The 50161-nt window shown below is 42.0% G+C and carries 46 protein-coding genes (1 of these 46 running past the window's edge); 21 read left to right on the top strand and 25 right to left on the bottom strand.

Translation table 11 applies throughout. The features are described 5' to 3' along the window. Positions 1-80: 80 nt before the first annotated feature. The 7 genes from DK428_RS09760 to DK428_RS09730 all read right to left on the bottom strand — a co-directional run bounded on the left by DK428_RS09760 (position 81) and on the right by DK428_RS09730 (position 6482). Entirely contained in the window at positions 81-812 is a 732-nt protein-coding gene (locus DK428_RS09760) for an ABC transporter ATP-binding protein (RefSeq protein ID WP_109065123.1), read from the bottom strand. Beyond that, a complete protein-coding gene (locus tag DK428_RS09755) occupies positions 812-1597 on the bottom strand; it encodes an ABC transporter permease (RefSeq protein WP_109065124.1) in 786 nt (261 codons plus the stop codon). The genes DK428_RS09760 and DK428_RS09755 overlap by 1 nt, the downstream gene beginning before the upstream one ends. Positions 1598-1671: 74 nt before the next feature. Further along, complete coding sequence (locus DK428_RS09750; protein WP_109065125.1) at positions 1672-2802, bottom strand: lytic murein transglycosylase; 1131 nt, start codon at positions 2800-2802, stop codon at positions 1672-1674. Between the two features lies 1 nt (position 2803). Further along, on the bottom strand, positions 2804-3607 hold the full coding sequence (locus DK428_RS09745; RefSeq protein ID WP_162616594.1) for a glycosyltransferase family 2 protein: 804 nt from the start codon (positions 3605-3607) through the stop codon (positions 2804-2806). A gap of 22 nt (positions 3608-3629) precedes the next feature. Further along, the gene (locus DK428_RS09740) at positions 3630-4511 is read right to left on the bottom strand and encodes a glycosyltransferase family 2 protein (protein WP_109065126.1); all 882 of its coding nucleotides are present in this window, start codon (positions 4509-4511) and stop codon (positions 3630-3632) included. Then, complete coding sequence (locus DK428_RS09735; protein WP_109065127.1) at positions 4504-5703, bottom strand: hypothetical protein; 1200 nt, start codon at positions 5701-5703, stop codon at positions 4504-4506. Before DK428_RS09735 ends, DK428_RS09740 begins: the two co-directional genes overlap by 8 nt. 8 nt (positions 5704-5711) lie before the next feature. Then, entirely contained in the window at positions 5712-6482 is a 771-nt protein-coding gene (locus tag DK428_RS09730) for a glycosyltransferase family 25 protein (RefSeq protein ID WP_109065128.1), read from the bottom strand. 136 nt (positions 6483-6618) lie between these two features. On the opposite strand from DK428_RS09730, the gene DK428_RS09725 reads away from it, so the two are divergent. The 5 genes from DK428_RS09725 (at position 6619) to DK428_RS09705 (ending at position 12656) form a co-directional block, all read left to right on the top strand. Continuing rightward, complete coding sequence (locus DK428_RS09725) at positions 6619-8142, top strand: MATE family efflux transporter (protein WP_109065129.1); 1524 nt, start codon at positions 6619-6621, stop codon at positions 8140-8142. Next, positions 8139-9098 carry a polysaccharide pyruvyl transferase family protein gene (locus DK428_RS09720; protein ID WP_109065130.1) on the top strand — a complete coding sequence of 320 codons (960 nt, stop codon included), beginning with the start codon at positions 8139-8141 and terminating at the stop codon, positions 9096-9098. Before DK428_RS09725 ends, DK428_RS09720 begins: the two co-directional genes overlap by 4 nt. After that, positions 9098-9841 carry a YdcF family protein gene (locus DK428_RS09715; RefSeq protein WP_050694211.1) on the top strand — a complete coding sequence of 248 codons (744 nt, stop codon included), beginning with the start codon at positions 9098-9100 and terminating at the stop codon, positions 9839-9841. The genes DK428_RS09720 and DK428_RS09715 overlap by 1 nt, the downstream gene beginning before the upstream one ends. Before the next feature lie 258 nt (positions 9842-10099). Next, entirely contained in the window at positions 10100-10927 is an 828-nt protein-coding gene (locus DK428_RS09710) for a DNA ligase (RefSeq protein WP_109065131.1), read from the top strand. A 184-nt stretch (positions 10928-11111) separates the two neighbouring features. Next, positions 11112-12656: a YdgA family protein gene (locus DK428_RS09705; RefSeq protein ID WP_109065132.1), complete on the top strand. Its 1545-nt coding sequence runs from the start codon at positions 11112-11114 to the stop codon at positions 12654-12656. A gap of 59 nt (positions 12657-12715) precedes the next feature. Here DK428_RS09705 and uvrD read toward each other — a convergent pair whose 3' ends face one another. Next, positions 12716-14890: a DNA helicase II gene (gene uvrD / locus DK428_RS09700; RefSeq protein ID WP_109065133.1), complete on the bottom strand. Its 2175-nt coding sequence runs from the start codon at positions 14888-14890 to the stop codon at positions 12716-12718. Between the two features lie 170 nt (positions 14891-15060). Next, positions 15061-16410, bottom strand: a complete 1350-nt coding sequence (locus DK428_RS09695) for a GntP family permease (RefSeq protein ID WP_109065134.1) — start codon at positions 16408-16410, stop codon at positions 15061-15063. 213 nt (positions 16411-16623) lie between these two features. On the opposite strand from DK428_RS09695, the gene DK428_RS09690 reads away from it, so the two are divergent. Beyond that, complete coding sequence (locus DK428_RS09690) at positions 16624-17142, top strand: gluconokinase (protein WP_109065135.1); 519 nt, start codon at positions 16624-16626, stop codon at positions 17140-17142. Positions 17143-17353: 211 nt separating this feature from the next. On the opposite strand, the gene gntR is transcribed toward DK428_RS09690, so the two are convergent. Both gntR and fdhD read right to left on the bottom strand, forming a co-directional pair. Next, on the bottom strand, positions 17354-18352 hold the full coding sequence (gene gntR, locus DK428_RS09685; protein WP_109065136.1) for a gluconate operon transcriptional repressor GntR: 999 nt from the start codon (positions 18350-18352) through the stop codon (positions 17354-17356). Positions 18353-18402: 50 nt separating this feature from the next. Next, entirely contained in the window at positions 18403-19227 is an 825-nt protein-coding gene (fdhD, locus tag DK428_RS09680) for a formate dehydrogenase accessory sulfurtransferase FdhD (protein WP_109065137.1), read from the bottom strand. A 234-nt stretch (positions 19228-19461) separates the two neighbouring features. On the opposite strand from fdhD, the gene fdnG reads away from it, so the two are divergent. Genes fdnG through DK428_RS09660 form a run of 3 tightly spaced genes read left to right on the top strand, consistent with a single transcriptional unit; the run spans position 19462 to position 24182 of the window. After that, complete coding sequence (gene fdnG, locus DK428_RS09670) at positions 19462-22551, top strand: formate dehydrogenase-N subunit alpha (protein ID WP_157952200.1); 3090 nt, start codon at positions 19462-19464, stop codon at positions 22549-22551. Between the two features lies 1 nt (position 22552). Then, positions 22553-23482, top strand: coding sequence for a formate dehydrogenase subunit beta (gene fdxH, locus DK428_RS09665; RefSeq protein WP_109065140.1), 930 nt, complete (start codon positions 22553-22555; stop codon positions 23480-23482). Then, on the top strand, positions 23475-24182 hold the full coding sequence (locus tag DK428_RS09660; protein WP_109065141.1) for a formate dehydrogenase subunit gamma: 708 nt from the start codon (positions 23475-23477) through the stop codon (positions 24180-24182). The genes fdxH and DK428_RS09660 overlap by 8 nt, the downstream gene beginning before the upstream one ends. 105 nt (positions 24183-24287) lie before the next feature. Here the strand turns inward: DK428_RS09660 and modC are convergent, their stop codons facing one another. The 3 genes from modC to modA form a co-directional block, all read right to left on the bottom strand. Continuing rightward, the gene (modC, locus tag DK428_RS09655; RefSeq protein ID WP_109065142.1) at positions 24288-25349 is read right to left on the bottom strand and encodes a molybdenum ABC transporter ATP-binding protein ModC; all 1062 of its coding nucleotides are present in this window, start codon (positions 25347-25349) and stop codon (positions 24288-24290) included. After that, on the bottom strand, positions 25336-26064 hold the full coding sequence (gene modB / locus DK428_RS09650) for a molybdate ABC transporter permease subunit (RefSeq protein ID WP_109065143.1): 729 nt from the start codon (positions 26062-26064) through the stop codon (positions 25336-25338). The genes modC and modB overlap by 14 nt, the downstream gene beginning before the upstream one ends. Before the next feature lie 67 nt (positions 26065-26131). Beyond that, positions 26132-26896, bottom strand: coding sequence for a molybdate ABC transporter substrate-binding protein (gene modA, locus DK428_RS09645; RefSeq protein WP_109065144.1), 765 nt, complete (start codon positions 26894-26896; stop codon positions 26132-26134). Between the two features lie 234 nt (positions 26897-27130). Here modA and DK428_RS09640 point away from each other — a divergent pair, with 234 nt between their 5' ends. Then, positions 27131-27910 carry a TOBE domain-containing protein gene (locus DK428_RS09640; RefSeq protein WP_109065145.1) on the top strand — a complete coding sequence of 260 codons (780 nt, stop codon included), beginning with the start codon at positions 27131-27133 and terminating at the stop codon, positions 27908-27910. A 70-nt stretch (positions 27911-27980) separates the two neighbouring features. On the opposite strand, the gene yfbR is transcribed toward DK428_RS09640, so the two are convergent. The 6 genes from yfbR to DK428_RS09610 all read right to left on the bottom strand — a co-directional run bounded on the left by yfbR (position 27981) and on the right by DK428_RS09610 (position 33298). Then, positions 27981-28577, bottom strand: coding sequence for a 5'-deoxynucleotidase (yfbR, locus tag DK428_RS09635; protein WP_005704054.1), 597 nt, complete (start codon positions 28575-28577; stop codon positions 27981-27983). A gap of 9 nt (positions 28578-28586) precedes the next feature. Continuing rightward, positions 28587-29615: an outer membrane-stress sensor serine endopeptidase DegS gene (gene degS, locus DK428_RS09630; RefSeq protein ID WP_109065146.1), complete on the bottom strand. Its 1029-nt coding sequence runs from the start codon at positions 29613-29615 to the stop codon at positions 28587-28589. 7 nt (positions 29616-29622) lie between these two features. Further along, a complete protein-coding gene (gene ribD / locus DK428_RS09625; protein WP_109065147.1) occupies positions 29623-30747 on the bottom strand; it encodes a bifunctional diaminohydroxyphosphoribosylaminopyrimidine deaminase/5-amino-6-(5-phosphoribosylamino)uracil reductase RibD in 1125 nt (374 codons plus the stop codon). Then, positions 30744-31199, bottom strand: a complete 456-nt coding sequence (gene nrdR / locus DK428_RS09620) for a transcriptional regulator NrdR (RefSeq protein ID WP_005700838.1) — start codon at positions 31197-31199, stop codon at positions 30744-30746. Before nrdR ends, ribD begins: the two co-directional genes overlap by 4 nt. A gap of 112 nt (positions 31200-31311) precedes the next feature. Beyond that, complete coding sequence (gene rlmM / locus DK428_RS09615) at positions 31312-32400, bottom strand: 23S rRNA (cytidine(2498)-2'-O)-methyltransferase RlmM (protein ID WP_109065148.1); 1089 nt, start codon at positions 32398-32400, stop codon at positions 31312-31314. A 13-nt stretch (positions 32401-32413) separates the two neighbouring features. Continuing rightward, complete coding sequence (locus DK428_RS09610) at positions 32414-33298, bottom strand: transcriptional regulator GcvA (RefSeq protein WP_109065149.1); 885 nt, start codon at positions 33296-33298, stop codon at positions 32414-32416. Between the two features lie 463 nt (positions 33299-33761). Between DK428_RS09610 and DK428_RS09600 the strand changes: the two genes are divergently transcribed. Continuing rightward, positions 33762-34781 (top strand): branched-chain amino acid aminotransferase, encoded by a 1020-nt coding sequence (locus DK428_RS09600; protein WP_109065150.1) that lies wholly within the window; start codon positions 33762-33764, stop codon positions 34779-34781. A 115-nt stretch (positions 34782-34896) separates the two neighbouring features. On the opposite strand, the gene mdh is transcribed toward DK428_RS09600, so the two are convergent. After that, positions 34897-35832, bottom strand: coding sequence for a malate dehydrogenase (mdh, locus tag DK428_RS09595; RefSeq protein WP_005700842.1), 936 nt, complete (start codon positions 35830-35832; stop codon positions 34897-34899). 269 nt (positions 35833-36101) lie between these two features. On the opposite strand from mdh, the gene argR reads away from it, so the two are divergent. From argR to DK428_RS09545, 10 genes are all read left to right on the top strand, one after another. Further along, positions 36102-36569, top strand: a complete 468-nt coding sequence (gene argR, locus DK428_RS09590) for a transcriptional regulator ArgR (RefSeq protein WP_109065151.1) — start codon at positions 36102-36104, stop codon at positions 36567-36569. An 18-nt stretch (positions 36570-36587) separates the two neighbouring features. Beyond that, positions 36588-37472 (top strand): TIGR01777 family oxidoreductase, encoded by an 885-nt coding sequence (locus DK428_RS09585; protein ID WP_109065152.1) that lies wholly within the window; start codon positions 36588-36590, stop codon positions 37470-37472. Positions 37473-37635: 163 nt separating this feature from the next. Beyond that, positions 37636-38217, top strand: coding sequence for an electron transport complex subunit RsxA (rsxA, locus tag DK428_RS09580; protein WP_005700848.1), 582 nt, complete (start codon positions 37636-37638; stop codon positions 38215-38217). Beyond that, on the top strand, positions 38217-38810 hold the full coding sequence (gene rsxB / locus DK428_RS09575) for an electron transport complex subunit RsxB (RefSeq protein ID WP_005700849.1): 594 nt from the start codon (positions 38217-38219) through the stop codon (positions 38808-38810). The genes rsxA and rsxB overlap by 1 nt, the downstream gene beginning before the upstream one ends. Next, entirely contained in the window at positions 38811-41594 is a 2784-nt protein-coding gene (gene rsxC, locus DK428_RS09570; protein WP_109092181.1) for an electron transport complex subunit RsxC, read from the top strand. Between the two features lie 10 nt (positions 41595-41604). Further along, the gene (gene rsxD / locus DK428_RS09565) at positions 41605-42684 is read left to right on the top strand and encodes an electron transport complex subunit RsxD (protein ID WP_109065154.1); all 1080 of its coding nucleotides are present in this window, start codon (positions 41605-41607) and stop codon (positions 42682-42684) included. A gap of 10 nt (positions 42685-42694) precedes the next feature. Next, positions 42695-43306 carry an electron transport complex subunit RsxG gene (gene rsxG, locus DK428_RS09560; RefSeq protein WP_109065155.1) on the top strand — a complete coding sequence of 204 codons (612 nt, stop codon included), beginning with the start codon at positions 42695-42697 and terminating at the stop codon, positions 43304-43306. Continuing rightward, entirely contained in the window at positions 43306-44022 is a 717-nt protein-coding gene (locus tag DK428_RS09555; protein ID WP_109065156.1) for an electron transport complex subunit E, read from the top strand. The genes rsxG and DK428_RS09555 overlap by 1 nt, the downstream gene beginning before the upstream one ends. A 211-nt stretch (positions 44023-44233) precedes the next feature. Further along, positions 44234-44869, top strand: coding sequence for an endonuclease III (gene nth, locus DK428_RS09550; RefSeq protein WP_109065157.1), 636 nt, complete (start codon positions 44234-44236; stop codon positions 44867-44869). Positions 44870-44893: 24 nt separating this feature from the next. Next, positions 44894-46267: a sodium-dependent transporter gene (locus DK428_RS09545; protein ID WP_109083583.1), complete on the top strand. Its 1374-nt coding sequence runs from the start codon at positions 44894-44896 to the stop codon at positions 46265-46267. A gap of 132 nt (positions 46268-46399) precedes the next feature. Here DK428_RS09545 and DK428_RS09540 read toward each other — a convergent pair whose 3' ends face one another. The 4 genes from DK428_RS09540 to DK428_RS09520 all read right to left on the bottom strand — a co-directional run. Continuing rightward, positions 46400-47344, bottom strand: coding sequence for a transketolase family protein (locus DK428_RS09540; protein ID WP_109065159.1), 945 nt, complete (start codon positions 47342-47344; stop codon positions 46400-46402). Next, positions 47334-48158: a transketolase gene (locus tag DK428_RS09535; RefSeq protein ID WP_109065160.1), complete on the bottom strand. Its 825-nt coding sequence runs from the start codon at positions 48156-48158 to the stop codon at positions 47334-47336. The genes DK428_RS09540 and DK428_RS09535 overlap by 11 nt, the downstream gene beginning before the upstream one ends. A gap of 10 nt (positions 48159-48168) precedes the next feature. Beyond that, complete coding sequence (locus tag DK428_RS09530) at positions 48169-49530, bottom strand: PTS ascorbate transporter subunit IIC (protein WP_109065161.1); 1362 nt, start codon at positions 49528-49530, stop codon at positions 48169-48171. Positions 49531-50018: 488 nt separating this feature from the next. Then, positions 50019-50161: the 3' end of a hypothetical protein gene (locus DK428_RS09520; RefSeq protein WP_244173078.1), read on the bottom strand. The gene runs 364 nt beyond the window's last position; the window shows 143 of its 507 coding nt (coding positions 365-507); the start codon falls outside the window, past its right edge; its stop codon occupies positions 50019-50021.

Raw genomic sequence — 50161 nt, 5'->3', positions numbered from 1 at the left:
AGTGAAATAAAATCTCAAATTTCCATTCTAAAACAATTGGTTAAAGAGATTCTGGTCTAGTTATCTAGTACAGCCCCTTCCTATTTATTATATAGAGGGATTATATCCTCTGCGTTACCTATTGCTCTTACAATACCTTTGTCAATCCAAATTACATTTGGACAGAGTTCTTTTACTTGCTCGATAGAATGAGAAACAAATAAAAGCGTTGTACCGCCAGCTAACATTTTTTCCATACGTTGCTTACATTTTTCTTGAAATGCCGCATCGCCTACAGCTAAAACTTCATCAACGATTAAGATTTCTGGCTTCACTATCGTTGCCACTGCAAAGCCCAACCGTGCAGCCATACCAGATGAAAAGTTTTTAAGCGGCACATCCACAAAATCTTGAAGTTCCGCAAACTCAATAATTTCATCAAAATGCTGCTCCATAAAGGCTTTCTTATGCCCAAGTAAAGCACCATTGAGATAGATATTCTCTCTTGCAGTCAGCTCACCATCAAAACCAGCCCCTAACTCAATTAATGGCGCAATATTACCGTGCACCTCTACAGTACCTTTATAGGGTTTTAAAATACCACAAATTAACTTTAAAAGAGTCGACTTACCAGAACCATTGGTACCAATTAACCCCCAAGACTCACCTTTCTTCACTTCAAGATTAACATCTTTTAATGCTAAAAACTCTTGGAACATAAGTTCCCCCTTTAGCATTTTAATCACATACTCTTTTAAGCCATTATATTGTTCGGTTGCTTTATTAAAACGCACCGTAGCATTAGTGACTTTAATTACTGTTTCTTTATTCATTAGATATATAAAATAAACTCGTCTTGTTTTTTATTAAAATACCAAGCCCCAAGGACAAGAACCAAAATAGCCGTACCAAAACCGATTAGAATCGAATCAGTTTGTGGGAATCTTGCATGTAAAACAATATCTCTAAATTGCTCAATATAGCCATACATTGGATTTGCATTTTTGTATAACTCTTGGTATTCCTCAGGAATGATTGATACAGGATAGAATAATGGAGTAAGATACATCCACATCGAAATAAATACGCCCCATAAATACTGAATATCACGGAAAAAAACGGTAATTGCAGCTAGCCATAAACCCAATCCAAGACTAAAGATTAATACTTCAAGAATAATTACAGGGAAAAATAAGAGATTCCAAGAGAATTCAGCATTAGTAAAAACCATAACTAGAAATAATGCACCAAGAGAGAAAAGCAAATTCACTAATGAACTTCCCACTCTAGAAACTGTAAAAATATATTTAGGTACATAGGTTTTTTTGAGTAATGATGCGTTTCCGATAATAGAGCCAACGGACATATTTGTTGCTTCAGTCATAAAATTAAACAAAAACTGTCCTGCAATCATATAAAGTGGGAAATTAGGAATATCAAAGCGAAATACATTAGAAAAAATAAAGACAAGAACCATCATTAACATTAATGGATTCAGAATACTCCAAAGATACCCCAAATAACTCCGTCTGTATTTCAACTTGACATCTCTTACAATTAGTTGTTTCAGCAACTCATCAAATGCATAGAAACGACGAAATTTATCTATTAACTTCATGTGCTTTATCTACCCCTTTGCTTAACAAGCAATAAAAAATCTTATGGATTTTACATTAAAATTCAACCTTGAGATTATCTCCCAACCCTTTGCTCAATCCTTTCCGCAAACATGCCAATACTAATCGCAAAATAATTGGATTTATTCCAATGCAGTAGCGTACGGAAGTTATTTGTTACAAGGAACGCTCGACCAAATTCTTTATCAGGTCTTACCAACCATAAATCCGTACCCGAAAGTGCGGCCAGTTTTTGTTGCGTTTCCGGCGTTTGATATTTTAAGGCGACACCCATATTTTGCCAGCTACTTAGGGATCGCTTTTGCCCCTCTTCCGTACCGGATAATGCCATATCAAGTGGTTGGGTCAACGTAACTTCGCCCCCCCAAGGCAGTTTTTCATTCCAGCCTACCGTGTGTAAGTAATTAGCGATAGAGGCAAATACATCGTAGTGTTCTGTCCAAATATTTTTTTCGCCGTCGTTATTACCATCTGCGGCATAACTTAAATAAGAACTTGGCATAAATTGGGTTTGCCCCATGGCTCCGGCCCATGAACCAAGCATTTTATAGCGCTGAATATGATCCCGCTGTAATAGTTTCATGGCAGCAATAAATTCTTTACTGAATAATGCTTCACGGCGACCATCAAAAGCCAGTGTCGCTAATACCGATAATACGTCGTAGCTACCTTGATAATAGCCAAAACTACTTTCCATGCCCCACAACGCCATTAAATAATGTTTGGGTACACCAAATTTTTGGCTGGCATTTTCAAGTTGCGGCAACAGCTCCCAATATCGAGTTTCGGCAATATCCACCTTATTTGGTGTCAAAACGCGATTTAAATAATTAGTCGTACCATTAGGATTAATCACAGGAGGTGCGTTCGGATCACGCTTGCGAATTCTGCCGGCTTGTTGATCATCCAAATCTACGGATTTTTGGATGTAATTAATATTTTTTTGTGCATTTAATACATCAACAGACACACCTTCTGCCGCGGCTTTACCTTTTAAAAAATTCACATAATCATTGAAGTTATCTAATGTACGCGGTTTGTTATAAACTGCATTGGCACTTACCGCAGTCACGGTATTTTCCGTTGGAGTTGTTTGGCCTTGCGAATCAGAATTTGAAGCACAGCCCGTTAAGAAAAGTGCGGTGGAAATTGAAGATATTTTAAAAAGTGTTCTAAATTTCATCATACTACTTTCTCAAGAATGTTTGATAAATACGCTTTAACAAGGAAGTCGGTAATAAACGGGAACCTGAACGTAATGCAAAAGTGAATAAGCCGGAGAATACGCCTTGAATGCCTAAGCGATATTTCAACTTAAACAAACGCCATTCTGCTTTGGCTTGATTTAAACCACGACGACGCCCTACCATGCCATTACCCACGCGGGCATAAACTAAAATATCCGGCAAGTTTGCCACTTTTTGCCCTTGTGCCACAAGCTTAATCCACAGGTAATAATCTTCCTGTAAATCTTCATATCCACCACAATTAATGACCGCACTTTTTTGATACGCCACCGTCATGTGATTGAATGGACAACGTTTTTGTGTAAATTTGACGATATCTTGCGCATCAGTCGGTACATTACGATACGCCACGATGTCTTGAATATTTTCGCCAAACTCAGCAATCTGCCCACCGAAAATAATCGTATCCGGATGTTGCCCAATAAACGCCACTTGTTTAGCAAAACGCTCTGGCACACAAATATCATCGGTATCCATACGGAAGACCCAATCGTGAGAACAATGTTTTAATCCTTCATTGAGCGCTTTGCCTAAGCCTAAGTTCTTTGGCAACTTCACTAAGTTTAAGGGTAATTTGGTTTCGAATTCAGCAACCACGGCTTCCAATTCTGGCGTTACCGCACCGTCAAACACCAACACAATCTCATCTGCTGGATGGGTTTGAGCCACTAAACTTTCAAAACATTCTCTTAAATATTGTGGATTTTCCTTAATATATAAGGACATTAAAACTGAAAATTTCATCTTTCTCTATCTAATAAGTTATCTACATAAATCGTTTCAAATTAATTGCCAATTTGGGGGAAATTAGAACCACAAAGGCAATCACAAGCTGCTTAATGCTTTTCGTTAATTTAAAAATCTCAAAATAGTAAAAAGCGGCTTTACGGGATAAATTCATAATATGTGGGTAGGCCAACATATACTGTGCATTGATAGCAAAGTTCTTTTCTTGCTGTGCCGTTTTCACATAATTTTCACGGATATAATCAATCGCTTTTTGCGTATTAGTTGTATCGGTCGACACGCTAGAACGCTTGGTATGGAATGTGCAATAGGTCAATGGTTCTGCCACTTTGTATGGCTTAAATGTGGGTTCCAGCGCGAGTTTCAATAAGAAATCATAGTCTTCCAATGAACGAAGTGCGGTGGATAATCCGCCTATTTTTAAAAACAGATCTTTTTTCACTCCAATCATTGGCATGCCGCCGATTTTATTCGCCAGTAAAATTCTATCTACACTAATTTCTTGCGGCTCAATTGGAGTTGTTACATAGGTAAAACCTTCATTCACCATTTCGCATTTTGCCGGATGGTAAACAAAGTTAATATCGGCATGATCGGCAATAATATCCGCCAATTTTTGACATTTGTCGTTAGCAAAACGATCGTCATCATCAAGAAATAATAACCACTCATTATCCGCGTTTCTTGCCCCAATATTGCGGCTTTCAGCGGCCCCTTGATTGGTTTCGTTCCGAATAACTTTAACTACAAATGGATATGATTGTGTCACTTCAACGGGTTCTTTCGAGCAATCATCCACAATCACCACATCAAAATTATACACTGTTTGTTTGGTTAAACTTTCTAGCAATGCAGGGATTTCTTCTTTCCGATTATAAGAAGGCACGATGATACTAAACATCTTTCGGCTCCTTTTGTTTAAATAAAATAAGCTGTTTTCCGTGAGAGCCGAAAAGTGATAAGAACATCAGCATCACAAACATAATGCCGGGGAAAGCAAAGGTATCGGCTTTGATATTACAGAATGCCAAAATCACAAAGGCAGAAAGAATAAATTTCCAGCTGCCATCAAACCAGTTTAAGGCGACTTTGCGCACAAAATAGAATGTCACCGCAAAACACACTAAGGCATAAGACACACCACCGTAAAGGATTTGACGTAGGAAACCGGAATCCGTATGTCCGTAATAGCGCCCTACTTCCAACTGCCCCGTCATATACATCCCATCACCATAAATAAACTGTTTAAGCGTTGGCATAAAGAGGTGATTTTTCATTAAGGTATCCGTAGAGGAACTCACAAATCCCGCACCGTGTAGCAGATTAATCACAGGTTCTAAAGCATGTGCCACATAAGGATTTTCCGGTAAGAAATACGCCAATAGCAGTACTAAAACGGCAAATGCAATCAGTGATGGCACATAGCGCCATTTGAAATACACAAAAATGCTCACAACCGATAACAGAAGGAATGTACGTCCTGAAATCAACCCAATGCATAACATTAAAAATACCAAAATACTTGGAAGCGTATTGTGTTTAGCATTGTAAGCCAGCAAGAAATGCAACAGCATCAAATAGAATAAACTCAGTTGGAAAAAAGCGGTTGCGGTGATGTTATATAAGCGATATTCCTGCTCTGAAGCATAAAAGCGTTTAGGTAATACCGCATTGGTCGAAAGCAAGAAATCAATCATAAAAGAGACGCCAAGCAAGCCTATCACGCCCACTGCAAACTGCACCACGACACCAATTTGCAAATCTCGCACGACGCTTTGTTGCCCATTAACATTGGCATAAAACGCGTTATAAAGTCCCACGCCAAAGAGGAATAAAATCAATTCCTTCACATACATGGTAATCACGGAAAGATCTTTTGTGCCATTAAGCAATAGCGGAATCACACTGAAAACAATCAACCCACCTAATACGGCAAGACTGTCTAAAGGCAGAACGATGCCTTGAGGTTTCTGTTTTTTAATGTACTGATAAGCCAATACTGCCAACGCTGCCAAGCCGGCGACGAATGACATTCGCACGACATGAAACAGCCAAGGATCGTAAAGATAAAAAAGGTTAAAAAGTGCGGTCATTTTTTACGTTATTTTCCTAAATTCTTTTTCACCGCCAAGATTTTTTTGAGCGGATATTTGATTAATTTCTTTACTAGATTATTGGATTTTGAACCACGAATGGCTTCCAAATTACTCACCAACTGTGGATTTTCAATGGCCATAAGCGGACGAACCACATTGTTACTAATATGGAATTGCGTTTCAAATAACAAGAAATCATCCGCAAGCCAAAACGGTTTTTCATTTTCTAACACCGTTAAAAATGCACGGGCAGCCGATTTTTTAATTAAATACGCCACCGTACCGGCAAAGTAACTTTTATATGGATAAGCCACAGTGACATCGCCAAATGTTTTGCGTAAAAACGAGAAAGTTGTCGGATAATTAATTTCTAATTCCACATCATTAAATTCCGCAATTTTTGACTGCCCGATTAACACGATATCCGCATCACAATTTTCTGTTAAAAGTGCGGTCGTTTTTGGTGACAAATTTACATTGAATAAGGCATCGTCTTCGCATACCAAAGCATACTCGTTTTCCGTCACATTTTTATCTTCTACAATCCGGCGATAAACCTCTAAATGACTTAATGTACAGCCAATCTCGCCTTTTGTGACGTTGCGTCCGTAATGTTGTTCAAACTTAGTCGGATTAAATACTTCAGCCAACTCGTCCCATTCTTTTTGCATGGTATTAATCGCAGAAAATACCACAAAATCCGCCGTATCCGACTGAGTAAAAAACAGCTCACGACGCTGAACATCTTTATCTAGTGAAATCAAATATTTATTCATAATTATCTCAATTAAAATCTATTTCCTATTTGATTATGCTAAGGTGAAATAGTTGCATAAAAGATTGCTGATTATACTAAAGAAAACTATAATCCCCCACCTATTTTACGGAAAAACACAAACTCAATGTCTCGCCATGTCCAATAAAACCATTGCTAAAAATACCCTGTTTCTTTACATCCGAATGCTCTTCAATATGGGGGCGATGCTCTATATTTCGCGCGTTGTGTTGCGCGTATTGGGTGTAGAAGACTTTGGAATTTATAACATCGTTATGGGCGTGGTAATTTTATTTTCCTTCTTTAATGGCACCATGACGGCCACCACGCAACGATTCATTAATGTCGAAAAAGCATCAAACGATGTAAACCGCGTCAATAAAGTTTTTAATATCAGTATTATCAATCATTTATTTATTATGTTGGTCGTGGTCATTTTGGCAGAAACCGTTGGTCTTTGGTTTCTCAACCATAAGCTCATCATCCCGGCCGGTCGTATGCAAGCGGCTAATATTGTTTATCAAGTTGCCCTCATTATTGCCCTCATTGAAATCATTAAAGTGCCGTTTAACGCTATGATTGTGGCTCATGAAAAGATGTCGTTTTATGCTTGGTTGGGCTTAGCGGAAACCGCACTAAAACTGAGCGCCATTTTCATTTTGATGCAGATTGAGCATTACGACAAACTTATTTCTTACAGTTTATTATTATTGTGTGTCAGTATAGCGGTATTTAGTCTCTACTTCCGTTTTACCCGCAAAGCCTTTCATGCCGAAACCCGTTTTCACCTACAAAAAGATTTGGCGAAAACCAAAGAAATGATGAATTTTTCCGGCTGGATGTTGGTGGGACAGTTGGCGTATGTCGGTTCTACGCAAGGCTTAAATATGGTAACTAACCTGTTCTTCGGCGTTGCCGCTAATGCAGCCGTGGGAATCGCAACCCAGGTAGATACCGCCGTGTATAGTTTTGTGAATAATTTCCAAGTGGCGTTTAACCCACAATTGGTGCAATCCTACGCCGCTAAAGATTACGAGCGAAACAAAAAACTGATTTTAGGCACATCAAAATACTCTTTCTATCTCATTGCCATTTTATCTGCGCCAGTGCTGTACTTTAGTCACACATTACTAACATTATGGTTGGGCGATCATGTGCCAATGTATGCCGAAAAATTAGTACAGGCTACCATTGTCTGTTCCTTAATTAGCGCTATGGCAGGTTCTTTCTGGATGGCTGCGCTGGCTATCGGCGCAAATAGCATTAAACAATACAATATCGTCTTGGCAGTGATTGATCTTTGTACCGTGCCGCTTGCCTATTATTTATTCACACTTGGCTATAATCCTGTATATGCCTTTATTGCAAAATTCGGCATCATGGTTATCATGCAAATTTATCGTTTGTATTTTATTAATAAAAAAATCAAATTTAATCGCAAAGAATTTGTCTCATACCTAATGAATATCGGCATCGTTTTCGCCTTATTGCTAGGCTTAATTTACTTATCGGACACGCAACGCACCTATTCATTTTGGACATTTGTGGGCGAAGCCGTCCTTTTAGAAACCATCTTAATTTTGGTGATTTTATTTGTGGGACTAAACAAAGCTGAAAAAGGTTTTTTATTTGGCTATTTAAAGAAAAGAGTGACGAGATGAATCAACAACTTATTGATTTAAAAAACAAACTTTCACCAATTGCAGACTTAATCAAAGATAAAAATGATGTTTTTTACATAGATTATCCGTTGCATTTAAACGTAGGTGATTTATTGATTTATCATGGAACAGAGCAATTTTTTGTCGATCACGGTATTAATGTCACTTTAAGACGTAGCGAATTCGACATGAATCTTGCTGAAATAAAACGTAAAATTACACCGACCACCACCATCTTATTACACGGTGGCGGTAATTTTGGTGATCTTTATCCGCAACATCAAAATTTACGGGAAACGATTGTGCAGGCATTCCCTAATAATCGGGTAATTGTGTTGCCGCAAACCCTTTATTATAAAAGCCAAGAAACGTTGGAAAAATCTGCCGCACTTTTCATGCAGCATAACGATTGTCATCTCTTGGCAAGGGATGAAAGAACCGCCAGCGCCTTTGAAAAATTTTCTCCACACGTTTATTTATCCCCCGACATGGCACATGAATTATATGGCACATTACCGACCAAAAATGCCAAAACGGGACAATCACTTTATTTCTTACGCAAAGACATTGAAGCCAGCGATATTGAGAAAAATATCACGGCGCAATTACCCGTCGGTAGCCATATTAAAGATTGGGATGATATTTTATCCGGCCGGGATGACGTCGTGTTGGCGATAAGCTGGCGTTTAGCAAAATTTGCCAATCGTAACAATATCTGTTGGCTAAAAGATGTTGTGCATCAATTCTGGAAAAGCTACACCTTACGCATTGTGAAGCGCGTGGCAAAAAACTTCCTAAGCTATGACAAAATTACGACTACCCGCTTACACGGCCACATTTTTTCCTGCCTGTTGGAAATTCCAAACGTCGTATGTGATAACGCCTACGGCAAAAATACCGGCTACGCAAATTTGTGGACCAAAGCAGTGGATTTTGTGGAGTTTTATAAAGCATGATGTTCGAACTTAAAAAACTGCTCACCGCCATGATGTTACCGCCATTTAATGTGTTAATTTTATGGCTGTTATCCCTTTTCTTTTCCCTATTTAAATGCAAAGTCTTCAGCCGCCTTTGTGCTTTTTTAGGAATAGCCATTTTGTACGTTGTAAGTATTCCTTACACCGCACAAACGCTAAAGGACAGTTTAATCACAGAAGATCATTTAACCTTAAATGACTACAGACAAGCACAGGCCATTGTGTTGCTTGGCGGTGGCGTGCGTGATAGTAAAGAACTCTATGCGCCTCTCGCCTCTTCTGCTGTTCAATTGGAACGGTTACGTTATGCCGCTTATTTACAAAAAGAAACCCAATTGCCGTTGTTAATCAGTGGTGTTAGCCCAACCGGTGCCTCTGAAGCGAAAGTGTCCATGCAAGAATTAAAAGATTTCTTTAATGTGCCGACACAATGGTTGGAAGAAAAATCCCTCACCACCAAAGAAAATGCACTGTTTACCCGTCAAATTCTGGAAAAAGAAGGTATTAATAAAATTATTTTGGTCACCAACGAATGGCATATGCAACGAGCAAAATTATTGTTTGAAGGACAAGGATTTCAAGTGTTGCCGGCCAGCGTTGGCGAAGGCGTTACACCGACAGAATATAAGCTCAACATGATGCATTTTATTCCTCAAGCCGGAGCCATGGCGAAAAATATGCAATTGTTAAAAGAATGGCTCGGTTACTTAAAAGAGAAGTAATTCCCCTGATGTTTATTCATAAGCTCAGTCGTTCTTTTATTATCTCCTCCTGACTGAGTCGTTGGTGTCATCGGTGTTAAAAAACGTTTATTTTTTTGACCGCACTTTCCATCAAAATATGCCTAAAATACGCTCTCACAAGGCGTATTTTTTATTCTTTTTTTCTTTTATTTTCGATCTGCTTCACAAAAATCTTGTCTTTTCATGGTTGCCTCTTTGCCCTATCGCTAATCTTCTTTTTATTTAAAGGAACATGATATGCGCCACTTCACTTCATTTTTTACCTTGCTCTTTTTTCATCTTATTTGTTACGCAGAAAAACCTGACCTAATGCTATTAGAATCCTATAAGAATCAGGATGTGACAGGATGGGTCATGAGCGAAAAATTAGATGGTATTCGTGGCTACTGGGACGGCAAACAACTCTTTACCCGTGGCGGAGTAACATTATCGCCACCAAAAGATTTTTTAGCGGAATTTCCCCCTTTTGCCATTGACGGCGAATTGTTTAGCCAGCGTGATCAATTTGCAGAAATTTCCTCTATTGTTCGTTCTCAACAGGATAAAGGTTGGCATAAATTAAAGCTTCATGTGTTTGATGTTCCTGATGCCAACGGCAATTTATTTGAACGCTTAGCCCAATTAAAAGCCTATTTAGCGCAGCATCCTTCCGCACCTATTGAAATCATTACGCAAATTCCCATTGAAAATCCGCAACACATTCAACAATTTTTACAACAGGTTGAACAAGCGAAAGGCGAAGGGGTGATCATCCGTAATCCAAACGCACCTTATGAACGAAAACGCAGTACACAAATTCTTAAATTAAAGACCGCACTTGATGAAGAATGTACGGTCATCGCCCATCATGCCGGTAAAGGGCAATTTGAAAATGTCATCGGCTCGCTCACCTGTGAAAATCATCGTGGTCAATTTAAAATTGGTTCGGGATTCAAACTGGAGGAGCGAATCAATCCGCCACCTGTCGGTTCACAAATCACCTATAAATATCGTGGTTTAACCAACAAAGGAAAACCGAGATTTGCAACTTTTTGGCGAATTGCCGCTCAAGACAAAACACCTTAAAAAATGCGTCTAAAAATACGTCTAAATCATTTATGTTATTTATTCATTCCTTCTGATCCGTTGGCATAGTCGACCTTCAAAAATAGATTTTTTTGTGACCGCACTTCTATGCCTATTCGTTTAAATTTCAATATGATAGAATGCACAAGATTTAATCATCTAACCTAAAATAAGGAACTTAAATATGAAAAAACCAGCGGTAGCATTAGGTGTAATTGCCGTTTTAGGTGGTGTTTTTACCGGTGCGACTTGGTATTCCGGCAAAATGGCTGAACAACAATTTCACGCCAAAATTAACCAAATCAATAAAAAGCTAGAACATTTTTTCAACGTACCAAATGTGGAATCCACCGGAACAGTAAAAATTGATAATGTAAAATTTCAACGTGGTTTTTTTAGTTCCGATATTAGCTATGAGCTCGTTTTCTCATCAAAGGAAAGCGAGAACATCAATACTCTCCCGTTTAACGGCAAGCTTTATCATGGTCCATTACCGATAAATCAGCTTAGCCAATTCAACTTTACACCGGTGATGTTTTCAACAGAAACCGAGGTCACAAAAACCGAAAAAAATAAAGACTGGTTCGGCAAGAACGGAAAAAGTCCGTTATATTTCAATTTTTCCGTGGACTACAACAAACAGGTATTGGGAAACCTAAATTCTGAAGTCAATACACATATTGACGGTGGCGATATTGATTGGAAAATCACGGCAAATTATGACATCGATGAGAATGGTTTTGGGAAAGTGGATATTGCCTCTCCTTATGTCAAATTAGTTTTCCCAAATATGGAACAAACAAGTCAAAATGAGGAAAAAAACGACATTCAAAGTATGTTTTTTGAATTTACCGATTCACAAACTTCACTAAATTGGAATCGCGCATCAGCCGAACTGGATAAAATCATCGTTGGAAACTACAGCACCAAACTTGGGAATATGCGATTTAGCGCAAAAGGTAATGACAACGATATTTTGTTAGAAATAAAAGATAGTCAATCAGACATTAACGGCAAAATAAAAGATAACTTTGTTGATTATGACTTAACTTATAAACACGGCGGAATACGTTTTACTTCCAATGGTCAAGAAAACTTCTTTATCAACGACAGTATTTTTAATATTCAATTTAATCATTTGGCGGCGAACCCGCTAAATATTATTCTTACCGAAACCGCCAAAGCGGCCGAGAGCGGTAAAACACAAGATGCTCCACCGGAAGAAGTATTTCAGGCATTCATAGAACTTTCCAAAAAACAGCCCCAAGTGAAAATTGCTCCCTTTACGTTATCAAACAAGGGGGGGAAACTCAGTGCCGATTTAAATGTTGAATTTGCACCGGGTGATTTACAGGCTAAAATCCGAGCCGGCAAGGTGTTAGAAATGTTTAAGCAATTTGCTCTAAACATCGATTTAGATAACGCTGCGATTTTAGATTTTCTTACCCAAATAAAACGTTTAGACGCCGATGCCATAAAAGAAGCGCCGGAAAAAGACGCAGAAAAAACACTACATGAATACTTATCACTCGCCGAAAACACTCCTTTGTTTGTGGTTGATGATAAAAGCATAAAACTCAATGCTAAATTAGAAAACAACAAAATCAACCTCAATGGCAATATGCTGTCTTGGGAAGAGTTTGTTATGATGTTAGCAATGGTTCCAAACTCGATTCCTGATGAAACTCTGGAAGAATCCGAAACACCGGAAATACCGGAAACCAAATAATCGGTATAAATAAAAAAGTGCGGTCAAAAATTTAAATGTTTTTTTGACCGCACTTTATTTTATATTTTCTCCAACTTCGCCAAATGGGCGATCAGCCATTTAATTCCTTGATTCTGGAACGCAATTTGTAAGCGCAAATTATTGTCCGCACCTTCCACATTAATCACTGTGCCAAAACCAAATTTTTCGTGTTTCACTTTTTGCCCCATTTTCCATTCGCTTTCATTGGCAATCGGCGAAACACTGCCTACTTTGGCTTGATTTAAGGCGCGGGTAACGGTGCCGCGTAAACGGATTTCCTGCAAACATTGTTGTGGTAATTCCGTGATAAAACGGGAAGGCAAATGGCGTTCTTCTTTGCCATATAAACGACGACTTTCCGCATAAGAAATGGTAAGTTTTTGTTTGGCGCGGGTAATCCCCACATAAGCCAAACGACGTTCTTCTTCCAAACGCCCTGATTCTTCAAAAGAGCGGAAACTTGGGAATAATCCTTCTTCCACGCCAATCATAAACACCCGAGGAAACTCCAAGCCTTTTGCCGAGTGCAAGGTCATCATTTCTACACAGGCTTGATGCGGTGCTGCTTGTTCTTCGCCCGCTTCTAATGAGGCGTGCGTCAAGAAAGCTGTGAGCTCTGTCATGTCTTCCGCCTCTTCAGGCTTGATAAATTCGCGGGCGGCAGAGACCAACTCTTCTAAGTTTTCAATGCGCACTTCGCCTTTTTCGCCCTTTTCCTGTTTATACATTTCATACAAACCGGAATGCTTAATGACAAAATCTGTTTGTGCAAACAACGGCATTTCTTCCGTATCCCGTTGCAGAGAATTGATTAATTCCATAAAGCGAAGCAAAGCGGTCGCGGCACGGCCTGCCAGTTTATTTTCCTGCAATGCCAAATTGGTGGCTTGCCATAACGTGATTTGATGTTCACGAGTCAGATTACGCAAGGTGTCCAACGTGCGATCACCAATGCCCCGTGGTGGCGTATTAATAACGCGCTCAAAGGCAGCATCGTCTTGGCGATTAGCAATCAAGCGCAAATAGGCCAATGCATCCTTGATTTCCTGACGTTCGAAGAAGCGCATGCCACCATAAATACGATAAGGAATTTGTGAACGAATTAACGCTTCCTCAATCACCCGTGATTGACTGTTACTGCGATATAAAATGGCACAATCGTTGAGTTTGCCGCCGTCTTCAATCCAAGTCTTAATCTGCGAGGAAACGAACAAGGCTTCATCCAATTCGTTAAAAGCCGCATAAATGCCTACAGGATCGCCTTGATTTCCTTCCGACCACAAATTTTTCCCTAGTCGGTTGTTGTTATTGGAAATTAACTCATTCGCCGCTTGCAAAATATTCATGGTTGAACGGTAATTTTGCTCTAATCGAATGGTTTGTGCATTGGCAAACTCTTTCAAAAATAACTGAATATTTTCGATTTTTGCCCCGCGCCAGCCGTAAATAGATTGGTCGTCATCGCCCACAATCATTACTTTGCCGGTTTTGCCCGCCAACAAACGAATCCATTCATATTGAATTTTGTTGGTGTCTTGAAACTCATCCACCAAAATATGCTGAAAACGTTGTTGGTAACGTTGCAAAATCAGTGGCTTATGTAAAAACAATTCGTACGAGCGCAATAAAATTTCGGCAAAATCCACCAATCCTGCACGATCGCAAGCATCTTGATAAATGCGGTAAATTCGAATCCATTCACGTTCTTGACGATCGTGATGATCATCAATTTGATTCGGGCGCAAGCCTTCGTCCTTTTTATTGTTGATATACCAAGCGGCTTGCTTTGGCGGGAAACTTTTTTCGTTAAAATGATGTAATTTCATGAGGCGTTTGAGTAAACGCAATTGATCTTCCGAATCTAAAATCTGGAAATCTTGCGGCAAATCCGCATCAAGATGATGAGCACGCAGAAGTCGATGAGCAATACTATGAAAGGTGCCGACCCACATACCAAACAAACGCTGATTGCCGTCGGACAAGACGGATTCAATACGATGACGCATTTCTGCCGCAGCTTTGTTGGTGAAGGTCACCGCCATAATGCTCCCTTCGGAGACACCCTCCACACCAATCAACCACGCGATTCGGTGCGTCAATACGCGGGTTTTACCACTCCCTGCGCCGGCTAACACCAAATAATTGCCCAACGGTGCACTCACCGCTTCCCGTTGTTTATCGTTTAAACCATCTAATAATTCTGCGAAATCCATTATTTTTACTCACAAATACTGTTTTTTTGTACAGGCGAAATTATAGCGGGTTTTGGTAAAAACTCAATGAAGGAAAGGGAAAAGAAGAAAAAGTGCGGTGGTTTTTTCCGATATTTTTTTCATAAAAAAAAGCGCACCGTAAAAGATGCGCTTTAGTAAAACCAAAAGAATTAGAAAATAATGCTGCCGATTAATGCAATGATAAAACCGACAAAGCCGATTGAGGTCTCCAACATAGTCCAGGTTTTTAACGTGGTTTTGGTGTCCATTTCTAAAAAACGACTCATTAACCAAAATCCGCTGTCATTCACATGAGAGAACACCGTGGCGCCTGAGGCGATGGAGATTACGATAAAGCATAAATCCAATTGGCTAAGATCAGTCGCCGCAACAACGGTTGGTGCGATTAATGCAGAAGCTGTAGTTAATGCAACTGTTGCCGAACCTTGTGCTACGCGCAACGCCATGGAAATAATAAAGGCAGCAATAATAATCGGCATGCCGGTATTGGATAACATAGCTGACAATTCATCGCCAATACCACCGGCACGTAATACGCCACCGAACATACCGCCCGCCCCGGTGACCAAAATAATGGAGCAAATTGGTCCGAGCGCACTGTTGCAGAGGCTTTCGATTTGTTCGTAGCTACGTTCACCACGCAATAAAGCAATGGCGATTAACAACGTAATCAATAAGGCAATGGGCGTTTTACCAATTAAACGCAAGCTTTGCACCCACAAGGCTGAACCGTCGATGACTTTTGCTACGCTGAGTGTATTTAAGCCGGTATCAAACAAAATTAAGAAAATCGGTAAAACCAAGATAAATAATACGCGTCCAAACGGTGGCGGGTTTTGAACGGAAGTTTCGCTAATAGCAGAACTATTCAAAAAGGTTTTCGGCAGTTCCACAAAGAATTTTTTGCTGATGTACATACTGAACAAATATGTCCCGATATACCAAGTTGGAATAGCACAAATTAACCCGACAAGCACCATCAACCCCATATTTACACCCAGCAAATCTCCGGAAGCGACCGGGCCGGGATGCGGCGGTAAAAAGGCGTGCATGACGGCGAAAGCACCGGCAACCGGGAAGGCGTAACGTAAGACGGAACCACCAAAGCGTTTTGCCACGCTAAAGACGATTGGCAACATCACTACCAAACCGGCATCAAAGAAAATCGGAAAAGCGAATAATAAGGCGGCAACCCCAAGGGCAAAAGGTGCTTTTTGTTCGCCGAATTTATTGATTAAGGTATCAGCAAGCACTTTTGCTCCACCAGTCACTTCAAGCAAACGCCCAATCATGGCCCCCAAACCGACCAACAAGGCAACTGATGCCAACGTATTGCCGAAGCCGGTTAATAGCGTCGGTAAAATCTTGTCAACGGAAATACCCGCGGCAAGTGCGGTCAATAAACTGACTAACACCAACGCGACAAAGGCGTGCATTTTAAATTTAATGATGAGTAGCAGTAATAAAAGTACGGCTGCGATCATGATGAAAATTAACATAATTCGTCCTCATGCTAAAAATGTTACTGGTAACATACCTTTTATGGCAATATTGGTAAATAGACATCGTTAAGAACTGTGATCACAATCACAAAAAATATATTTATGCTTAATTCATCTTCAAAAACGGACATTTTATAGTCCAAAAGGATTGTTACCGATAACATTTTTGCGCTAAGCTAAGTCTATTAAAAATCAGAGAAGGAGAAACACATGGCGGTAGGTAAAAGTTTTATTTTAATGGGGGTATCCAGCACCGGTAAAACGTCTGTGGGGACGGAAGTCGCACATCGTCTGGGGATAAAACTGATTGACGGAGACGATCTGCATCCGCGTGCCAATATCATCAAAATGGGTGAAGGTCATCCATTGAACGATGAAGATCGCGCGCCTTGGTTGGAACGCATTCGGGATGCAGCATTTAGCTTGGAGCATAAAAGCGAGATAGGCATTATTGTTTGTTCGGCACTGAAAAAGAAATATCGTGATCAAATTCGCGACGGCAACAGCAATGTAAGATTCCTATTTTTACACGGTTCTTATGATGTAATTTTGGAACGTATGCGCCAACGCAAAGGGCACTACATGAAAGAAAGCATGCTGAAAAGCCAGTTTGAAACGCTGGAAGTGCCGGGCGCAGATGAACCGGATGTGATTCCTATTGATATTAATGCGCCTTTTGACGAAGTGGTTGAACGTTGTATTCAGGCGCTGAAGCCTTATCTCTCTTAAAACAAAAAAGTGCGGTCTGTTTTTCAAGTGTTCGAAATTATGTAGCAGTTGCACAAAGCTGAAATTACGGTCACTGAGCTTGTCGAAGTGTAAGTAATTTCAGCCTCTCCTATGCACAAAACTAATGCTTCGACAAGCTCAGCAAGCGTTTTGTGCATTTGCTCCGTAATACTGCAAGTGTTTTAAAACGTCTAAAAAAATCACCGCACTTTTATATGCTTTCCCCTAAATGAATCTGGTAACCTAAATTGATGATGGCGCTTTGCGCGGGAATATTGTCAATTCGCGCCAGTAATTCCTTAGCAGCAATGCGTCCGATATCTAAACGCGGCGTGATCACCGTGGCAAGTTGCGGCGTGATCGATTGACCTACATCATGCCCGTGAAAACCGGCAACAGCAATTTGCTTGGGCACTTGAATGCCTAAACGTTGACATTCAAAAATAGCGCCAATAGCAATGTCGTCATTGGTGCAAAAAATACCGTCAATTTGCGGAAATGTTTCAAGTGCCTGATGCAACAATTCGCCGCCTAGCGTAAAAGAAGAATGTTCTTTAGTGGCGATAACATGTGGTGTTAATTGATGCTTTGCCATGGCGTTTTCATAGCCTTGCTGACGTAAACGCGTGCGTTTATCTTGACGCGCCGCAAAATAAACTACGTTGCGATGCCCACGATTAATCATGGTTTCCACCATCGCTTGTGCCGCCGCAATATTGTCAAAACCGACGACCTGCTGAATGCCAACTTCCGTGGTATCCATAATTTCAATGACAGGAATATTCGCCACTTTGAGCATTTTTTTAGTTTTTTCGGAATGCTGACTTTCCGACAAAATAATGCCGTCCACGTTGTAAGACAGCAGGCTTTCAATACGACGTTCCTCTTTCTTTTCACTGTAACCGTAATGCGCCAACATGGTTTGATAACCGGCTTTATCGGTAATTTGCTCAATACCGCGAATCACATTGGCAAACACTTGATTAGTTAATGATGGCACCAACACACCAATTGCCCGACTTTTAGCATTGGACAAAATATCCGGTGCGCGATTAGGAATATAGCCGAAGCGTTCAATGGCTTCCGCAATGCGCGCTTGTGTGCCACTCGCCACAGAATCGGGATGGCGCAAATAGCGGCTGATGGTCATTTTCGTGATGCCAAGGTAATCGGCAATATCTTGTAACGTCGGGCGTTTATTTTTTGTCATAATGAGAAAAGCCTAATAAATACACGAGATGATTTTAGACTAAGGCGGAATCAATCACAAATTGCCAAACGTTCTTTGCCGCTATACACCGTTGCCCGCCCTTCTCTGGCAAAACCAACGAGGGTTAAATCATACTGTTCCGCCATTTGCACGGCTAAATCTGTTGCGGCGGACATGGCGATAAGCATTTCTATGCCACATGAAACGGTTTTCTGTACCATTTCATAGCTGGCACGACTGGTCACCAACAGGAAACCTCGAGGCTTACCTGCTTTGGCATGCCAACCAAGCAGTTTGTCTAATGCCACATGGCGTCCTACATCTTCACGAATCGCCAATAACTCGCCTGCTATAGAGAAAAACCCCACCGCGTGAGTGGATCCGGTTTGTTTACCGAGTTCTTGTGCGTCATATAATTTTTGCAAGCAAGAATCTAATTGGGCGACATTAACCGTTAAAGTGCGGTCTAATTTTGCTATGTTTTTATAGACTTGTTGTATTTGTTCCGCACCACAAATACCACAACCGGTACGGCCGGTTAAAGTACGCCGATAGTCTTTCAATGCCACAAAACAGCGGGTTGCCAACTCAATTCTGGCTTCCATGCCATTACACACCTCTTCAATATCAATGCCATAAATGTCGGCAGGCTTGTCAATAATGCCTTCCGTGAGGGAAAACCCCATGGCAAAATCCTCCAAATCCCGAGGCGAACACATCATCACCGTATGGGAGATATCGTTATACACTAAAGCAACGGGAACTTCTTTTGCCAAACTGTCCTGTTTTTCGGAAATCGTAATGCTATTTTCCATCGGTTCGGTATTTGTTAATTTTTTGATAAAATTAATTGTTCTTTTTGTGATCCAACTCAACTTTTTTCCCCTTTTTAATTATTAGTGATTATAGATTTCTATATAAAAAATAGTTATTCTAGCCCCCGCTAACGAATAGATAAGCAATATTTATGTATTACGTTAGGCTTATATCGATGGTGTTTAATTGTAATACTATTTTAACAAAATCGACTACTAAGTTATCTACTCAAATACGAATTTATAACTACTAAACAAAATCAACAATTCATCTTGTTGATGTGGGGAGTGCTTATGCAGATCACAAGAAGAAAATTCTTCAAGGTCTGTGCCGGCGGTATGGCAGGAACATCGGTTGCGATGTTAGGCTTTGCTCCGGCTACGGCCTTAGCTGCGCCACGCGAATACAAGTTATTGCGTGCAAAAGAATCACGTCAAACCTGTACATACTGCTCGGTAAGTTGCGGTATGTTAATGTATAGTACAGGTACACCATCCAATACATTAAGCGGTCACACCGCTACAAATACCCGTTCTAAATTATTCCATATCGAAGGTGACCCGGATCATCCAATCAGCCGTGGTGCATTATGCCCTAAAGGTGCCGGCGCGCTAGACTTCGTGAATAGCGAAAGTCGCAACTTATATCCGGAATACCGCGCACCGGGTTCCGATAAGTGGGAGCGCATTTCTTGGAAAGATGCTATTAAACGCATTGCCCGCTTGATGAAAGATGACCGTGATGCCAACTTTGTTGAAAAAGATGCAAATGGCAAAACCGTTAACCGTTGGGCAACCACAGGGATTATGACTGCATCAGCAATGAGTAACGAAGCCGCTTTATTAACTCATAAGTGGATTCGAATGCTTGGGATGGTGCCGGTATGTAACCAAGCGAATACTTGACACGGACCAACGGTAGCAAGTCTTGCTCCATCATTTGGTCGCGGTGCCATGACAAATAACTGGGTTGATATCAAAAACGCTAATCTTATTATTGTTCAAGGTGGTAACCCTGCTGAAGCTCACCCTGTTGGCTTCCGTTGGGCGATCGAAGCGAAGAAAAACGGTGCGAAAATCATCGTGGTTGACCCGCGCTTTAACCGTACAGCTTCTGTGGCTGACCTCCACGCTCCAATTCGTTCCGGTACTGATATCGCATTCTTAATGGGTGTGATCCGTTACTTATTGGAAACCAATCAAATTCAACACGAATACGTTAAACATTATACCAATGCTTCATTCTTAATTGATGAGGGCTTCAAATTTGAAGATGGTTTATTCGTAGGTTTTGATGAAGAAAAACACACTTATGATAAATCAAAATGGAATTACCAATTCGATGAGAATGGCTTTGTTAAACGTGATATGACCTTACAAGATCCACGTTGTGTCATTAACATTTTGAAAGATCACGTTTCTCGCTATACGCCTGAAATGGTTGAACGTATCACCGGTGTCAAACAAAAAACCTTCTTACAAATCTGCGAAGAAATTGGTAAAACCTCTGTGCCAAATAAAACCATGACGCACTTATATGCATTAGGTCTTACTGAGCACACCATTGGTACACAAAATATTCGTTCAATGGCGATGATCCAATTACTCTTAGGTAACATGGGTATGCCTGGTGGCGGTATTAATGCATTACGTGGACACTCAAACGTACAAGGTACAACAGATATGGGCTTATTGCCGATGTCTTTACCGGGTTATATGCGTTTACCAAATGACAAAGATACGTCTTACGAACAATACATTAATGCGATTACACCAAAAGATATCGTACAAAACCAAGTAAACTACTACCGAAATACATCGAAATTCTTCGTAAGTATGATGAAAACGTTCTATGGTGATAAAGCGACCAAAGAAAACGGTTGGGGCTTTGATTTCTTACCGAAAGCAGACCGTCTCTACGATCCTATCACTCACGTTAAGCTCATGAATGAAGAGAAAATGAACGGTTGGATTTTACAAGGTTTCAACGTATTGAACTCATTACCAAACAAAAATAAAACTGTTTCCGGTATGAGTAAATTGAAATACTTAATCATTTTGGATCCGCTTCAAACCGAAAGCTCCGAATTCTGGAAAAACTTTGGGGAATCTAATGATGTAGATCCGTCCAAAATCCAAACTGAAGTATTCCGTTTACCAACCACCTGTTTTGCGGAAGAAGATGGTTCTATCGCCAACTCCGGTCGTTGGGTACAATGGCACCAAAAATCTTGTGACCAACCGGGTGAAGCGTTACCGGATGTAGAAATTTTATCTATGATTCGTGAAGAAATGCATCACCTTTACCAAAAAGAAGGCGGTCGTGGTATCGAATCTTTTGAAGCCATGACATGGAACTACAATATTCCTCATGCGCCATCTTCAGCGGAATTAGCCAAAGAAGTAAACGGCTATGCCTTAGAAGATCTTTATGATGCTAACGGCAACCTGATGTATAAAAAAGGTCAACTACTCAGCGCCTTTGCACACTTGCGTGATGACGGTACGACAAGTTCCGGAAACTGGATTTATGTAGGTCAATGGACCGAAAAAGGCAACCAAACGGAAAATCGTGATAATTCCGATCCGTCCGGTTTAGGTTGTACATTAGGTTGGGGCTTCGCATGGCCGGCAAACCGTCGTGTCCTTTACAGCCGCGCGTCACTTGATATTAACGGTAATCCTTGGGATAAAAATCGTCAATTAATCAAATGGAATGGTAAAAACTGGAACTGGTTTGATATTGCCGACTATGGTACACAGCCTCCGGGTTCTGATACCGGTCCATTCATTATGTCCGCCGAAGGTGTCGGTCGCTTATTTGCCGTTGATAAAATCAATAGCGGACCTATGCCGGAACATTATGAACCGATTGAAAGTCCGATTGATACTAACCCACTACATCCAAGTGTAGTCTCCGATCCGACTATTCGTATTTACAAAGAAGACCGTGAATTTATCGGTTCAAATAAAGAGTTCCCTTACGTGGCAACGACTTATCGTTTGACCGAACATTTCCACAGTTGGACTGCTCAATCTGCATTAAATATCATTGCACAACCACAACAATTCGTGGAAATTGGTGAAAAATTAGCTGCAGAAAAAGGTATCCAAAAGGGTGATATGGTGAAAATTACTTCTCGCCGTGGCTACATCAAAGCCGTTGCAGTGGTAACCAAACGTTTGAAAGATTTAGAAATCGACGGACGTACTGTACACCATGTGGGTCTTCCAATTCACTGGAATATGAAAGTGTTAAATGGCAAAGGCAACCGTGGGTTCTCCACCAATACCTTAACGCCATCATGGGGGGAATCCGTTACACAAACCCCTGAATATAAGACTTTCCTTGTGAATATCGAAAAAGTAGTGGAGGTAGCATAAGATGAGATCGATGGATGTACAAACGCAAGACATTATTAAGGTCTCTGCAACCTCCGGTTTAACTCCGGCACCACATGCGCGTGATCACAAAGTTGAAGTAGCAAAACTCATTGACGTAACAACCTGTATCGGTTGTAAAGCCTGTCAGGTTGGTTGTTCGGAGTGGAATGATATCCGCTCCGACGTTAATGCTCAGTGTGTAGGGGTATATGACAACCCGGTTGACCTTAACGCAAAAGCCTGGACGGTCATGCGCTTCAATGAAGTGGAAGAAAATGATCGTTTAGAATGGTTAATCCGTAAAGACGGCTGTATGCACTGTGCGGAACCTGGCTGCTTGAAAGCCTGCCCTGCACCGGGTGCGATTATCCAATATGCCAACGGTATCGTGGATTTCCAATCCGACAAATGTATCGGCTGCGGTTACTGTATCGCAGGCTGTCCGTTTAATATTCCGCGCATGAATCCGGAAGATAACCGTGTGTATAAATGCACCCTTTGTGTAGATCGTGTTTCTGTGGGCCAAGAACCGGCTTGTGTGAAAACTTGTCCGACCGGCGCAATTCGCTTCGGTTCCAAACAAGAAATGAAACTCTATGCAGAACAACGTATTGCTGATCTTAAAGCGCGTGGCTATGAAAATGCCGGTCTTTACGATCCGGAAGGCGTGGGTGGTACACATGTCATGTATGTGTTACACCATGCAGATAAACCTGAATTGTATTCCGGTCTTCCGAAAGATCCGCATATTGACCTGACAGTAACTGTCTGGAAAGATGTCTTAAAACCATTAGCTGCTGTGGCAATGGGTGGTTTAGCCTTAGCTGAAATCGGCCACTACTTAACCGTCGGACCGAACGTTGAGGAAGATGTAGAAGATCATCATGAAAAATTTGTAGATGAAGACAAACAGGGAGGCAAACATGAGTAAACTTGAAATTAGCAATGATACTCGTATCATTCGCCACAGAACCCCTGCGCGTTTAAGTCACTGGTTTTTGGTAATCAGTTTCTTCTTAACCATGTTCACCGGGGTAGCTTTCTTCTTCCCTGATTTTGCATGGTTGACAGAAATTTTAGGAACACCACAATTAGCGCGTGCGATTCACCCGTTCACCGGGATCTTAATGTTTGTTGCTTTTATTTTCTTATGTTCATTATATTGGCATCACAACATTCCGGAGAAAAACGATATTCGTTGGGCGAAGAACGTTCTTGAGGTATTGAAAGGTAACGAACACGCTGTTGCCGATAACGGTAAATATAACCTGGGTCAAAAAATGTTGTTCTGGACATTAATCCTTGCAATGTTTACCTTGTTGGTTACCGGCATTATCATGTGGCGTCAGTATTTCTCCCACTACTTCTCTATTCCGGTGCTAAGAATTGCCATCTTACTTCACTCTGCCAGTGCCTTTATGCTATTTACCGGCATCCTTGTACACATGTATATGGCATTCTGGGTGAAAGGCTCTATTACCGGTATTGTTGAAGGTTGGGTAACCGTTCGTTGGGCGAAAAAACACCACCCGAAATGGTTCCGCGAAGAAGTACTTCCTGTATTAGAACAAGATGTTGAGCGGGAAGAAAAAGGTGAACCTACTAAGGCTGTCTTCAAGAAGTTCAGTTAATTGATGATAAAGTGCGGTCAAAATTCACTACGTTTTTTAACCGCACTTTGATACAAAAAATAGCACCAATTGAGGTGCTATTTTTTATGTGTTTACATCGTGGAATTAAGCAGTCATGACCGAAATAGCTTTAATTTGAATATACACCAATTGTCCAAGACGTAATGCCAAATCTTGAAACGCCCATTTACTGATCCCCGCCCAAATGTGTTTGCCGGCAATATCTAACTGCAATTCGACCTGATTATCCCGCTCTTGAACTTTCACGATCCGACCATAAAGAATATTGCGAATACTGGATTTTTCCGGTTTGGTCAATGTGATGGAAACATCTGAACTATGAATACAAATCCGTACAAACTCATCTACCTCAGCCGCCAAGGCATTAACCCAAATCTGTTGATCACCTAATGTAAGTGCGGTCATTTTATAAGTCGGATTATGCAAAAAAACAGGCAGAGAAAGCACCGCACTTTGTTGGTTTTGTTGTTTCCAAGGCAAGAATAAAGGGCTGTCCCAAACCGTTTCCAAGACATCATAGGCTTCGACTTTACCATCCATTAACAAAACCACCCGTTCTGCAAGACGCAATAATTCATCAAGGCTGTGAGTAACGTATAAAATCGGGATATTAATTTCTTTGGATAAACGTTCCAAATAATTGAGCAATTCCCGTTTACGCGGTAAGTCCAACGCAGAAAGCGGCTCATCCATCAACAAAATTTCAGGATCCGTCAATAATGCGCGACCAATGGCAACACGTTGTTTTTCACCGCCGGATAAGGTGATCGGATATCGCTTTAATAAATGACCAATACCAAGCAATTCTACAATGTAATCGAATTCTTCTTTGCTGGTGTTTCTCATACCGTAACGCAAATTGCCTTTTACGGTGTAGTGAGGAAACAATCGCGCGTCTTGGAATACATAACCGATATTGCGTTGGTTAGGCGGCAAACAAATCCCTTCCTCAGCATCAAATAACACATTGTCGTTTAATGTAATACAGCCTTCATCCGGATTAATTAAGCCACTGACCAAATTAATTAACGAAGATTTACCTGAGCCGGATAACCCGAAAAGTGCGGTCACGCCTTGGGATGGAATGTCTAACGTTGCCTGCAGGGATAAATTGCCTAATTGTTTTTTAACATCAATGTGTAGCATTATTTTGTCCTAATTTTTTCTGCATTCGTTTTGCCAGCCATTCCGATAATAATAATGACAGTAGCGATAATATGATGGCGAAAACGCATAAACGTGCAGCTTGTTCTTCCGCCCCCGGTGTTTGAATAAAAGAGTACATTGCCAAAGGAATAGTTTGGGTTTCACCGGCAATATTGGAAACAAATGTGATAGTCGCGCCAAACTCCCCTAAAGAACGGGCAAAACCGAGTACAACTCCCGCGAGAATGCCCGGTAAAGATAACGGTAACGTGATGGTTAAAAACACCCGCCACGCAGAAGCCCCCAGTGTTCTGGCGGCGTGTTCCAATTTTAAATCAATACTTTCAAGGGAAAGTCGAATAGCACGTACGACCAAAGGAAAGGCCACCACCGCTGAAGCTAACACAGCACCTTTCCAACTAAATCCAAAGGTTAAACCGAACCATTGATACAAATATTTACCGATAAAGCCATTGCGTCCCATGGCAACCAGCAAAAGATAACCAATCACGACTGGAGGCAATACCAAAGGTAAGTGAATAATCCCCCCCACAATGGATTTACCATAAAAATCTTTCCGAGCCAAAATCCATGCAACTAAAATAGCAAAAGGCAAACTCCACAAAATGGCACTGACGGAGACTTCCAAGCTAAGACGAATGGCATCGATTTCTAATGGGCTCAAACCTAATAACAGCAGAAACTGTGTAAGCAAAATTTAATTTCCTATATAAACAAAGCGTAGCACAATGGCTACGCTTAATGAGTCAAAGTTAGTTTGCTTATTTTACAGAGAAACCGTAATCCGCAAATACTTTTTTCGCTTCAGGCGATTCTAGATATTTCAAGAAGGCTTGGGGTTCTGCATTGTTATGATCTTTTAAGATCGCAACTGGATAATCTGCCGGTTTGTAAGAATCTTGCGGAAACACACCAATTGCTTTCACGTCTTTGCTCACCTTCGCATCAGTAGCATACACGATACCCAATGGAGATTCGCCACGTTCAACTAAAGCCAATGCTGCACGCACGTCTTTGGCGCGGGCTAATTTATCTTTTACTTTGTCCCATAAGTTTAATTTGGTTAACGCTTCTTCCGCATATTGACCTGCAGGCACGTGTGCCGGGTCACCTACAGACAAATAAGAATCTTTTAATTGGTTGATCCATTCGCCTTTCGCAATATCAACGTTTTGTAATTTGCTGTCTTTTTGTGAAATTAAAACAAGTTCATTACCCACTAATAATTTTTCGGTTTCTTTAACGGTTAACCCTTTTTCAGAAAGGTATTTCATCCATTTGGTGCTGGCGGAAATAAATAAATCGGCGGGCGCGCCCTCTTCAATTTGTTTCGCTAAGGTTGAAGAAGAGGCAAAAGAAAATACGATTTCCTCTTTGGGATTCACTTTTTTGTAATCTTCAGCAACTTTCTTTAATGAGTCGGTCATTGAAGCCGCTGCAAACACAGTCACTTTCGCTTGCGCAGAAAGAGAGAAAGCCAAGCAAGCCACAGCTAAGCCGGCAGCGATTTTTGAATATTTAAACATAGAAAAACTCCATTTTGGTTGATTAATAAGTTATATATAGCATAAATTATACAACGAAAATAAAAGTAAAGGCGATATAAAAAATATTATTTGATTCAATAAAATGTTGAAAAGCAGAATAAAAGCTAGCGTTGAAACATTCTTATTCTTACTAAAATATTGTATGATACAGCCCGTATAATTCACAGGTGTTACAAGGATGGACACTTATTTGAAAATGTAGGGGAGAAAAAAATGCGTGGCACGGAAATTTTACTTACCATTAAACTAAAACAACAACTTTTCGCCGATCCTAAACGTATTCGTTTATTAAAAGAAATTCAAAAATGCGGTTCCATCAACCAAGCAGCTAAAAATGCCAAAGTCAGCTATAAAAGCGCCTGGGATCACCTTGAAGCCATGAACAAAATCAGTCCGAAGCCGTTACTTGAACGCAATATTGGCGGCAGAAATGGTGGCGGCACAGCGTTAACCGTCTATGCGCAACGCTTATTACAGCTTTATGATTTGTTGGAACAAACCCAAGAAAAAGCCTTTGATATTTTGCGCGATGAAAAAGTCCCGCTCAACAGCTTATTATCGGCCACCGCACGATTTTCACTCCAATCCAGCGCGCGTAATCAATTCTTTGGCAAAGTACAGGCATTACGCTTTGAAGATGTTCACTGCTTTGTGGATATCGCCTTAGAAGGTTTTTCAAAATCGCTTATGGTATCCATTACAGAAAAAAGTGCGGTGCGTTTAAAACTTGAATCTGACAGAGAAGTCATGCTGATGTTTAAAGCACCTTGGGTAAAAATTACAGAAAAACCAAAAAGAAACCTTGCCAATCAATTTAGTGCAACGGTGAAGTCCATCACTGACAAAGGTGATGCAGGTGAAGCCATATTAATGTTGGAAGATTCCGATATTGAATTTTGTGCAACGCTCTCAAAAGATCAACATTTGGAACCGAACCAACAAGTTTGGGTATCAGTCGATCCCGAGCAAGTGATTCTTGCTACACTTTATTAATTTAACGTACTACCTTTAAGTAAAAAAATTCCCCGTAACTTATTCGTTTACGGGGAATTTTATGAATATTCTATAATGTGATTTCATCAATAGACTTACCGAAACTCGGCACAAATACATGTAAGAAATAATCCATTTCCGGACTATGCCATTGATCCATTAAATTTTCTAACCGCACTTTAGCTGATTTAAACTCCTGATTGCCATTTTCCAGTTCAAATTTCACCTTAATACAAGCGCAGATTAAATCGGCCTGTTTCACAATATGCTTCTCTTCCTCAGAAAAATATTGGCTATCCAAATAAGGTAAAAAATCCGCCTGTAATTCTTCCGGCAATAAACTAATCAAATGCAACTCGGCGGCCGTTTCAATTTGTTTATAGGCGTGAGTAATCTCATCGTTAAAATATTTAATCGGCGTCGGCAAATCTCCGGTAAAAATTTCCGATGTGTCATGATACATCGCCAATACCGCAACACGCTCTGCGTTTAACGCGGCGCCATAAAATTTATTTTTAATCAATGCCAACGCGTGTGCTACAAAAGCAACCTGCAAGCTATGTTCTGCCAGATTTTCCCGTTCAATATTTCGCATTAACGACCAACGTTGAATCAGTCTGAGGCGATCCAAGCAAGCAAAAAAATGACTGGTCTTTAACTCTTTCATCACACAACCTTATTGACTAAACGTATATTCCTCAATCACCACAGGGATTGTATAAGTTTTGCCTAAACGAGAAATTTCCACTTGCACTTTTGTATTTGGACGCACATCAGCAATAAATTTCATCATTTCCGTTGGTGAACGAGCTTCTGTATTATCGATTCTCAAAATCACATCACCCGATTGCAAGCCTGCTTTAGCTGCCGGGCTGTTAGGAATCACGCTAGTAATTAAAATGCCTTGGTCGGAAGCGCCTTGTCCATTACTGAATAAAATATCTGTTTGCACTCCGAAATAACCGCGAATTACCCGACCATCACGAATAATTTTTTTCATTACATCACTGGCTAAATCAATCGGAATAGCAAAATTTAAACCTTCAGCAATTTCATTAGAGTTTTTACCAATACTCAAGGTACTGATACCAAGCAATTCACCGGCAGAATTAATTAACGCGCCACCGGAATTACCACGGTTAATAGGCGCATCTGTTTGAATAAAGTTTTGTCGTCCTAGCGCTTCACCCACGGCATTGCGTCCAACGGCACTAACTATTCCTTGTGATACGCTTTGACCTAAGTTGTACGGATTACCAATGGCTAACACCACATCACCTACATGAACTGAGCGACTTGGGTTTTGAGGAATAGTTGATAAATCTTCGGCTTTAATTTTTAACACAGCCAAATCTGTTAAAGAATCGGAACCAATTAATGCCGCATCAAAAATATTCCCGTTCTGCAATGCAACTATAATTTGATCGGCATTTTGAATCACGTGTTTATTGGTTAATATATAACCGTCTTTTGACATAATCACACCGGAACCCAAGTTATTCACCTTCAACTGTGTAGAAGAGGATGTAAATGCTTGGTTATATACGTTTACTACTGCTGGCGAGGCAATGCGTACCGCGTCTTTATAAGAGACAATCGGCGTTTCCGGTGTAACTGGTTCCTCGGTTACTTTCGGCAAAATCAAGAGTATCACAGCGGCAGACACTATGCCGACAATTACCGAATGTAAAATTTTCTTTAACATTTGTTCCTCATTTTCTTATATAAATTAATTTAAGATCGTTGCCGACAGGTTCGCATAATTGTAATTCCCACAATGGGGCATCGGCAAGTTTGGTTAAGTTAGGCAAATGACATAAATCACGCGCCTGATCGCCTAATAATTTAGGTGCCATATAAATAATCAATTCATCCACCAAATTTTCTGCGATTAACGCACCGGCTAAGGTCGCACCGGCTTCTACCCAAAGGGTATTTACTTGGCGCTTACCTAATTCGCTCATCAATGCCTGTAAGTGGCTTTCCCCCTCATTGGGGATTAATTGTAAATATTCCGTGGATGCAGGAAAACCATTTAAGTGAAATTTATCCTTGCCAGCCAACCAAACAGGTGAATCCGTTAAAAACAAATTAAAATCCGACCGCACTTTATGGGCGGAATCCAAAATCACCCGTACGGGCTGACGTAGATTCTGCTCGATATAACGGGCTTGCACCTCTTGCGGTAATTCTGCCCACCGCACATTCAGGCTTGGATTATCTGCCAACACGGTTTGTGATGTGGATAAAATTGCCGAGGCTTTCGCGCGATATTGTTGTACATCTGCTCGCGCCTGTGCGCCGGTAATCCACTTACTTTCACCATTTGCCATAGCCGTTTTGCCATCGATGCTCATGGCTAATTTTAATTGCACGAAAGGTCGGCCGGTTCGCATACGTTTCAAAAAGCCTTTGTTGAGCTCCTCGGCATTTTCTTTTAATAAACCCACCGCACTGTCAATGCCGGCATTAGCTAAAATTCCTAGCCCTTTACCCGCCACCAACGGATTCGGATCATACATTGCGGCAATCACATTCCGCACGCCGGCATCCACTAAGCCTTTAGCGCAAGGCGGGGTACGACCGTAATGGGCACAAGGCTCAAGGGTGACATAGGCGGTTGCTCCGCGGGCATTCTCACCCGCCTCACGCAATGCCATCACCTCTGCGTGGGGTTCCCCCGCTTTGGCATGAAACCCCTTGCCGATAATTTCACCATTTTTAACTAACACGCAACCTACCGCAGGATTCGGTGTAGCAGTGAACTCACCTTGTTTGGCTAAATCTAACGCCAATTGCATAAACTCGGCATCTTTTAGGTTAAATTGAGATGTCATTTATGATCCTTTAAGTTCTCAATTTCTTGACTGAATTCGTTAATATCATCAAAACTTAAATAAACGGAAGCAAAACGAATGTAAGCCACTTTATCTAAATTTTTTAACTCGTCCATCACCAAGGTTCCCACCAATTTGCTCGGCACTTCACGTTCGCCTGTGGCGCGCAGTTGATGAATAATACGACTAATGGCTTTTTCTACATCATCGGAGCTGACCGGACGTTTTTCTAGCGCATGCTGAATGCCTCGGCGCAATTTGTCTTCATTAAAAGGCTCCCGATTACCGTTATTTTTAATGATTTTCGGCACAATTAACTCGGCCGTTTCAAAGGTGGTAAAACGCTCATGACACTGCCCGCACTCACGACGACGGCGTACCTGAAAACCATCAGACACCAAACGACTATCAATCACTTTGGTTTCTTCTGTGGAACAAAAAGGACAATGCATCTTGCCTCCCATTTATAAATAGCGAAAAAAATGACCGCACTTTGCGCGGTAAATCGTCGGATGATCATTTTACAAGGTATTGATGCAAAGTGCGGTAGAAAAAATAAAAATTTTATAACAGTCGTAAATAAACCGTGATTTCTTCTCGGTCGTGGTACAAATGCTTGGCTTTCAACTGAAATGCCAAGCCGCGTTGCGTCAGCTTATCGGCGATATATTGCAAACATTGCTGTACTTCTGCATAGCGCTTTTTCATCGGCAATTTTAAATTGAAAATCATGCTATGACACCAACCATTTAATAACCACTTGGTCATCAGTTCGGCAATTCGACTTGGTTTTTCCACCATGTCGCATACTAACCAATCTATTTTCTGTCGTTTTGGCGGTTGAAACTTAAAACCGTCCTCCGCACAATGTTCAATACGCCCGGTTTCATGCAGGCTTGCCGCCATTTTGCCGTGATCCACCGCATACACAAGCAAGCCTCGTTTCACCAGTTGATAGGTCCAACCGCCCGGGCAAGCGCCCAGATCAACGGCATACTGATTTTCATTGAGCCATTCCGCTTCTTTTTGACGAGGAATAAAAGTCAAAATAGCTTCTTCCAATTTTAACGTGGACCGACTTGGTGCATCTGCCGGAAATTTTAAACGCTGAATGCCCATTAAATGGGCAGAATGGTTATGGTTGTAAGAATAACCAACATAACAAGCATTATTACGTAAGAAAAAAAGATGCAAAAACAGACCGCACTTTGCATGATTTGGCGCACTCAGCCAGCCCTGTTTTTTTAAGGCTTGACGCAATGGCACCGTAAACTTACGGCAAAAACCAAGCAATTCTTTGGCTTCATTGGTGTCTGCGGTTTCCACCAACAATTCCGTGCTCTGTTTTAAATCGATTTTATCTGCAATTTGTTGATATTGTTGCACTATCGGCGTAATACGATCTTGCTGCGGTAAATCCGTTAATAAATCGGAAACCACCAACATTTGACGGGCAAAAATTAATTGTTGAAAATCTAATTCGCGGGCTAAATAATCCGCTTCGTCTGCCTGGTAGCATTCAAAAATCACATAACCGCTATTTTCTATCACGCGGGCAAAACCAAATACGCCTTTTTCGGCCGCTTTATCGGTGATTTCCGCCGCCATTTCACGCTCAAACCCCATGCGGCAATATAAAGCTAACTTATTCATTTAATTATTTATTTTATTCCTGATTCATAGTTTGAATAATCCAAGATCGGAACGCAATAATACGCTCGTCACTGCTATTATCGAGATGATTCACCACATAAAATGATTTAGGATCACGCAAATTGGTATCGAAGACTAACGCTAAATTGCCGTTATCCAATTCTTGTTGCGCTAAAATTCGGTTTGCCAACACAACCCCTTGGGCGTGAATGGCGGCTTGTAACGCCATAAAAGTATGGCTAAAAATAGGACCTTGTTGAATATTCAACTCATCGCAAGACAAATGATCCGCCATATACTGCCAGTTATCGCGGGTATGAATATGCAATAACGTGTGATGTTTTAAATCCTGATGATCATGAATCGGCTTTTCCGCAAGTAATTTCGGCGCGGCCAAAATCAGGAGTTTCTCTTCCACTAACCGATCCACCTGCAAGTTATCCCAATTCCCCCGCCCATAATAAATGGCTATATCAATATCTTGGCTGAGCAAACCTTCGTCTTGATCCACGCCTTTCAGACGCACTTCAATATCGGGGTACAATTTATTAAATTCACTTAAACGCGGCACCAACCATTGAATACCAAAAGTTTGCGGCACACTGATAGTCAAGTGTTTATCGGATTTTAAGGCAAGTAATTTGTCGGTAGCTTCCACCAAACGGTGCAAAATTTTTGTAATATCAACATAATAAGCTTTACCAAATTCCGTCAATTCCAAGGCTCGGTTTTTCCGTTTAAATAATTCAACGCCTAGAAAATCCTCCAAGATCTTGATTTGATGACTAATTGCCGCTTGGGTAACAAATAATTCATCAGCCGCTTTGGTAAAACTCAAAAATCTGGCAGCAGACTCAAATGCTTTCAGTGAATTTAAAGGTGGCAAACGTTTATACATGGCTCTTCCCAATGAGTAATGATTTAAAAATAGATTAATTTCAGATTATTTTTTTTTATAAATCTAATTAAAAAATCTCTTTTGCCTATCATGGCACTTCTTCATAAAATGAAGTCATACTTAAGAAGTTGTATTTCTTATTGGTTAAGATTTTCGGATTAAGTATGATGTTGTGTTTGCATATCGTTTGGAATTTCCAAACAAAGTAACGAAAGTTACTATTTTTTATTTCCTGTATATTCGGCTTTTTCGCCAAACACCGCTCCCACAAAGAGCGGTGTTTTTTATGGAAAATTTTACCATAGTTATCTGCTTATTTCTTGCTTCTACTTACAAAACCTCAAAACAATGTTTTTCTTATTCCAAAAATTCATTTATTTTTCTCATTAAAATATTTTAAATCCTTATAGAATGGTGTAGATTAAAAATTACTTAAATAACAACGTAGCTATAAGGAAAGACCATGTCAGATTTACTTGATTGGAAAAATCTCGGATTCAGTTATATCAAAACAGATTATCGCTTTATCGCCCACTGGAAAGATGGTGCTTGGAGTGACGGCGAATTAAGCACCGACAGCACATTACACATTAACGAAGGTTCAACTGCACTCCATTATGGCCAACAATGTTTCGAAGGTTTAAAAGCCTATCGTTGCAAAGACGGTTCAATTAACCTCTTCCGTCCCGACCAAAATGCCAAACGTATGCAAAACACGTGCGAGCGCTTGTTAATGCCACAAGTACCGACAGAATTATTTATTCGTGCTTGCAAAGAAGTGGTCAAAGCCAATGAAAAATGGGTTGCCCCTTATGGTACCGGCGCCACGCTTTATCTTCGTCCATTCGTTATCGGCGTAGGTGAGAACATTGGCGTACGCCCTGCACCGGAATATATTTTCTGCGTTTTCTGTTGCCCGGTAGGTGCCTATTTCAAAGGCGGCTTAAAACCTTCCAATTTCTTGGTAACCGATTATGACCGCGCTGCACCATACGGCACCGGCGGTGTAAAAGTCGGTGGAAACTATGCAGCCAGCTTGTTACCACATGAATTAGCAGCCAAACGCCAATTTGCCGATGCGATCTACCTTGACCCGAAAACCCACACCAAAATTGAAGAAGTGGGTGCGGCAAACTTTTTCGGCATCACTCGTGATAACAAATTCATCACGCCACTTTCGCCGTCTATTTTGCCAAGTATTACCAAATACTCACTACTCTACTTAGCGAAAGAACGCTTGGGCATGGAAACCATCGAAGGCGATGTCTATATCAACGAATTAGATCAATTCGCCGAAGCCGGAGCGTGCGGAACGGCTGCAGTCATCTCACCAATCGGCGGCATTCAATATGAGGATAATTTCCATGTATTCTACTCCGAAACCGATGTCGGCCCGATTACCAAACGCCTTTACGACGAGCTCACCGGCATTCAATTCGGTGATGTAGAAGCACCTGAAGGCTGGATTGTAAAAGTGGATTAATTTCTGCTTTCCAAAGTATAAAAGTGCGGTCAAATTCGACCGCACTTTTTGTTTGTATCCTATAAAAAATCCCCACAACCTCAGGGCTGCGGGGATTTTTAATTTTTTGGCTGAATTATGGATTAACGAATTTTTCGCCTAATTCAATATCTGCACGCAATGTCGGCAACATCGCATCTAAGGCTTGTTGCTCGAAAGCGCTAAGTTTGCCAATCGGCAGGATTTCTTCCACACCTTCTTTACCGAAGCGAACCGGTTGGGCAAAGAAGCGGGCGTATTTGCCATCGCCTTCTACATAGCTACATTCAACCACAGTTTCGCCTTGTAATCCGCGTACCACAGCATTCGCAAAACGGGCTGCGGCTTGTGCCATAGATAAGGTTGCAGAACCACCACCGGCTTTGGCATTCACCACTTCGGTACCAGCGTTTTGAATGCGCTTGGTTAACGGTTCGATTTCTTCCTCTTTCCATTCAACATATTGCACTTGAGATAATAAAGGTAGAATAGTTACACCAGAATGACCGCCGATCACTGGCACTGCGGTACGGTATGCATTTAGACCTTTTAACTCAGAAACAAAAGTTTCGGAACGAAGCACATCGAGTGTGGTCACACCGAATAATTTACGTTTATCGTACACACCGGCTTTTTTCAACACTTCAGCAGCAATAGCCACAGTAGTATTTACCGGATTGGTGATAATACCGATACAAGCTTTCGGGCAGGTTACAGCAATTTTTTCAATTAAATTACGCACGATGCTAGCGTTAATATTGAATAGATCTGAACGATCCATACCCGGTTTACGCGCTACACCGGCAGAAATTAATACCACGTCCGCGCCTTTTAGTGCTGGGGTCGGATCTTCACCGGCAAAACCCTCCACTTTGACAGCGGTCGGAATGTGGCTGACATCCGCAGCAACACCGGGGGTAACAGGGGCAATATCATAAAGTGATAGCTCGGAACCTGCCGGCAATTGTAATTTTAACAACAGCGCTAATGCTTGACCGATACCGCCTGCGGCACCTAATACTGCAACTTTCATTGAGTTCTCCTTAATATAATTAAAAATGGGTAATAAAAAATCTAAAGAAGATTGTACGATTATCGACAGGTAAATTCAAACCCGCAAATGCAAATGTGAGATCTCACTCAAATTTTTAATTGATCTTTACATTGAAGGGGGCAAGACTGCATAATAAAAAAACATTATTTTTTCTGACCGCACTTTGCAAAGCCTAAATAATAATTATTTGCCAAATCTGCTATTTTTATGCAAAATTTCTGTATCTAAATCAAACAAGAGAAGAAATCATGTTAAATGACAGTCCGGACAATTTAACCAAAACCTTCCGAGATTTACTGCGTCAAGAAAAATTCGGTTCGCAAAGCGAGATCGTCACCGAATTACAAAAACTCGGTTTTCAGACAATTAACCAATCCAAAGTTTCCCGCATGTTGAGCAAATTCGGCGCCGTTCGCACCCGCAACACCCGCATGGAAATGGTCTATTGTCTGCCAAGCGATTTAAGCGTACCAAACACCGGTAGCTCATTAAAAGATTTGGTGTTAGATATTGATCATAACGGCATGCTTATCGTCATTCGTACCAGTCCCGGCGCAGCACAATTAATCGCCCGCTTATTAGATTCAGTCAGCAAAAAGGAAGGCATTTTAGGCAATATTGCCGGCGACGATACGATTTTCGTTACGCCGACCAAAGGCACGAATATCAAAACACTCTTAGCGCGGATTCAGCAATTATTTGATAATTCACTTTAACTTCATTGGAGGAATCTCATGAAAATTCTTATAACCGGTGCTACCGGCTTTATTGGAACCGCATTAATTCCTCAACTACTCGCTCAAAATCACCAAATCACCGCGCTGGTGCGTAATATTGAAAAAGCGCAACAGCAACTCCCCCATGTGGTTGAACTGATCAATACGCTGGATTATTTTCAGCATTTTAATCAATTTGACGCGGTGATTAATTTGGCCGGTGAGCCGATTTTCGACCGTCGTTGGACGAACAAACAAAAAGTGCGGTTAGAATCAAGCCGTATTTCTTTAACAGAAAAACTGACACAACTCATCAACCAAAGCAATGAACCACCAGCCTGTTTTATTTCCGGTTCAGCAACCGGCTACTATGGAGATTGCGGAGAACAGCCTATTGATGAAAACACCTCTCCTGCCAATAATTTTGCAGCACAACTTTGCCAACATTGGGAAGCCACCGCATTAAAAGCCAATACTCGCGTCTGCGTTGTACGCACCGGTCTCGTATTAGCACACCAAGGCGGCGCGTTGGCCAAAATGTTGCCGTTATATCGCTATGGTCTTGGAGGCAAACTAGGTTCCGGTCAACAATATTGGGGCTGGATTTCCTTAACGGACATGGTAAACGGCATTTTATTTTTATTGGAAAACGGCACCTGCAAAGGCCCGTTCAATTTCGTTGCCCCGCAGGTTGTGCGTAATGCCAGATTCAACAAAATACTGGGCATCATTCTCAAACGCCCCCATTTCGCCACCGTACCGGCTTTCCTACTCAAATTCATGCTCGGTGAACGCGCCTGCTTATTGCTCGACAGTCAAAAATTGATTCCACAAAATCTTCTCACCCATGGCTTCCAATTCCAACACCCCGATCTCGCTCAATATTTGATAGAAGAAATCTAATTTGACGCTAAAAAATCACCGCACTTTTAAAATACGCTTTTCGGCGTATAAAAAAGTGCGATAGTTTTTGTTAAAATTTGTTCATAATTTGCACTTATTTTTTTATTGTTCTTAAAGGCGGAAATGGCGATAATATACGGCTTACGCAAACGAATCGAACTCTATGACACATTATATTTTACTGATCATTGGCACGGCGCTGATTAACAACTTTGTGTTGGTCAAATTCCTCGGGCTTTGCCCGTTTATGGGTGTTTCCAAAAAAATTGAAACCGCAATCGGTATGGGGCTAGCAACGACCTTTGTACTGACTGTGGCGGCGCTTTGTTCCTATTTAGTAGATCACTATATTCTCGCCCCGTTAAATGCAACCTTTTTGCGCACTTTAGTCTTTATTTTAGTGATTGCCGTGGTAGTGCAGTTTACCGAAATGGTCATCAATAAAACCAGCCCGACGTTATATCGCTTATTGGGCATTTTCTTACCATTAATTACCACCAACTGCGCCGTGTTAGGCGTGGCATTATTAAACGTCAACCTCGCTCATAATTTAACGGAATCCGTGGCTTATGGATTCGGTGCATCGGCAGGTTTTGCGTTGGTATTGGTGTTATTTGCCGCCTTGCGTGAACGTTTAGTTGCCGCCAGTGTACCAATGCCGTTTCGCGGCGCCTCTATCGCCCTAATTACGGCGGGGCTAATGTCGCTTGCTTTCATGGGCTTTACCGGGTTGGTAAAACTATAATGACCACGTTCTACTATGTTCTCCTTGCCATTGTTGTACTCGCATTGATTTTCGGTGCGATTTTGGGGTTTGCATCGGTAAAGTTGAAGGTCGAGGCTGATCCTATCGTAGAGAAAATCGACGCTATTTTGCCACAAAGCCAATGCGGTCAGTGTGGCTACCCCGGCTGTAAACCCTACGCAGAAGCCATCGCCAATGGTGATGTGATTACCAAATGTATTCCGGGCGGCAGACCGACAGTCATCAAAATTGCCGAATTGCTTGGCGTTGAACCGCCGGAAACGGAAGATTTAGCAGAAGATCCTGCCCCGAAAGTCGCGTTTATTCACGAAGATATGTGTATCGGGTGCACCAAGTGCATTCAAGCCTGTCCGGTAGATGCGATTATTGGTAGCAACAAAGCTATGCACACTATTATTCCCGATTTATGTACCGGCTGCGAACTTTGCGTTGCACCTTGCCCGACTAGTTGTATTTCCATGATTAAAGTAGAAAAAAATATTGATACCTGGGATTGGAAATTTGATCCTAATTTAGTGATTCCGATTGTTGATACCACATCGGCCGAGAAAAAAATTGTGGTGGGTAAATAAATGGCTGATGTATTAACCCGTTTCAATAGTGGCAAACTTTGGGAATTCGACGGTGGCATTCACCCGCCGGACATGAAATCCCAATCCAACAAGAAGCCGATCTCTACTCTGCCGTTACCACAAGATTTCTATGTGCCTATTAAACAACATACGGGGAGTGCCGGAAGTGTATTGGTAAAACGTGGTGATCATGTGCTAAAAGGCCAACCGCTCACACAAGGTGACGGTCTGAGTTCCCTGCCTGTTCATGCACCAACCTCCGGCACGGTAATTGATGTGTTCCCCTATGTTGCCGCACATCCGTCCGGCTTGCCCGAGATTAGCGTGCACATTAAAGCCGATGGTTTGGATCAGTGGCGTGAGCAAAACCCAATGGACGATTTTCTCACCCAAACACCGGAACAATTAGTCGAAAAAATTTATCAGGCTGGCATTGCAGGCCTTGGCGGCGCCGTATTCCCAACGGCGGCCAAAATTCATTCGGCAGAAAAACAAGTTAAGTTACTGATTATCAACGGCGCAGAATGTGAGCCTTACATCACCTGTGACGATCGTTTAATGCGTGATTATGCCGATGAAATTATCGAAGGCGTACGAATTATTCGTTACATTTTGCGTCCGGAAAAAGTGGTGATTGCCGTAGAAGATAATAAACCCGAGGCTGTCAAATCACTGGAACGGGCCTTGCATGGTGCCAATGATATTGAAATCCGAGTGATTCCGACCAAATACCCGTCCGGCGCCGCTAAACAATTAATCCAAGTGCTAACCGGCATGGAAGTGCCGAGCGGTCAGCGTTCTTCCAGCATTGGCGTGCTCATGCAAAACGTAGGAACCGCCTTTGCGGTAAAACGCGCCGTCATTAACGATGAGCCGCTCATTGAACGCGTGGTCACTCTCACCGGTGATAAAATTCCAAATAAAGGCAATTATTGGGCGCGTTTCGGCACGCCGATTTATCATTTATTGCAACAAGCGGATTATCAATATGATCAGCGCTTTCCGGTCTTTATGGGTGGCCCGATGATGGGCTTCATTCTGCCCGATTTAAATGCACCGTTGACAAAAGTCAGCAACTGTTTATTAGCACCGGATCATTTTGAATACGCACCACCGGAAGAAGAAAAAAGCTGTATCCGTTGTTCCGCTTGCTCCGACGCTTGCCCGGTGAAACTCATGCCGCAACAGCTTTATTGGTTTGCCCGCAGTGAAGATCACGAAAAATCAGAAGAATATTCATTAAAAGATTGTATTGAATGCGGTATTTGCGCCTATGTTTGCCCAAGCCACATTCCACTTATTCAATATTTCCGTCAAGAAAAAGCGAAAATTTGGGAAATCAAACATAAAGCCAAATTAGCGGAAGAAGCAAAAATTCGCTTTGAACAACGACAAGCCCGTTTAGAACGAGAAGAACAAGAACGGAAACAACGCTCGCAACGTGCCGCTGCAGCACGCCGAGAAGAACTCGCGCAACAAAAAGGCGAGGATCCGGTTACCGCCGCATTGGAACGCTTAAAAGCGAAAAAAGCCGAAAGACCTAAGATCGATCAAAGTGAAGTGAAAACTATCGTTGATGAAAAAGGACAAGTACTGCCGGATAACAGCGACATCATGGCGCAACGCAAAGCCCGTCGATTAGCCCGTCAGACAGAACAGGTAGAATATTCATCCTCTCAGGAAACAGAAAAAACATCTGACAACAAGCAAGACTTTTTGGACGTTGGCGTTGCCAACGGTTCCGAAGAAGCGAGCAAATCTTCAGAATTTACAAGTACAAAAACGACCGCACTTGAAGATAAAAAAGCGGCTGTGGCGGCGGCCCTTGCCCGTGCAAAAGCCAAAAAAGCCGCACAGCAAGGCGAACTCACAACCACCATCGAGCCTAAAACCACAGAAAGTGCGGTTGACAAAAAACAACGTTTTTTGAACGTTGGCTCTGCCAACGGCCCCGAAGGGGTGAATAAGCGAACAAGTGAGCTTATGAATAAAAACGCCGATGAAAATACAGCGGAAACGGATCCGCGCAAAGCCGCTATTGCCACGGCTATCGCTCGTGCGAAAGCCAAGAAAGCAGCACAACAAGACGAATCCATAGCATCAGCCGAGCCTAAAACCACAGAAAGTGCGGTTGACAAAAAACAACATTTTTTGAATGTTGGCTCTGCCAACGGCCCCGAAGGGGTGAATAAGCGAACAAGTGAGCTTATGAATAAAAACGCCGATGAAAATACGGCGGAAACGGATCCACGCAAAGCCGCCATTGCCGCGGCTATCGCTCGTGCGAAAGCCAAGAAAGCAGTACAACAAGACGATTCCGTAGCATCAGCCGAGCCTAAAACCACAGAAAGTGCGGTTGACAAAAAACAACATTTTTTGAATGTTGGCTCTGCCAACGGCCCCGAAGGGGTGAATAAGCGAACAAGTGAGCTTATGAATAAAAACGCCGATGAAAATACGGCGGAAACGGATCCACGCAAAGCCGCCATTGCCGCGGCTATCGCTCGTGCGAAAGCCAAGAAAGCAGTACAACAAGACGATTCCGTAGCATCAGCCGAGCCTAAAACCACAGAAAGTGCGGTTGACAAAAAACAACGTTTTTTGAACGTTGGCTCTGCCAACGGCCCCGAAGGGGTGAATAAGCGAACAAGTGAGCTTATGAATAAAAACGCCGATGAAAATACAGCGGAAACGGATCCGCGCAAAGCTACCATTGCCGCCGCTATCGCTCGTGCGAAAGCCAAGAAAGCGGCGCAGCAAGCTCAACAAAATGAACAGCATTAAGGAACGATAAATGTTTAAGATGATAAGCTCACCTCATACCCATTCGGGAAAGCTCACCATGCGAATTATGCTTTGGGTGATGTTTGCCATGCTTCCTGCAATTGGACTGCAGGTGTACTACTTTGGCTTTGGTGTGCTTATTCAATCTGCATTGGCAATCAGTTTCGCTTTGGCGTTGGAATTGTTGGTGACATTTTTGCGTAAAAAATCAACCTTTGCTTACATTTCCGATTTTAGCGTGATTTTGACCGCACTTATTCTTGCCGTAGCCATTCCACCTTATGCGCCTTATTGGATTATTCTCATCGGCACATTTTGCGCGGTGATTTTAGGCAAACATGTTTATGGCGGCTTGGGACAAAATCCCTTCAATCCTGCTATGGTAGGGTATGTGGTGCTGCTCACGTCGTTCCCGTTACAAATGACAACGTGGATGCCGGCCATTCAACTTTTAGCGGAACCACCAACCTTTGCCGATGCCTCGCAACTGATTTTTAGCGGTTTAACCACCGATGGTTTCAGCTTGCACCAATTAACCGCTTCCATTGACGGTATTACACAAGCCACGCCGCTAGATACAGGCAAGTTGTTTTATTCTACCCTTGCTTCGGATAGCAACATTGATGTGGCTTATTACGACTTAGTGAAATTACCGATTTTCATGCAAAACGGTTGGGATCTTGCACATGGTTGGTGGCAAATTAACTTGGCCTTTTTACTTGGTGGGATCTTTTTAATTCTAAAAAAAGTCATTCACTGGCACATTCCCGTCGCCATGTTAGGCAGTTTTATCGTATTCAGTTTTTTAACCGAATTATTTTCAGGTAGCGGACACTTAAGCACGGTGAGCCAATTATTCAGTGGCGCCATGATGTTCGGTGCGTTTTTTATTGCCACCGATCCTGTTACCGCCTCCATCACACCTCGCGGCAAACTGGTGTTCGGCGCCTTAGTGGGAAGTCTGTTGTATTTAATCCGTTTTCACGGCAATTATCCTGACGGTGTTGCTTTTGCCGTGTTGCTTAGCAACATTTGCGTGCCGTTAATTGACCACTATACCCGTCCGCGCGTTGCCGGCCATCGGAAATAAGGACTCAGCCATGCAAACCATAAAAATCACCTCAAGATCCGGTATGTTGTTGGCGTTCGTGGCATTTTGTTGCACGGCAATTTCCAGCGGCGTTTATTTCTTAACCAAAGATAAAATCGAACAAGTTATGATCGCACAACAGCGTGAACTGTTATTGCAAGTCATTCCGCAGGACTATTTTACTAACGATTTAACCCAAGATTGCTATGTCCCGAAAACCGAGGCATTGCAAAACGTGGATATTCAAAAAATCTGTATGGCGAAAAAAGACGGCGATATCACCGCTTATGCCTTTGAAAGCGTGGCACATGACGGCTATTCCGGCGATATTCGTATTTTAGTGGGCATGAAACCGGACGGCAAAGTGCTCGGTGTGCGCATTACGGAGCACCATGAAACGCCGGGCTTGGGTGATAAAATCGAAACCCGCATTTCCGACTGGATTTTAGGTTTTGATCATCAAGTAATTAAGCAAGATAATTTAACGGAATGGGCAGTGAAGAAAGACGGCGGCAAGTTCGACCAATTCACCGGTGCAACAATCACCCCGCGCGCCGTGGTAAACCAAGTGAGACGTTCAGCACTTGCTATGTTGGGTAATTTGCCGAAAGAGAAAGAATAATGGATAAAGTAAACGACATCACAGAAGTAACCGCAGATGGTCAATCTACCGAAAATAAAAGTGCGGTAAATATTTCAAATGAAAAAAGTATTTGGAAAACCATTTTCGTTCAAGGCATTTGGACCAACAACTCCACGGTGGTGCAACTTCTTGGCTTGTGCCCGTTACTTGCCGTGTCTAACACCGCCACTAATGCCCTTGGTTTAGGCTTGGCCACCATGCTGGTGCTAACCTGTACAAATACGGTGGTATCCATTTTCCGTAAACATATACCAAACGAAATTCGGATTCCGATTTATGTCATGATCATTGCGACCACCGTGACCGTGGTGCAATTATTGATGAACGCCTATACCTATCAGCTTTATCAATCGCTCGGTATTTTTATTCCGCTTATCGTCACTAACTGTATCGTTATTGGTCGCGCGGAAGCCTTTGCCTCCAAAAACAGTATTTCCCATTCCGCATTTGACGGCTTCTCTATGGGGTTAGGCATGTTGCTTGGCTTAGTTGCCCTCGGCGGTATCCGTGAAATTATCGGTAACGGCACCCTGTTTGACGGCATTGAAAATCTGCTAGGCAATTGGGCTGCATTTATGCGAATTGAGTTTTTCCATAACGACAGTAATCTGCTACTTGCCATTCTTCCACCAGGAGCGTTTATTGGACTGGCATTGTTATTAGCCTTAAAAAACATCATAGATACAAAAAAGTAGTTTAAAAATAAATAATGCTCAGATAATTCGTCCCCATCTAATTTGCCTGAGCGACTGAGAATTTTTAGGAAAATTTAGCTTGTTTGAGCAACCTAGTTACGAGTTCTAAATTTTCCGTAAAGAAAATTCTAACCAAGCTCAGACAAGCAAATTAGCTTGGGGTGTGTTTTTTGCTACTTTTTTGCACAAGCAAAAAAGTAGAAGGAAAAGTATGAATAAAGAAAAAAGAATTGAGATTCTAAAACGTCTGCGTGCCGCCAATCCGCACCCAACAACAGAACTGAATTTCAGCTCGCCCTTTGAATTATTAATTGCAGTGATTTTATCGGCGCAAGCTACCGATAAAGGTGTGAATAAAGTGACGGATAAGCTGTTTCCTGTCGCCAATACGCCACAAGCGATTTTGGCATTGGGCGTAGATGGCTTAAAGGAATACATCAAAACTATCGGCCTATTTAACAGCAAAGCCGAAAATATCATCAAAACCTGCCGTGATTTAATTGAAAAACACAATGGCGAAGTGCCGGAAGATCGCGCCGCCTTGGAAGCCCTCGCGGGGGTGGGTAGAAAAACGGCCAATGTGGTGTTAAACACCGCATTCGGACACCCGACTATCGCCGTGGATACTCATATTTTTCGCGTATGTAACCGCACCGGCTTTGCTCCCGGCAAAGATGTGGTGAAGGTAGAAGAAAAATTGATTAAAGTCGTTCCTGCCGAATTTAAAGTGGATGTACACCACTGGTTAATTTTACATGGGCGATACACTTGTGTGGCACGCAAACCTCGTTGCGGTGCGTGCATGATTGAAGATTTTTGCGAATATAAAGAAAAAACCGACTATTAAAATTTAAGAAATACAGGAAAACTTATGACAACAAAAAAACCGGAACGACAAACGTGGTCCAGTCGTTTAACTTATGTGCTTACCGTTGCCGGCGCAACCGTGGGTTTCGGCGCAACTTGGCGCTTCCCTTATTTAGTAGGAGAAAACGGTGGTGGTGCCTATGTATTATTATTTTGTATTGCCATGATTATCATCGGCATTCCTATGATTTTAGTGGAAAATGTTATCGGCCGCCGTTTACGGGTCAACTCCATTGATGCCTTCGGCGATAAAATCTTAGATAAAGGCAAAGGTATTTCTAAATATTGGAAAGTTCTCGGCTATATGGGTCTTCTCGGTGCATTCGGAATCATGGCCTACTACATGGTGCTTGGTGGTTGGGTCATTACCTATATCGTAAACCTCATCAGCGGTACTCTTGATATTTCCACACCTATTACCAAAGACGTCGCAAAAGATTTCTATGATTTACACATCAGCAACAGCCCTCTTGAGATCGTTATTTACACTGCCCTTTTCGTATTCGTCAATTATATTATCCTCGCCAAAGGCATTATCGGCGGCATTGAGCGCTCAGTGAAATACCTAATGCCATTGCTGTTTATTTTCTTGATCGGCATGGTCATCCGCAATGTAACCTTGCCCGGAGCTATGGAAGGTATCACTTTCTACCTCAAGCCGGATTTCTCAAAAATCACTCCGAAATTATTTGTTTTTGTGTTAGGGCAAGTGTTCTTCGCCTTAAGTCTGGGTTTTGGCGTGCTAATCACCCTTTCCAGCTATTTAAATAAAGAAGAAAATCTAATTCAAACCGCCGTCATCACCGGTTTCACTAATACTATTATCGCCGTATTGGCGGGCTTTATGATTTTCCCGTCATTGTTTACCTTCGGTATTGAACCGAATGCCGGCCCAACCTTGGTGTTCCAAAGCCTACCGATTGTATTCTCCCATTTATGGGCAGGTAAATTCTTTGCGATTATCTTCTTCGGCTTATTACTTATCGCAGCCTTAACCACATCTATTACGATCTACGAAGTGCTTATCACCGCGTTGCAAGAAAAACTCAGAATGCGCCGTAGTAAAGCCATTATCTTGACTCTTAGTGGCATCTTCCTCTTAGGTAACGTGCCCGCAATTCTCGGTGACAACCTATGGAAAGACGTTACCTTCTTCGGTAAAAGTATTTTCGATGCCTTCGATTTTGTCAGTGGAAACATTCTGTTCATGCTCACTGCGCTTGGTTGCGCGATTTTCGTAGGGTTTGTGTTAAAAGACGATGCCAAAAAAGAACTGTCCCCAACACCTAATTCCACCTTTACCAAAGTTTGGTTTAACTATGTGAAATTTGTGGTGCCGTTTATTATTTTGGTGATTTTTATTAGCAACCTGATTTAACGAAAAAGTGCGGTGAAAATTCACCGCACTTTTTTCTTTCATCATGACTAAAAAAACGTTAACCCCCTGCTGGCGCGCGTCTCCCGACGCGTGCCTTTTTCTTAATATAAACAATATACGACGATAACAGAATCAAAACAACGTCAACGCCTGCCGTACAATATGTTCTGCCGTAAGTTCGTATTCATTCATCAAAAAGTCTAATGAGCCGACTTGTCCGTAGCGTTCTTTAATGCCAATTCGGCGCATTGGGGTTGGACAATGCTCCGCTAACACTTCCGCCACCGCCGAACCTAAGCCGTTTTGAATGCTGTGATTCTCGCAAGTGACAATCTTGCCTGTATTCTTAGCACATTGAATAACGCACGCCTGATCTAATGGTTTAAGCGTGAACATATCCACCACGGTGGCTTGAATGCCTTGTTCTGCCAACATCTCCGCCGCCTTCAAGGCTTCCGCCACCATAATGCCGTTGGCGATTAAAGTGACATCTTTACCTTCACGGAGCACTTTCGCTTTGCCAATAGTGAACGTCTCATTTTCATCATAAATTTTGACCGCACTTTTACGGATGGTGCGCACCCAATAAAAGCCCTTTAATGCCACCAGCTGCCGAACGAGACTTTTCATCATGGCGCCGTCCGTAATTTCCAACACCTTGGCATGCGCCAACCCATGGATGATTCCCATATCTTCAAAAGACATATGCGTGCCGCCGTTATACACCGCCGTGACGCCAGCATCAGACGCAATCACTTTCACATTCGCCTGTTGATAATCCACCGACATAAACAGTTGATCCAAGCAACGACGACTAGCAAAAGAAGTGAAGGAATGAAAGAACGGGATATGTCCGGCAATGGCAAGCCCGGCAGCCATGCCCACCACATTGGCCTCCATAATGCCGCAGTTAATCACCTGATTCGGCAGATTTTTCTGCACGGTATCCATGGTCATGCAGCTCATTAAATCGGCATCTAGTTCAATCACCAACGGATTTTTCTGCATACATGCCTGCAAGGTATCGGCGTAAATTTTGCGCATTTCTAACGCATCGCGCTCTAACTTAATCGCCATATTCCGCCTCCAATTTGTCTATTGCTAACTGAATCTGCGCACGGCTTTCATCGTTTAAACGCAAATGATGATTGTTGGCAAGATTTTCGATATAAGGCACGCCCTGGCCTTTTTTAGAATCTAAAATCACCGCCAACGGACGGCTTGAATGGGCGGAAAATACGCGACAAAGCGTTTCAATATCATCTCCTTTCACCGTTTCCACGGCAAAACCGAAGGCCGCAAATTTCTCCTGCAAACTGAATGGATTGATGATGTCCACCAGGCAGCCGTCTAATTGCAATTTGTTGTAATCTACAATCACGCACAAATTCGTCAAATTACGGTGAGCGATAAACTGAAAGGCTTCCCAGCACTGCCCTTCATTTAATTCACCATCGCCGACAATACAAAACGTGCGATTCAATTTACCGCGTAATTGATGAGAAAGGGCAATGCCCGCCGCGATGGAAATGCCCTGCCCCAAAGATCCTGTGGTAGCATCCACGCCCGGTGTTTTCAAGCGATCAGGGTGGCTTGGCAAAGAAGTGCGGTCGGTATTTAAAGTAAAAAGTTGCTCGAGAGGAAAATAGCCTTTTAAAGCAAGGGTGGCATACAAAGCAGGCCCCGCGTGACCTTTGGATAACACAAAATAATCGCGTTCTTCCCAGTGGGGATCTTCCGGTTTCAGGCGCATAACCTTGCCGTACAGCACGGCAAGGGTTTCCACAATGGAAAGGCTGCCACCGAAGTGGCCAAAGCCTAAATGCACCAGCGATTTTAATGTGTTAAGACGAATTTTCTGAGCAAACCGTTGAAGTTCTGCCGTATCCATCTTTTCCACCTTATTTTGTGTCTGTGTGAGTCGGTTTCTTCGCAATGTAGTTATACGCCACCAACACGCCGAAAATGCCTAACACAGAGAATAAAATCATCTCTTTGGAGAAATATTGCGCCATGTACCCCAACATGATGCCTATGCCACCGAAATCAGAATCGGAGAAGGTGGTGTTGGCGAAACCTAAAGAGCCTAATACAGGCAATAAGAATACCGGCAAGAAGGTAATCAACACTCCATGCGCAAAGGCGCCTAAAATCGCCCCACGACGACCGCCCGTTGCATTACCAAATACGCCCGCCGTTGCGCCACAGAAAAAGTGCGGTACGACACCGGGTAAAATTAACACCCAGTTTAATTGATTTAACAATGCAAGGCCGACAATGCCGCCCACAAAACTGGACAGAAAACCGACAAGCACTGCATTCGGCGCATACGGGAAGACGATTGGACAGTCCAATGCCGGTTTGGCATCCGGTACTAATTTCTCGGAAATCCCGGTAAACGCCGGCACGATTTCCGCCAAAATCAAACGCACCCCTTGCAAAATAATGAACACACCCGCCGCAAAAGTAATGGCTTGAATACCGGCATACACCAAATAATGTTGTCCATTACTGAATTGCGTTGTGACATATTCGCTACCGGAAGCAATGGCAAGAATAAAATAAATCACCATCATGGTTAGCGAAATCGAAATAGAACTGTCACGCAGGAAACTCAAATTTTTTGGTAAGTCCATTTCTTCTGTAGATTTAGAGCCTTTGCCCACAACCTGACCAATGGCGCCGGAAAGCACATAACCTAAAGTGCCAAAATGCCCAAAGCCCACATCGTTGCTACCGGTGATTTTCTTCATATAAAAATGCGCAAGCGCCGGGAAAAACGCCATCACCAAACCGAGAGCCACGGAGCCCGTGAAAATTAATTCCACGCCTTCTAAGCCGGCAACGGTTAAAATCACCGCAATCATACAGGCCATATAAAAGGTGTGGTGACCGGTTAAGAAAATAAATTTCAAACGGGTAAAACGCGCCACCAAAATATTCGCCACCATACCGAAAGCCATGATAAGTGCGGTCGCCGTGCCGTATTTTTCCACCGCCATAGATACGATCGCTTCATTGTTCGGAATAATGCCTTGCACGTTGAAACCATGTTCAAACATACCGCCCAGAGGCGTCAACGAACCGACCAACACGCCTGCACCACCACCCAATACAATAAAACCAAGAATGGTTTTAATCGTACCTTTTACCACTTCAGGAAACGGTTTTTTCTGTACTAACAACCCGACCAAAGCAATCAAACCGACCAATACAGAAGGGACTTTGAGAATATCTAAAATAAAGAAAAGTATAGAGTCCATCGCTATGCTCCTTTCATTACCGATTAAAATAGGAATTACCGATTAAAATACGCCGCCAGTTTTTCTTCAAATTCTGATGCCGCGCGCGATAATTTATCTCTAATCAGCGCAATAAATCAGATAAAATATTTTTACGCATACTGAAACGAAGTTACAAAAAAACGTGATGTTTACAATTTTAATAGGTAACGCTACATCAAATCTGAAATTAAACACCTATCATTAACTGCTAAATTTTACCCACGCTCGCCAACACACATAAACAAAAACAGCAGGAATTAACCCTGCTGTCTTTGTTTTGTTATATTGAATAAGTTTCTAGGAGTTTTTTTAACATTTCCGCTCGCGATAATTTTTCCGCCTTGCAGATTGAATCGAACATATCTGCCACATCTGGTTTTAGTCGTAAAAGTATCTGTTTATAGTTATCCTTGGTATATTTATTAGCATTAACACTGATAGTCTTTTTCCTGGTGCTGCTTAACTTGCTATAGCTCATTGTTATCCTCTAAATATTTTTTCAAAATCTCAATGGGTACTGCATGTTTTCCGGCGATCACTAAATTTTTACCATCTATTTTTAAATTTTGCGTTAGTCGGTAAGTCTTTTTCGGCTTTGATTTTGACCGCA

Source organism: Aggregatibacter kilianii, assembly GCF_003130255.1.
GTDB classification, from domain to species: Bacteria; Pseudomonadota; Gammaproteobacteria; order Enterobacterales; family Pasteurellaceae; genus Aggregatibacter; species Aggregatibacter kilianii.
Note: the sequence above shows the minus strand (reverse complement) of the source record. Positions and strands in the feature narration are given on the sequence as shown.

What these genes read in the sequence shown, in the direction of transcription:
- modA (WP_109065144.1), bottom strand. Translation starts at nt 26,896, where the DNA reads ATGTTTAAATATTCAAAAATCGCTGCCGGCTTAGCTGTGGCTTGCTTG.
- rsxA (WP_005700848.1), top strand. Translation starts at nt 37,636, where the DNA reads ATGACACATTATATTTTACTGATCATTGGCACGGCGCTGATTAACAAC.
- rsxG (WP_109065155.1), top strand. Translation starts at nt 42,695, where the DNA reads ATGCAAACCATAAAAATCACCTCAAGATCCGGTATGTTGTTGGCGTTC.
- DK428_RS09715 (WP_050694211.1), top strand. Translation starts at nt 9,098, where the DNA reads ATGTTCGAACTTAAAAAACTGCTCACCGCCATGATGTTACCGCCATTT.
- DK428_RS09585 (WP_109065152.1), top strand. Translation starts at nt 36,588, where the DNA reads ATGAAAATTCTTATAACCGGTGCTACCGGCTTTATTGGAACCGCATTA.
- fdxH (WP_109065140.1), top strand. Translation starts at nt 22,553, where the DNA reads ATGAGATCGATGGATGTACAAACGCAAGACATTATTAAGGTCTCTGCA.
- yfbR (WP_005704054.1), bottom strand. Translation starts at nt 28,577, where the DNA reads ATGAAAGAGTTAAAGACCAGTCATTTTTTTGCTTGCTTGGATCGCCTC.
- DK428_RS09535 (WP_109065160.1), bottom strand. Translation starts at nt 48,158, where the DNA reads ATGGATACGGCAGAACTTCAACGGTTTGCTCAGAAAATTCGTCTTAAC.
- DK428_RS09745 (WP_162616594.1), bottom strand. Translation starts at nt 3,607, where the DNA reads ATGAAATTTTCAGTTTTAATGTCCTTATATATTAAGGAAAATCCACAA.
- uvrD (WP_109065133.1), bottom strand. Translation starts at nt 14,890, where the DNA reads ATGGATTTCGCAGAATTATTAGATGGTTTAAACGATAAACAACGGGAA.
- mdh (WP_005700842.1), bottom strand. Translation starts at nt 35,832, where the DNA reads ATGAAAGTTGCAGTATTAGGTGCCGCAGGCGGTATCGGTCAAGCATTA.
- DK428_RS09750 (WP_109065125.1), bottom strand. Translation starts at nt 2,802, where the DNA reads ATGATGAAATTTAGAACACTTTTTAAAATATCTTCAATTTCCACCGCA.
- DK428_RS09660 (WP_109065141.1), top strand. Translation starts at nt 23,475, where the DNA reads ATGAGTAAACTTGAAATTAGCAATGATACTCGTATCATTCGCCACAGA.
- DK428_RS09755 (WP_109065124.1), bottom strand. Translation starts at nt 1,597, where the DNA reads ATGAAGTTAATAGATAAATTTCGTCGTTTCTATGCATTTGATGAGTTG.
- DK428_RS09640 (WP_109065145.1), top strand. Translation starts at nt 27,131, where the DNA reads ATGCGTGGCACGGAAATTTTACTTACCATTAAACTAAAACAACAACTT.
- argR (WP_109065151.1), top strand. Translation starts at nt 36,102, where the DNA reads ATGTTAAATGACAGTCCGGACAATTTAACCAAAACCTTCCGAGATTTA.
- nrdR (WP_005700838.1), bottom strand. Translation starts at nt 31,199, where the DNA reads ATGCATTGTCCTTTTTGTTCCACAGAAGAAACCAAAGTGATTGATAGT.
- DK428_RS09690 (WP_109065135.1), top strand. Translation starts at nt 16,624, where the DNA reads ATGGCGGTAGGTAAAAGTTTTATTTTAATGGGGGTATCCAGCACCGGT.
- DK428_RS09740 (WP_109065126.1), bottom strand. Translation starts at nt 4,511, where the DNA reads ATGTTTAGTATCATCGTGCCTTCTTATAATCGGAAAGAAGAAATCCCT.
- ribD (WP_109065147.1), bottom strand. Translation starts at nt 30,747, where the DNA reads ATGACATCTCAATTTAACCTAAAAGATGCCGAGTTTATGCAATTGGCG.
- modC (WP_109065142.1), bottom strand. Translation starts at nt 25,349, where the DNA reads ATGCTACACATTGATGTTAAAAAACAATTAGGCAATTTATCCCTGCAG.
- DK428_RS09760 (WP_109065123.1), bottom strand. Translation starts at nt 812, where the DNA reads ATGAATAAAGAAACAGTAATTAAAGTCACTAATGCTACGGTGCGTTTT.
- rsxB (WP_005700849.1), top strand. Translation starts at nt 38,217, where the DNA reads ATGACCACGTTCTACTATGTTCTCCTTGCCATTGTTGTACTCGCATTG.
- DK428_RS09600 (WP_109065150.1), top strand. Translation starts at nt 33,762, where the DNA reads ATGTCAGATTTACTTGATTGGAAAAATCTCGGATTCAGTTATATCAAA.
- DK428_RS09730 (WP_109065128.1), bottom strand. Translation starts at nt 6,482, where the DNA reads ATGAATAAATATTTGATTTCACTAGATAAAGATGTTCAGCGTCGTGAG.
- DK428_RS09710 (WP_109065131.1), top strand. Translation starts at nt 10,100, where the DNA reads ATGCGCCACTTCACTTCATTTTTTACCTTGCTCTTTTTTCATCTTATT.
- rsxD (WP_109065154.1), top strand. Translation starts at nt 41,605, where the DNA reads ATGTTTAAGATGATAAGCTCACCTCATACCCATTCGGGAAAGCTCACC.
- gntR (WP_109065136.1), bottom strand. Translation starts at nt 18,352, where the DNA reads ATGACAAAAAATAAACGCCCGACGTTACAAGATATTGCCGATTACCTT.
- rlmM (WP_109065148.1), bottom strand. Translation starts at nt 32,400, where the DNA reads ATGAATAAGTTAGCTTTATATTGCCGCATGGGGTTTGAGCGTGAAATG.
- DK428_RS09545 (WP_109083583.1), top strand. Translation starts at nt 44,894, where the DNA reads ATGACAACAAAAAAACCGGAACGACAAACGTGGTCCAGTCGTTTAACT.
- nth (WP_109065157.1), top strand. Translation starts at nt 44,234, where the DNA reads ATGAATAAAGAAAAAAGAATTGAGATTCTAAAACGTCTGCGTGCCGCC.
- rsxC (WP_109092181.1), top strand. Translation starts at nt 38,811, where the DNA reads ATGGCTGATGTATTAACCCGTTTCAATAGTGGCAAACTTTGGGAATTC.
- DK428_RS09695 (WP_109065134.1), bottom strand. Translation starts at nt 16,410, where the DNA reads ATGTTAATTTTCATCATGATCGCAGCCGTACTTTTATTACTGCTACTC.
- DK428_RS09530 (WP_109065161.1), bottom strand. Translation starts at nt 49,530, where the DNA reads ATGGACTCTATACTTTTCTTTATTTTAGATATTCTCAAAGTCCCTTCT.
- degS (WP_109065146.1), bottom strand. Translation starts at nt 29,615, where the DNA reads ATGTTAAAGAAAATTTTACATTCGGTAATTGTCGGCATAGTGTCTGCC.
- DK428_RS09720 (WP_109065130.1), top strand. Translation starts at nt 8,139, where the DNA reads ATGAATCAACAACTTATTGATTTAAAAAACAAACTTTCACCAATTGCA.
- DK428_RS09610 (WP_109065149.1), bottom strand. Translation starts at nt 33,298, where the DNA reads ATGTATAAACGTTTGCCACCTTTAAATTCACTGAAAGCATTTGAGTCT.
- DK428_RS09725 (WP_109065129.1), top strand. Translation starts at nt 6,619, where the DNA reads ATGTCCAATAAAACCATTGCTAAAAATACCCTGTTTCTTTACATCCGA.
- DK428_RS09735 (WP_109065127.1), bottom strand. Translation starts at nt 5,703, where the DNA reads ATGACCGCACTTTTTAACCTTTTTTATCTTTACGATCCTTGGCTGTTT.
- DK428_RS09555 (WP_109065156.1), top strand. Translation starts at nt 43,306, where the DNA reads ATGGATAAAGTAAACGACATCACAGAAGTAACCGCAGATGGTCAATCT.
- DK428_RS09705 (WP_109065132.1), top strand. Translation starts at nt 11,112, where the DNA reads ATGAAAAAACCAGCGGTAGCATTAGGTGTAATTGCCGTTTTAGGTGGT.
- DK428_RS09540 (WP_109065159.1), bottom strand. Translation starts at nt 47,344, where the DNA reads ATGGCGATTAAGTTAGAGCGCGATGCGTTAGAAATGCGCAAAATTTAC.